The following is a 57,128-nucleotide window of genomic DNA, read 5'->3' on the forward strand; positions in this document are numbered from 1 at the left end:
TTACCGGAGGAGATCGGGTCCGACCCGCTCGCCGAGGTCGTGGCCTGGGCCCTGGAGCATCTGCACGAGCAGTTCGACGTGGAGACGCTCGCGGCGCGCGCCTACATGAGCAGGCGGACCTTCGACCGCAGGTTCCGTTCGCTCACGGGCAGCGCACCGCTCCAGTGGCTGATCACCCAGCGGGTGCTGCAGGCGCAGCGGCTGCTGGAGACCTCCGACTACTCGGTCGACGAGGTCGCGGGCCGCTGCGGCTTCCGCTCCCCGGTCGCGCTGCGCGGGCACTTCCGCCGCCAGCTCGGCTCCTCCCCCGCCGCGTACCGGGCCGCCTACCGGGCCCGTCGTCCGCAGGGGGTGGCGGAGAGCACCGCGACGGTGGTCGAGACGATGGTGCCCAGCCAGGGGCCGCCGTCCGGACGCCGGGGCTCCCCGTTGTCCTCCGCACCGGTCGCCGTGGCGGCCGCGACGGGTCCCGGGGAGCACTCCCTGCCCGGCCCCGACGCGTTCGCTCCCGGACGCCCGGCCCTGCCGGGACAGCGGAGCGCCCCGTAGGGTGGGGCCCATGAACGACCGCATGGTGTGGATCGACTGCGAGATGACCGGGCTCTCGTTGACGGACGACGCACTCATCGAGGTGGCCGCCCTGGTCACCGACTCGGAGCTGAACGTGCTCGGCGAAGGGGTGGACATCGTGATCCGCCCGCCGGACGCGGCCCTGGAGACCATGCCCGAGGTGGTGCGGCAGATGCACACCGCCTCGGGCCTCCTCGACGAGCTGGCCGGGGGCACCACCCTGGCGGACGCCGAGGAGCAGGTCCTGGCCTACGTCCGCGAGCATGTGAAGGAGCCCGGCAAGGCCCCGCTCTGCGGAAACTCGGTCGGTACCGACCGCGGCTTCCTGGCGCGGGACATGCGGGATCTGGAGAGCTACCTGCACTACCGGATCGTGGACGTGTCCTCGGTCAAGGAGCTGGCCCGGCGCTGGTTCCCCCGGGCGTACTTCAACAGTCCGGACAAGAACGGCAACCACCGGGCGCTGGCGGACATCCGTGACTCCATCACGGAGCTCCGCTACTACCGGGAGGCGGTCTTCGTCCCCCAGCCCGGCCCGGACTCCGAGCGCGCGAAGGAGATCGCGGCGCGCCTGGTGACCCCGGCCACACCGTAGGAACCCGCTGGTCACGGGGGTGAGAGCGCCCGCGGACCGGCCCCGGGAAACGGGGGCGCGAGCACCCTCCCGGACCCTGTACACTTTTTCTCGTCCGGTCGGAAACGACCGGGCGACATGGTGGGTATAGCTCAGCTGGCAGAGCACCTGGTTGTGGTCCAGGATGTCGCGGGTTCAAGTCCCGTTACTCACCCTGAAGGAAGGGCCCCGGTCTTCGGACCGGGGCCCTTCCGGTTTCTCCGGCCCCCTCGGGCCCTCACTCGGGGCGGTGCGTCACGTGACGCACCGCCCCGAGCACACCATCCGCATCAGGGCCGCTCCGCCCGTCACGACGAGTCGCGGACCACCAGCTCCGTCGGCAGCACCACCGAAGGGCGCTCGTCGCCCGGGGTGCGGCCCGCGATCTCGTCCAGGAGGAGCTGGGCCATGCGGCGGCCCATCTCCTCTATGGGCTGGCGGACGCTGGTGAGGGGCGGGTGCATATGGCGGGCGACGACCGAGTCGTCGAAGCCGACCAGGGCCACGTCCTCGGGGATGCGGCGGTCCGCCTCGCGCAGGACCTGGCGGGCGCCGGCGGCCATCACGTCGGAGGCGACGAAGACCGCGTCCAGGTCGGGGCGACGGGCCAGGAGGTCGCGCATGGCCGCCGCGCCGCCCTCCTCGGTGAAGTCGGCGGGGGCGATGAGGCGCTCGTCGGGGGCCAGGCCGGCGGCGGAGATCGCCGCGCGGTAGCCGTCCAGGCGGCGCTGGGCCCCGTACACCTCCAGGCGGCCGGTGATCGTGGCCACCCGGTGGCGGCCCCGGGAGACGAGGTGCTCGACGGCGGCCCGCGCGCCCTCGAAGTTGTCGGAGTCGACCGAGGGCAGCGGCTCGGCCGCGTGCCGGGCGCCGCTGATCACGCACGGCATGCCCAGCTGCTCCAGGAGCTCCGGCAGCGGGTCGTCCGCGTGCACGGCGACCAGGAGGACCCCGTCGACGCGGTGGGCGGTGAGGTACTGGGCGAGGCGGCGGCGCTCGCGGTCGTTGCCGACGAGGGTGAGGAGCAGCTGCATCTCGGTGTCGGCCAGGGCCGCCCCGACGCCGCGCACTATGGCGGAGAAGTACGGTTCGGCGAAGAAGCGGGTCTCCGGCTCGGGCACCACCAGCGCGATGGCGTCGGTGCGGTTGCCCGCCAGGGCGCGGGCGGCACGATTGGGGACGTAGCCCAGCTCGGCCACGGCCGCCTCGACCGCCTGCCGGGTCGCGTCGCTGACCCGGGGCGAGCCGTTGATGACCCGCGATGCGGTGCCCCGGCCGACACCGGCCCGTGCCGCCACCTCTTCGAGCGTGGGCCGCCCGCCGCTCCGTACTCGCGCTGCCGCCATGGCCGCCTCCCCGTTCCCGGTCAATTTCTCACAGCCGTAACGTCAATCCAAGTCCTGGATCGATCACCTCGACGAGCGTAAGGACAGGGTATTGGGAGCGCTCCCAAATGGGGTAATCAAAGGACGGTGGGCCCGGTCGCGGAGATGACCGGGCCCACCGTTCCCGGGAGGGTCAGGCCTCCGGGGGCAGTGCGTGACGGGCGATCACATCGCCGTACCAGTGGGCGCTGGACTTCGGCGTACGGCGCTGGGTCGCGTAGTCGACGTACACCGCGCCGAAGCGCTTCCCGTAGCCGTAGCCCCACTCGAAGTTGTCCATCAGGGACCAGAGGAAGTAGCCCCGCACATCGGCCCCGTCGGCCACCGCCCGGCGTACCGCCTCCAGGTGGCCGTGGAGGTAGGCGATCCGCTCGGGGTCGTGGACCCGGCCGTCGGCGTCCGGGGCGTCGTCGAAGGCGGCCCCGTTCTCGGTGACCATCAGCGGCAGGTCCGGGTGCTCGCGCGCGACGTCCATGAGGAGGGCGTGCAGACCGTTCGGGTCGACCGACCAGTTCATGGCGGTGCGCGGCTTGCCCTCGGCCAGGTGGAAGGCCACGTGCTCGGAGCCGGGCCACGGGGAGTGGTCGCTGCTTCCGTGGCCGTCGTTGCGGGTGTCCCCGGAGCCGTCGGCGGGCGTCGAGACGATGGTGGGCGTGTAGTAGTTGACGCCGAGCACGTCGATCGGGGCTGCGATGGCGGCGAGGTCGCCCTCGTGGATCAACTCACCCCAGTTCACGATGCGTTCGGTGTCGGTCAGCAGGTCTTCCGGGTACGCGCCCTTCAGCATCGGGCCGGTGAAGATCCGGTTGCCCACCGCGTCGATCCGGCGGGCGGCGTCCGCGTCCGCCGCGCTGCCGGTCAGCGGGCGCACCTGGTGGAGGTTGAGGGTGACCGAGGTCTGCGCGGCAGCGGGGAGGTTCGCGCGCAGCGCCTCGGTCGCCCGGCCGTGGGCCAGGTTGAGGTGGTGGGCGGCCCGCAGCGCGGCGGCCGGTTCGGTGCGGCCGGGGGCGTGGACCCCGGAGCCGTACCCGAGGAAGGCCGAGCACCAGGGCTCGTTGAGCGTCGTCCACATCGAGACCCGGTCGCCGAGCGCGCGGGCCATGATGGCCGCGTAGTCCGCGAACCGTTCGGCGGTCGCCCGCTCGGGCCAGCCGCCCGCGTCCTCCAACTCCTGCGGCAGGTCCCAGTGGTAGAGCGTGGCGACGGGCTTGATGCCGGCCGCCAGAAGCTCGTCGACGAGCGAGCGGTAGAAGTCCAGGCCGCGTTCGACCGCGGGGCCCCGGCCGGTGGGCTGGACCCGGGACCAGGAGACGGAGAAGCGGTACGCCTGGAGGCCGAGGCGCTTCATCAGGGCGACGTCGTCGCGGTAGCGGTGGAAGTGGTCGGCGGCCACGTCCCCGGTGTCGCCGTTCACGACCTTGCCGGGGGTGTGGCTGAAGGTGTCCCAGATGGAGGGGGTGCGGCCCCGCTCGGAGGCCGCACCCTCCACCTGGTACGCGGCGGTGGCCGCGCCCCACAGGAAGCCGGTCGGGAAGGGGGCCTGGGCGGCGGGTGCCTGCTGCGGGACCGTGTCGGGTCGGACGGCTGTCATGCGGGAGCGCTCCCTAGGGGAAGTGAGGGGTGTGGGGAGGGGTGGGGTGGTGCTTCAGCCCTTGACCGCGCCGGACATGATGCCGCCGACGATCTTCTTGCCGAAGAGGACGAACACCACCAGCAGGGGCAGCGTGCTGATCAGCGCGCCCGCCATCACGATGGACTGGTCGGGGGTGTACGAGGCGCTGAGCTGGCCGAGGGCCACCTGAAGGGTCGGGTTCTGCTGGTTGAGGGCCAGGTAGGGCCAGAAGAAGTCGTTCCACGCCTGGACGAAGGTGAGCATCCCGAGCACCATCATCGCGGGGCGCGCCACCGGCAGCACCACGCTGCGCACGATGCGGAAGTTGTTCGCTCCGTCGATCTTGGCCGCCTCGATCAGCTCGTACGGCAGCGCCTCGATCAGGTACTGGCGCATGAAGAACACGCCGAACGCGCTCACCAGCGTCGGGAAGATCACCGATTCGAGCTGGCCGCCCCAGCCGAGGCCGGACATCATCATGAACAGCGGGACGACGCTGAGCTGCGGGGGGATGGTGAGGGTGGCGATGACCGCGGTCATCAGCCAGCCGCGGCCCCGGAAGCGCATCTTGGCGAACGCGTAGCCGGCGAGTGTGCAGAAGAAGAGCGTGGCGAGGGTGATCGAGGACGAGACGATGACGCTGTTGACGATCGCCTTGCCGAGGTTGGCCTGCTCCCAGGCGGTCTGGATGTTCTCGATCAGCTTTCCGCCCGGGAAGAACGGCGGTGTGGAGGCGAGGACTTCGTCCTGGGTGCGGGAGGCCGCGACCAGGGTCCAGTAGAGCGGCAGCAGCGAGCCGAAGCCGACGACGGCGAGCGCGACGTACGCGAACGGGCCGCCCTTCAGCTGCTGTCCGGCGCCCATCCGGAAGCGGCTCGGGCGGGACGGCCCGCCGCTCTTCGGGGTCGGCGCGAGCTTCACGGGGGCCGCGGGCGTGGGACTGGTCAGGGTCATGAGGGCGCTCCCGGTCGGACCGCGGACGTGCGGAAGAAGCGGCCGACGATCCAGTTGGCCGCGGCGATGAGCAGCAGGAGGGCGAGCATCGCCCAGGCGACGGCGGCGGCCGGACCGAGATGTCCGAGGTTCCAGCCGTAGTTGTAGAGGTAGATGCTGAGCGTCTCGTACTGGTTCTCGTTGCCGCCGGTGGCGCCCAGCGCACCGCCCTCCAGCAGCAGCGGTTCACCGAAGAGCTGCATGGAGCCGATGGTGGAGATGACGATGGTGAACAGGATCGTCGGCCGCAGCGAGGGGATGGTGACCTTGCGGAACTGCTGCCAGCGCGACGCCCCGTCCAACGAGGCCGCCTCGTAGAGGTCGTTGGGGACCGCCTGCATGGCAGCCAGGTAGATCAGCGCGTTGTAGCCGGTCCACCGCCAGATGACGATGATCGAGATGGCGAGCTTCGACGTCCAGTGCCCGTTGGCCCAGTTGACCGGATCGAAGCCGACGAGGCCCAGCGTCCAGTTGAGCAGCCCGCCGTCCGCCCGGAACACCAGGGCGAAGACGAGGGCCGCCGAGGCGACCGAGGTGGCGTACGGGGTGAGGATGATCGTGCGCCAGAACGTGCTGGCCCGCAGGCGGTAGTTGAGGAGATGGGCGAGGCCCAGGGCCATCAGGAGCTGCGGGACGGTCGAGATGACGCCGATCAGGAAGGTGTTGCTGACCGAGGTCCAGAACTCGGGGTCGTTCAGGATCTTGTCGAAGTTCTCCCAGCCCACCCACTCCATGGAGTCCAGGCCGGTCATCGAGACCCGGTGCAGGGCGATCCAGCCGGTGTAGAGCAGCGGGTAGAGGCCGAAGGCCCCGAAGATCAGGAAGAACGGCGCTATGTACGCGTACGGGGATGCCTTGTCGTCGAACCGCCACAGCCGGCTGCGCCACACCTGCCGTCGCTCGTCGGTCGGTTCCTTCTTCGATGGGCGGGGCGCATGCGCGTACGCATCCCGGGTGGGGGTCGAGGTTGCCACGGGCGGGGAGTCCTTCCCTGGGTGCGGCTGGGGGTCGGGCGGGTGGGCCGGGGCGGGCGGACGGGTCAGCTGCCGCCCGCCCCGGACGGTCGGATCGAGGTCAGCCGATGGCCTTGTCGATCGTCCGGACGGCCGCGTCCCAGGCGTCGTCGGGGCTGGTGCCGCGCTGCTCCATGTTGTTGATCTGGGTGGAGATGGAGTCCTTGATCACGCCGTCCTTCGGGCCGAGGACCGCCTCGGGGATGGACTTGGCGCCGTCGGCGTAGATCTGGCCGATGGGGGCGTTGTTGAAGTACGGCAGGGTCGCGTTCTTCACGTCGGGCAGCTCGTAGGCGCCCTGGTTGGACGGGAAGACGCCGATCGCCTTGAAGACGGCGGCCTGCTGCTCGGGGGCGGTCAGCCACTTGACGAGCTTGGCGGCCTCGTCCACGTTCTTTCCGGACTTGGGGACGGCGAGGAAGGAGCCGCCCCAGTTGGCGGAAGTACCGCCGGGGGCGCTGGTGATGTCCCACTTGCCCTTGTTGGCGTCACCGGCGTACGTGGAGATCTGGCCGGCCATCCAGGCGGGGCAGACAACGGTGGCCACCGTGCTCTTGCGCAGGGCCGCCTGCCACTGGTCCTCGAACTGGGCCAGGCCCTGCGTCAGCTTCTTGGACGCGGCCTGGGCGGCGAGCTGCCAGCCCTTCTCGACGCTGGCGCTGTCCTTGTAGATCGGCTTGCCGCTCGCGTCGTAGTACTGCTCGGGGCTGGAGCTGACCACGGCGTTGAACATGGCGCTCGCGGAGTCCATGAAGTACGTGCCGGAGGGGGCCTTCTTCTTGTACTGCTCGCCGAGGGCGAGGTAGGCCTCCCAGCCGCCCTCGGTCAGCTTCGCCACCTCGTCGCGTTCGGTGGGCAGCCCGGCCTTCTCGAACAGTTCGCGGTTGTAGCAGAGGGACATGGGGCCGATGTCGGTGCCCGCGCCGATGACCGCGCCGCTGGGGGCGGTGGCCTGCTTCGCCTTCCAGGACACCCACTCGTCCACGCCGATGACCTTGGAGAGGTCGGCGAAGGAGTCCGCCTTGGTGTCGACGATCTCCTTGATCCGGCCGACCTCGATGCCCTGGACGTCGGCGAGGCCGCTGCCGGAGTTCAGCTGCTGGAGGAGCTTGGGGTAGTAGTTCTTCTCCTCGGCGGTGGTGTCCTCCTTGACCGTGATCTTCGGGTTGAGCTCGTGGTACTTCTCGAAGAGCCCGGCCTCCTTGTAACCGAACTGCCCGAAGTCGGCGACGGTCAGGGTGATGTTGCCGTTCGCGTCGGCTCCCTTGTCCGAGTCGGACGAGCCACCGCATCCGGTGAGGAGGAGGGCCGTGACCGTGAGGCCCGTGGTGGCCACGAGGGCGGTTCTGTGGCGTCGACCGGCAACGCTGCGGGTGATGCGCATTCCACTGCTCCTTGTTCCGGGGGTCCGGCAATGGCGCATGGGAGCGCTCCCATGCATCGTTGCCGGAAGGTTGCTGCCTCCAGGGGGTGGGTGTCAAGAGTTGAAGACGATTCCGTTGCCGAGGGATGTCCGGGGCGTCACGGCAGGGGTCTTGGCCGACCCTCCCGTCGGAAGGTGAACGGGGGGCGCCCCGGGTCGGGTGAGGTGCCGGCGCACACCACCCCTGTTAATTTCTCCCCTATGCACCTTTTGATCATCCTGGCCGCCGACATCAGCACCGGTGAGTGAGGCGGGATGGGCGTCCTGCGCGACCATCCCGAACTGGCTCTCTTCTTCTGCCTCGGGGCCGGCTATCTCGTCGGCAAGCTCCGCGTCGGCCCGATCACGCTCGGCGGTATCTGCGGCACCCTGATCGTGTCGCTGCTGATCGGCACCCGGCACGTCAGCGTCGACGACGACGTCAAGACGGTCTTCTTCGCGCTGTTCATCTTCTCGCTCGGCTACCTGGCCGGGCCGCAGTTCTTCGCCAACCTCAACCGCAAGAGCCTGCGCTTCTTCACGCTCTGCCTGATCGAGCTGGTCTGCGTCCTCGGGATCGCCTTCGGGCTCGCCAAGGCCTTCGACCTGGACGTGGGCACGGCCTCCGGGATCCTGGCCGGGGCGGCCACCGAATCCGCCGTCGTGGGCACGGCCACCGAGGCGATCGGGAAGCTCAGCGACCTGACCTCCGAGCAGATCACCCAGTATCAGGGGCATGTGGCCACCGCCTACACGGTCTGCTACCTCTTCGGCCTGATCACCATCGTGCTGTTCACCAGCCAGATCATGCCGATGCTGCTGCGCATCAACCTGGCGGACGCCTCGCGCGAGCTGTGGGAGAAGATGCGCGGCGGACAGACCGGTCTGGAGTCCGACGAGCGCGAGGCGCTGCCCGGCATGGTGGGCCGCACCTATCTGGTGACGCGGGCCGACGGCCGGACCGTCGGCGATCTCCAGAGCGCCCTGGGCGGCCGGATCACCGTCGAGGGGGTCAAGCGCGGCAGCAAGCTGCTGACGCCCTCCCCCGGTCTGGAGCTGACGCTCAGCGATCTGGTCCAGGTGGTCGGGGAACGGTCGGCGATCATCGACGCGGGCCGGGAGATCGGCCCGGAGACCCCGGCCGTCCCGGGGCTCGACACCCCGCTGGCCACCAGCCAGGTCGCCGTCACCGAGAAGGAGACGATCGGCGCGACCATCGACCGGCTGGAGAAGCGGCACCCGGAGTTCCGCAAGGACGGCGTGTACATCACCGATGTGCTCCGCAACGACCAGCATCTGCCCGCCAGCGGGGAGACGGTCCTCGCCCGGGGCGACGTCCTCACCCTGGTCGGCGCCCGGGGCGGGCTGAACCGGCTCGTCGCCAAGCTCGGCGCGGTCGTGAAGAACGACGCCACCGACTTCGTCTACCTCGGCTTCGGCATCGTGGCGGGCTCGCTGCTCGGCCAGATCGTCGTCAAGCTCGGGGACGTCCCGATGTCGCTCGGCACCGGCGGCGGCTGTCTGATCTCAGGTCTCGTCTTCGGCTGGTTCCGCTCCCGCAGCCAGACCTTCGGGGCTTTCCCGCCACAGGCCGCGACGACCCTCAAGGACATGGGGCTGGCCGTCTTCATCGCCTGTACGGGACTGGCGGCGGGCCCGCAGGCCTGGCCGCTGCTGAAGGAGTACGGGGCGCTGCTGCCGGTCGCGGGCATCGCCATGGTGCTGGTCCCGGCGACGATCTCGCTGATCGTCGGAACCAAGCTGCTGAAGATCGAGAAGCCGCTCCTGATCGGCGCCATCGCCGGCCAGCAGTGCTCGACCCCGGCGATCACCTCCATCACCCAGGTGGCCCAGAGCTCCGTCCCGCTTCTCGGCTACACGATCACGTACACGCTCTCCAACTTCCTGCTGCCGCTGACCGGGCCCATCCTGGTCGGCGTCCTGGGGGCCTGACGTGACCGCATTCCGCGCCCACCGACCCGTACGGAACGGACACCACCATGCCGAAGACCCGCCTCAGCCGTGACGAGATCCGGTCCTACGCCCAGCTCTCCCCCTTCGAGCTGAAGGACACGTTCATCCGGATCGCGACGGACGCGCAGAGCGACCGGCCGGGCCAGAAGGGGAAGACGACCCGGGCCATGCTCAACGCCGGTCGCGGCAACCCGAACTGGGTCGCCACCGGCCCCCGCGAGGCGTACCACGCGCTCGGCTACTTCGCGATCTCGGAGTCCCGGCGGGTGTGGACGGCCGACAACCTGGGCGGTATGCCGGAGGAGACCGGGTGCGCGGAGCGCTTCGACCACTTCGTCCGTACGCACCCGGAGCTGCCGGGCATCGAGCTGCTGAAGGCGAGCGTGGACCTGGCGGTGAAGCGGTTCGGCTTCGACCGGGAGGCGTTCCTGCACGAGCTGGCGGACTCCTCGATCGGGGACAACTACCCGGTGCCGGACCGGATCCTGCACCACACGGAGGAGATCGTGCGCGGCTATGTCGCGGACGAGATGTTCGACCACCGGCCGCCGGAGGGGCAGACGCTGAGTCTGTTCGCGACCGAGGGCGGCACGGCGGCGATGTGCTACATCTTCGACTCGCTGATGAAGAACGGGATCCTGGAGAAGGGCGACCGGATCGCCCTGATGGTGCCGGTCTTCACCCCGTACCTGGAGATCCCCGAGCTGGACACGTACGACTTCGACGTGGTGCACGTGCAGGCGAGCCTGTTCACCGAGACCGGGGTGCGGCAGTGGCGCTACCCGGAGGAGGAGGTCGCCAAGCTCGCGGACCCCTCCATCAAGCTGGTCTGCTGCGTCAACCCGAGCAACCCGCCCTCGCTGGCGCTCTCCACCCGGGTCTCCGAGCAGATCGTGTCCGTCGTCGCCGAGAAGAACCCGAACCTGATCATCGTGACGGACGATGTGTACGGGACGTTCGTGGAGGGCTTCCGTTCGCTCGCGGCCGACCTGCCGCGCAACACCCTCCTCGTCTACTCCTACTCCAAGCACTACGGGGCGACCGGCTGGCGGCTCGGGGTGATCGCGCTGCACGACGACAACGTGATCGACGCGATGCTGGCGGAGCAGGACCGGGAGCAGAAGGAACGGCTCAACAGGCGTTACGGGTCACTGACGTTGGAGCCGGAGAAGATGCGGTTCATCGACCGGCTGGTGGCGGACTCCCGGCAGGTGGCGCTGAACCACACGGCGGGGCTCTCGCTGCCGCAGCAGGTGATGATGGCGCTGTTCTCGCTCTTCGACATGCTGGACGAGGGGCAGGCGTACAAGCACCGGATCCGGTCGATCGTGCGGCAGCGGCTCGAACTCCTGCTGGAGGGCGCGCACATGAAGGTCTCGGAGGATCCGAAGCGGGCGGCGTACTACATCGAACTGGACCTGCTCGCCGAGGCGGAGCGGGTCCACGGGAAGCCGTTCGCCGACTTCCTGGAGCAGAACTACGAGCCGGTCGACCCGCTGTTCCGGCTGGCCGAGCAGACCTCGGTGGTCCTGCTCAACGGCGGTGGGTTCGACGGCCCGGAGTGGTCGGTGCGGGTGTCGCTGGCCAATCTGGACGACCTGGACTATCTGAAGATCGGGCACCATCTGCGGGCGATCTTCGACGCGTACGCGGAGGAGTGGCGGGCGGGTGGCACTTCCAGCCCGTCCGGCGTTTGAGGACATCTCTGTCCGTCCTGTACGACGGCCGGGGAGCCGGTATCCCCGCCGCCACCGGGGCGAACGGTGGCGGCGGGGGCCGACGTGGGGGCCCCGGGGGGAGGTGGGGGCTCGACGACTCCCGGGGTTGCTTCACGAGCACGCTATCGCCTGCGGAACGGGCGAAGAGGGCATTACGGACACGGGGCGGCGTTCTTAGGTTCCGCTTAAGGAACGCATCGGAGCGGGTTAATGCGGCGGTCCTGCGGCGGCCCGGTTCTCCTCGCGCCGCTGCCGGCCGATCCGGCGCCCCACCCGGCGGCCGTGGCCGCGCCGGCCGCGCTCGGGGCGGTTGCCGTGCAGGCCGATCCAGATCCGGACCTCGGTGCCGCCGAGGACGGACCGGCCGATGCGCAGGTCGCCCCCGGTGGACTCGGCGACCCGGCGCACGATGTCCAGGCCGAGGCCGGTGGAACCGCTCGACCCCGCGCGCCCGCTGGCGCCCCGGGCGAGGGCCGCCTTCGGGTCGTCGATCCCCGGGCCGGCGTCGGAGACGAGCACGATGACCGCGTCGCCGCTGTGGTGGACGTCGACGGCGAAGGCGGTGCCCTCGGGGGTGTGGCGGAAGACGTTGCCGAGCAACGCGTCGAGGGCGGCGGCCAGTTCGGGGCGGGCGACGGGGATGCGCACCGTACGGTCGACTCCCGCGAGGCGCACCTCGCGGCCCTCGTCCTCGGCGAGCGCCGACCAGAAGCCCATGCGTTCGCGGATCACCTCGGAGGCGTCGCAGCCCGCCCCCGGCTGCCCGCCCTGGGTCTGCGGGCGCTGTTCGCGGGCGGTGCGGATGATCGTGTCGACCTCGTGCTCCAACTGCTGGACGGCCGCCCGGGTCTGCTCGGCCGCCGGGCCCTCGCCGAGGGACGCGGCGTTGAGCCGGAGGACGGTGAGCGGGGTGCGCAGCCGGTGCGAGAGGTCGGCGGCCAGCTCGCGCTCGTTGGCCAGGAGCTGGACGACCTGGTCGGCCATGGAGTTGAACGCGACGGCGGCGGACCGCAGTTCGGTGGGCCCCTCCTCGGGGACCCGGGTGCCGAGGCGCCCCTCCCCCAGGTCCTGGGCGGCCCCGGCGAGGCGCTGGGCGGGCTGCACCATCCGTACGCCGAGCCGGTCGGCGACCGCGACCGAGCCGACGATCAGGGCGACGCCGACGCCCGCCAGCATCAGCCAGGCGGTGGCGACCCCGTTGGAGACCTCGCCCTCGGGGACGAACACCTCGACGACGGCGATCTCCCCGGTGCTCAGCGCGGTCGGCTGGAGGAGCGCGAACCCGCCGGTGACCTCGCTGATGGAGGCCCGCCCGGCCTTGCGCACGGTCTCCACGTCCTTGGGGGTGGCGCGCCGGGTGCCGATGTCGAGGGGCCCGTCCGCGGCCCCTTCCCCGGCCCTGGACCTGTCGGGGGCGGGGACGTGGACGGCGAGGTGGCCCCGGTCGCCCGGTTCGGTGGACAGGACGGCCCGGGTCAGTTCCTCGCGGTCGGTGGTGATGGAGAGGGTCGGGGCGATGGTCCCGGCCTGGCGTTCGGCGTCGGAGAAGGCCCGGTCGCTGGCCATCTCCCGGATGACGAGTCCGAGCGGTACGGCGAAGGCGATGACCACCATCGCGGTGACCGCCAGGCAGACCTTGACCAGGGCCCATCTCATGCGGGCGGCTCCGCGACGGGCGCGTCGGCGGGCGGCTGGAGCTTCACGCCGACGCCGCGCAGGGTGTGCAGATAGCGCGGCCGGGCGGCGGTCTCGCCGAGCTTGCGGCGCAGCCAGGACAGATGGACGTCGATGGTCTGGTCGTCGCCGTAGGACTGCTGCCAGACCTCGGCGAGCAGCTCCTTGCGGGCGACGACCACACCGGGCCGCCCGGCCAGGAAGGTGAGCAGGTCGAACTCGCGCCGGGTCAGGTCGAGTTCGGCCCCGTCCAGTTCGGCGCTGCGGCGCAGCGGGTCGATGGAGAGCCCGCCGACGCGGATGACCCGGGGCGGCGGCGCCTCGCCCCCGGCGGCGCGCGAGCGGCGGAGCACGGCGGCCATCCGGGCGGAGAGGTGCTCGACGGAGAACGGTTTCGTCAGGTAGTCGTCGGCGCCGTCGTTGAGCAGCCGGACGATCTCGCTCTCGTCGTCCCGGGCGGTGGCGATGATGACGGGCACATCGGTGATGGACCGCAGCATCTTCAGCGCCTCCGCACCGTCCAGATCGGGCAGCCCGAGGTCGAGGATGACCACGTCGAAGCGGAAGTGCGCGACCTCGCGCAGCGCTTCGAGCGCGGTGCCCACGCTCCGTACCGTGTGGGAGGCCTCACTGAGGTGCCGGATGAGGGCGGAACGTACGAACTGGTCGTCCTCGACCACGAGCACACTTGCCATGGGCGGCACCGTACGCCATGGCGAGGGGCCCGGTCCCGGCCCCGTCGGAATCCTCCGCAAAGGCCGGAGAAGGGCGATTGACCCCCGTCGGCCCGGGCGGATTCGAGGCGGCCGGGGCGAGCCAGGAGAGGCCCGGGTGGTGCAGGATGTGCCGGATGCAACGAGGACTCGTACACGCGCTGGCGTGGTCGCTCGCCACTGGCGCGGCGGTCACGCTCTCGTGGTGGGGTGTGCACACGGTCATGACGGGGACGGCGTACGACCCGCCCCGGGCCGTACCGATCTCGGTGGGCGCGGGGGCCCCGCAGCGCATCGGGCAGAGCACCGAGGAGCCGCTCGTCTCCTCGACGCACCGCACGACGCCCTCCCCCTCCGCCTCGCCGAGCACCGGTGACGCGCGCCCCTCGGCGTCGCCCCCGCGCCCCTCGCGTACGCCGTCGGCGACCCCGGCGAAGCCGCCCGCGCGGTCGGCTCCGGCGAAGGCCTCGGGGCAGGTGAAGAGCTATCGGACCGACGGCGGCCGGGTGGTGTTCGAGCTGGGCAAGGAATCGGCGAAGCTCGTCTCGGCGACGCCCGAGCCGGGCTGGTCGATGCAGGTGTGGACGAACGACGCCTGGATCCGGGTGGACTTCAGCGACGGGGGCGGGGAGGACGGCACGACGTACTCGGTGTTCTGCACCTGGAACGGGACGCCGCCGACGGTGCAGATCGTCGAACCGTAGGCCGTGGTGGCCTGATCAGGGATTCTCGAAGACGGATGGCGGGGGCGCGGGCGACGGCTTGGCCGCCGCGTCGGTGACGACGGCCGCGCCGCCGGTGAAGTCGGTGAGCGCGCGGCCGTGTTCGACGCGGCCGGGGTGCGGGTCGCTCGCCACCCGCCGGGTGAACTCCGCGACCGGGAGCGGCAGGGCCGAGGCGAGCAGGACCGCGTTGCCGAAGCGGCGGCCCCGCCACACCACCGGGTCGGCGGCCAGCGCCAGTTCGGGGAAGACGGTGGCGGCGGTGGCGACCTGGCCGCGCAGATGGGCGAGCGGGGGGCCGTCGGCGAGGTTGGCGGCGTAGCGGCCCTCGGGTTTCAGCACGCGGCGTACCTCGCCGAGGAATTCGGCGGAGGTGAGGTGGGCGGGGGTGCGGGCTCCGCTGAACACGTCCGCGATGACCAGGTCGGCCCAGGCGTCGGGGAATCTGCCGAGCCCTTCGCGGGCGTCGGCCGCCCGGACCCGGATGCGGGCCTGGGGGTCCGGCGGGATGTGGTCACGGACGAACTGCGTCAGGGGCGCGTCGAGTTCGACGATCTGCTGGGTGGAGCGGGGGCGGGTCGCGGCGGTGTACCGGGCGAGGGTGAACCCGCCGCCGCCCAGGTGCAGGACGTGCAGCGGCTGGAGCGGGGGCGCGGCGAGATCGATGATGTGGCCGAGGCGGCGCTGGTAGGCGAACGAGAGGTGCGTGGGGTCGTCGAGGTCCACGTGGGACTGCGGGGCGCCGTCGATCAGGAGCGTCCAGCCGTGCGGGCGCTCGCGGTCGGGCCGGAGCTCGGCGACGCCGCCGCCGACCGGCCGGGAGACGGCTTCGCGCTCGCCCCGGCCCGCGCCGCGCCCGGAGCCCTGGCGTTCCTGGCGGCCCTTCGCCTTCGCGCCCCCGGTGGCGGCCTTGTCCGCGCTCTTCCCCTTGGCCCGGCCCGGCGTTCCTCGACGTGCCACGTTCGCTGGTCCTTGCTGGTGGGGGCCCGGGGTCGCCGGCCTGGCGGAGGTGTGCGGAGGTGTTCCGCCCGTCCGGCCATTATGGGCCAGGGGGTGTCCGGCCTGTCCGGTCCTGATCCGCCGGACACCCCCTAGCGGCAGCTGTCGGCCGCCTCGATCAGCCGGGCCGCCTGGTCGAGGGCGGCGCGGAGCACGGCCGGGTCGGTGACCGGGGCGTCCTCGGCGGGCGGGAGCAGCCAGCCGGATCCGGAGACCGGCGGCTCGGCGGGGATGCGCAGCCCGCGGCCGTCGGTCCGCGTACAGGCGCTGCCGGGTACGTCCCAGGCGTCGGCGGTGCCCGGCGGCACGAGGAAGCCGAGGGTGTCGCAGGCCCCGTCGTGCAGGACCGGGCCGACGGCCTCCTGATCGCCGGCGCGACGGAGGATGTCGACGGCTTCCAGGCCCTGCCGGGCCGGGACCGTGACGAGGTCCAGGGGCGGCGGGTCCGCCGGGGCGGGGGTCGTCGCGGTCGTCCGTGAGCCGGTCTCCCTGCCGAGGTGCAACAAGGGAACCCCTCCTCTCATCGCCGAACGGAGCCACACTCCGTCTCCACATGGACCAACGCCGCGGGGGCGTCAAGGGCTACGGGCCCACACCGCCGCAAAGGGTGGCAGTTCATGGCGGATCACGGGCGGTATGCCCGCTTTCGCAACGAAACGCTGCGTGTGCGCCTCGTCACAGCAGGTACGTTCATGCTCCGCCGGGACACCGGAACTCCGGGGAGGCCGGAGCGACCGGGGAGGCCCGGGGACCGCCGGGTGGCACGACCCCCGGCTGCACCAGAGAGGGGCCGGACATGGCGTCGACAGGGGCAGTTCCCAACCTCGCCTTCCGTCAGCTGCGCGGACAGCGCTCCGCCGGGGAGTTCGCGGCGGCCGTCCGCAGAGCGGCCCGGGAGATCGGGGAGCAGGTCGCGTGCGACGCCCGGTACATCGGACGCGTGGAGTCCGGGGAGATCCGCTGCCCCAACTACGCCTACGAGCGCGTCTTCCTGCACATGTTCCCCGGGGCCTCCCTGACCGACCTGGGGTTCTCGGCCCGCGAGAGCGTACGGGGGCGGGGTGCCCGGGTCGTGTCGGAACCCCCGCCTCCGCCCGGAGCCGCGTCCCCGGGGCCGTCCCCCCACCCCCCGTCGCACCGCGACACCGATACCGACGACATCCCCGAGGAGAGCGACGTGCTGCGTCGCGTGTTCATGACGAGCGGCACCGCCACGGTGGCGGCCGCTTCCCTGGGTCTCGGCGGGGCGCCCGCCTCCGCCCGGGTCTCTCTGCCCACGCAGCGCCGGGTCGGCGAGGCGGAGGTGCTCGCCGTCGAGAAGGCCGTACGGGACATCCGGCTGCTGGACGACCGGCACGGCGGTGACGGGCTCTACCGGCGGGCCGCGCAGCCGCTGCGCGCGGCGTACGAGCTGCTGGACGCCGGGAGCACCGCGCGGCGCGCCACCTCGGACCGGCTGCACGCGGGCGCGGGTGAGCTGGCCATCTCGGTGGGGTGGCTGGCCCATGACTCGGGCCGCTTCGACGACGCCCGCTCGCACTACGCGGAGGCGCTGGCCACGGCGCGTCTTGCGGGGGACGCGGGGCTGGAGGCGCACGCGTTCTGCAACACGTCGTTCCTGGCCCGGGACGCGGGGCGGCCGCGCGAGGCGGTACGGGCGGCGGAGGCCGGCCAGCGGGCCGCCCGCACGCTGGGGTCGCCCCGGCTGCTGGCGCTGCTCGCGCTGCGGGAGGCGGGAGGCCGGGCGGGGCTCGGTGACCGTACGGGGTGCGACCGGGCGATCGGGCGGGCGCGGGCGGCGTTCGACCGGGGCGCCGCGGCGGGCGACCCGGAGTGGATGAGCTTCTTCCGGGAGGCGGAGCTGGAGCTGCTGGAGGCGCAGTGCTGGTCGGCGCTGGGCGACTGGTCGCGGGCGGCGCGGCACGGGCGGCGTGCGGTGGTGCTCCAGGACGCGCACTTCACCCGCAACCTCGCGCTGTACCGGGCCCAGCTCACGGGTGACCTGGCCCGGGCGGGCCGGGCGGACGAGGCGGCGGCGACGGGGCACCAGGTGCTGGATCTGCTGACCCGGGTGCAGTCGTCGCGGATCCGGGGGATGTTGGCGGGGGCGGCGGCGGTCCTGAAGCCCCGGACCGGGGCCGCGGAGGTTTCGTCGTTCCTGACCCGCCACGGATCCGGCCCGTCCGGCGCGTAGGGCGACGCCCCCTTCTTCAGCGCGTTCCGGGGCGCGCAAACCCAGCCCGTCCGGCGTTTGAGGACGGAACCGTTGAGCGCGTTCCCGGGTGCGCAGCAGGGTCTCCCCCGCCCCGGGGGTCCGTGAAGTCCCCGCCCACCGACCGCAGGGTTCCGTCCTCAAACGCCGGACGGGCTGGATGTGGCGCGGGCGGGCCGAACGAGCAGGCACAGGCGCAAAAGGTGCGGGCGCCCCGCGAGGTCAGCGGTCCAGGTGGCCCGTGTCGTTCCAGCGTTCCACGGCCGGGAGGCCGTACGCCCAGCCCAGGACCGACAGCGACGTCGGCTCCAGGCGGATCCGCGCGCCGAAGGACAGGTCCTCACCGAGCCAGCGGGCCCCCAGCGCCCGCAGAATGTGGCCGTGGGCGAAGACCAGCACGTCCCGGTCCGAAGACCGCGCCCACGCGACGATCTCGTCCGCGCGGGCGGTGACATCGGCGACGGACTCCCCGCCCGGCACCCCGTCCCGCCAGATCAGCCAGTCCGGCCGGTCCGCCTTGATCTCGGCCGGGGTCAGCCCCTCGTACGCCCCGTAGTCCCATTCCATCAGCGCGTCCCACCGCTCCGCCCGTTCCCCGAACCCGGCGAGCCCGCAGGTCTCGGCGGCCCGGACGAGCGGGCTCGTGCGGACCTCGACGCCGGGCAGCCCCGCCCACGGCGCCCGGTGCAGCCGCTCGCCGAGCAGCTTCGCGCCCTCGCGGCCGCTGTCGAGGAGCGGGATGTCCGTCCTGCCGGTGTGGTTGCCCCGGACCGACCACTGGGTCTGGCCGTGCCGGGCGAGCAGGATGCGCGGTGCCATGAAGGCTCTCCCTGGAACGCTGGTGCTGGGTTCTTCCATCATCCCGTACCGGCCCGCCAGGCAACCTCCCGGCCCCGGCGGGCGTCCCACCCTGCGCAGTCCCCGGCCACGCATCGGACCACGGCGGGAGCGCTGCGTACGGGACGTCCGGAAGGGGACCCCCGGGGGATGCGGTGGCACGGAGTCGCCGTACGGTTGACCGTTCGCCGTCAGCCGCATGAACAATGGGGGAGCTACCGGATGCCGCACGCCACCGCGCCGCCCGCGACCGGTCATCGGCCCCGCTGGTGGACGGAGCTGCCACTGATCGCGGTGGTGTACGCGCTGTATTCCGTGGGCCGCCTCCTGGTGCGCGGCGACGTGTCGACGGCGGTCGACAACGGCCTGGCGATCCTCCGGTTCGAACAGACGCTGTACCTCAACGCCGAGCACCCGCTGAACCGTCTCTTCACCAGCACCCCGTCCATCGGCATACCCGCCGACTTCGCGTACGCCTCCCTGCATTACGTGGTCACCCCGGCTGTCCTCGTCTGGATGTTCCGGCGCAGGTCGACGGCGTACCGGGCGGCCCGGGTCTGGCTGATGAACTCCACGCTGCTGGGTCTGGTCGGCTTCACGCTGATGCCGACCTGTCCGCCCCGGCTGCTGGACGCGAGCCACGGCTTCGTCGACACGATGGCGCTGTACAGCGCGTACGGCTGGTGGGGCGAGGGCGCGAGCGCGCCGCGCGGGCTGAGCGGGATGACCAACCAGTACGCGGCGATGCCGAGCCTGCACGTCGGCTGGTCGCTCTGGTGCGGGATCCTGTTGTGGCGGCACGGCCGCCACCCCCTCATACGGGCGGCGGGGATCGCCTATCCGCTGATCACCACGATCGTCGTGATGGGCACCGCCAATCACTACTTCCTGGACGCCGTCGCGGGCGCGGCCGTGATGGGCCTCGGGGCCCTGCTGGTGAAGCCCGTCATCCGGTTCGCCGACGGGGTCAAGGCGCGGCTGGCCGGCGTCCTCCCCGACGGCCTCATCGGCGGCCGGAAGCGGGGCGGCGCGAGCACCGCCGCCGCGGCGATTCCGGCGACCGTGTCCCCGGATGTCAGTGCCGGGTGCAAGACTTCCACGGGTGAGCGAATCCCCGGCCAGCGGACCACCTCCGCAGATCCCCCCGGCACGGCAGTCGGCGGCGCGGCAGCCAGAGACGCCGCCGACGCGGACGCGAGCGACGACGCTCCGGCAGCGACTCGCTGAGCTGCGCGGCCCGTCCGTCGCACCGCACCCGCTGGACGCCAGAGCCCTGGCCGCCCTCGCCGCCAACCCCGGCTGCAAGCGGCGGGCCCTGCTGGACGGCGCCGGGGTGGACAAGGGCGTGCTGGCCACCGCGCTCGGCTCACCCGCCCCCTTCGGGCAGTCCCAGTTCGCCTTCATGCGGGGCAACGCCTTCGAGGCGAAGGTCAAGGCCGACGGCGGCGCGGAGCTGCTGCGTCTGCTGTACGAGCGCCTGGGCGGCTCCTCGCCCGCCCCGGGCCCGGACGTCGCCACGCCCGATCTGAGCGCCGCCGGCCCCGAAGGCCGCGCCGCGCGCACCGCGCTCGCCCTGCGGGAGGCCACGGCGGCAGGCGGCTGGGCGCTGCTGGACCACCCGATGCTGGCCCTGGAGGTGGCGGGCTCCCCCGCCTATCTGGAGCCCGACGCGGTGGTCGTGCACCCCGACGGCCGGTGGACGGTCGTCGAGATCAAGTCATTTCCCATGATCGACTCCTCCGCCGACGCGTCGAAGGTCGGCGCCGCCGCCCGGCAGGCCGCGGTGTACGTGCTGGCGCTGGAGCGGGTCGCCGCGGTCACCGAGCGTGCGGAGGTGGGTCAGCGGGTGCTGCTGGTCTGCCCCAAGGACTTCTCGAACCTGCCGACCGCCTCCGTCGTGGACGTACGCAAGCAGCGCGCGGTGACCCGCCGTCAGCTGACCCGGCTGACCCGGATCGAGGACATCGCGGCGGGGCTGCCGGAGGGGACGACGTTCGATCCGGCGTGCCCGTCCGAGGAGCTGGACGCGGCCGTGGCGGCGGTGCCCCCGGCGTACGCCCCGGAGTGCCTGGCCGCCTGCGAGCTGGCCTTCCACTGCCGGGCGAAGTCCCGGGCCGAGGGGGCGGTGGAGGCGCTGGGCCGCAGTGTCCGCGGTGAGCTGGGCGGGCTGACGACGGTGGCCGGGGTGCTGGCCGCCGCCGCGGGCAAGGAGGGCGATCCCGCCGATCCGACGGTCGCGGCGCTGCGCCGGGCCGCCGCCCTGCGGGCCGAGGCCCTGGAGAGCGCCGCCGTCCTGCGGGCCGACGCAGGGGAAGCCGCCTCCGTCGCGGGCGCCGGGACTCCGGAGGGCGCGGCCGCATGTCGCTGATCACCACCCTGGCCCGGCTGGAGGCCGTCGACTCCGGGCGCGCCCAGCCGCTCGCGACCGTCCGCCACCGTCATCTCACCGACCGGCCGCTGGTGCTGGTGCCGCTGACCACCGCCGGTGAGGCCGGGGCCCCGCTCGGGGCGCTGGTCGGCACGGACCGGGAGGCGCCCCGGCTGCTGGCCGTCGCCCAGCCGCGCGACCGGGACCTGCGGTTCGCGTTCCTGGCCGAGCTGGCGGAGGCGGTCCTGCCGCACATCGAGTCGTACGCGGACGTCGTCGAGCCCGCCGAACGCAACGAGACGGATCCGGCGACCGGCAAGAAGACCAAGGTCGAGGTCGAGCTGTGCACGGACGCGGGCCAGCTGATCGTGCCGAGCCGGGCGGGCGTCGAGTTCGTCCGGCTGCTGGGCCGGTCCATGCGGTTCCGCCGCACCGCCGAGGACGATCCGGACACCCCGTATCCGGCCCCGGCCCGGGTGCCGCTGCTCGGCCGCTGGCTGACGCACTACGGGGAGCGGGCCCGGGTGCCCGGCTCCTCGCTCCTGCTGACCGCCACCGATCTGCTGAACCGGCACTGGGCGACCGGGCAGAGCAGCCTGGAGGACCAGCACCTGGGCGCGCTGCTGTCCTGGATCGACCCGCCGGCCGGCTCCTCGGGGGCCGAGGCGGCGCTGCGGGCGGAGCTGGCCCGGGACGGGGAGGGCCAGTTGCTCTGCCCGCCGGCCGGTCCGGCGACCGACCCGGACTTCGACAACCGGCTCCTCGCCCCGGCGATCGAGCGGTACGACCGGGCGCGCACGGCGCTCGCCTCCGCCGAGGACGGGCTCGCCGCGGACGCCCGCCTGGGTGAGCTGAGCGGCGCCGAGCGGGAGATCCGTTCGCTGCTGGCGCGGGTCATGCTGCCGACCTGGGACGCGGTCTGGCGCGGTCTCGACCTGCTGCGGGAGCTGCCCGAGGGCTCCCGGGCCGAGGACCGCTGGACCCGGGACCGCTGGTCGTTCACCGCGCACCGTGACCGGGTGCGCTCGGGCGAGCCGCCGCAGCCGCGCCGCGACGACGCGGTGACGGCGGCGCAGAAGCTGGCCTCCCGGGAGACCGCTCAGGCCCAGCTGGAGGCGCAGGAGGCGCTGGACGATCCGCTGGTGCTGGCGGGGCGGCGGCTGGCGGGCGAGGCGTTCCTCGGCACGGTGACGGATGTGGAGATGACGTACACGGAGTCCAAGCGGCCCTCGCCGCGCCCGCTGGTCACCGTCCGCACGGACGAGCGACCGCATCTGGGCGAGCGGACGAAGGTCTACCGCTCGCTGGAGGGCAAGCCGCAGACGGCGGAGTTCGTGCGGGCCGAGGAGGAGCCGGACCAGGACGGCGACGTCCTGCTGGTGCTGCGGATCCTGGACCGGATGGGCCGGGGCAAGGAGCCCGCGCCCGGTTCGGTGCCGGAGCCCGGGGACCGGATCGCCTGGACCCTGTTCGAGCACGACCAGCGCGGCGGGCCGAAGCTGCCGGACCCGGAGGAGACGCCGTGGACCCATGGCGGGCCGCCGGGCGCGGACGCCGCGACGCGTGCGGAGCAACCCGACCCCGTGACCCCGGAGGACCTGCTGTGACCCCTGCCATCCGGGAGGACCTCCCGTGAGCACCGTCTTCGATCCGGGCGCGGAGGCGGCCCGTGCGACCGGCGCGATCCTCGACGACACCCTGCACGGCAGCAGCCGGGGCATCGTCGTGGACTCGCCCCCGGGCGCGGGCAAGTCGACGCTGGTGGTCCGGGCGGCCCTGGAGCTGGCCGCCGCCGGGCATCCGCTGATGGTGATCGCGCAGACGAACGCCCAGGTCGACGACCTGGTCGTACGGCTCGCGGAGAAAGATCCGGAGCTGCCGGTGGGGCGGCTGCACAGCAGCGACTCCGACCCGTACGACAAGGTCCTGGACGGCCTCGCCAACGTCACCAAGTCGGCGAAGGCGGCCGATCTGGCCGGGCTCGACGTGGTGATCTCGACGGCCGCCAAGTGGGCGCACGTGAAGAACGTGGAGCCGTGGGGGCATGCGATCGTCGACGAGGCGTACCAGATGCGTTCGGACGCGCTGCTGGCCGTGGCCGGGCTGTTCGAGCGGGCGCTGTTCGTCGGGGACCCGGGTCAGCTGGACCCGTTCTCGATCGTGGGCGCGGACCAGTGGGCGGGGCTGAGCTACGACCCCTCGGCGAGCGCGGTGTCCACGCTGCTCGCGCACAATCCGGAGCTGCCGCAGCACCGGCTTCCGGTGTCGTGGCGGCTCCCGGCGTCGGCGGCCCCGCTGGTGTCGGACGCGTTCTACCCGTACACGCCGTTCCGCAGCGGTACGGACCACGGGGACCGGAAGCTCTCCTTCGGGGTGGCGTCGGACGGGTCGGGGCCCGACCGGGTGCTGGACGAGGCGGCGGAGTCCGGATGGGGGCTGCTGGAGCTGCCCGCCCGGCACACCCCTCGGACGGACCCCGAGGCGGTACGGGCGGTGGCCCTGGTGGTCCGGCGGCTGCTGGACCGGGGCGGCGTCGCCACCAGCGAGCGGGCGGACGAGCCGGTGCCGGTGACGGCGGACCGGGTGGCGGTCGGCACGGCCCACCGGGACCAGGCGGCCGCGGTGCGGGCGGCCCTCGCGGAGCTGGGCGTCACAGGCGTCGCGGTGGACACGGCGAACCGGCTCCAGGGCCGCGAGTTCGACGTCACGGTGGTGCTGCACCCCCTGTCGGGCCGTCCCGACGCCACGGCCTTCCACCTGGAGACGGGCCGCCTGTGCGTGCTGGCGTCCCGGCACCGGCACGCCTGCGTCGTGGTGTGCCGGGAAGGGGTGGCGGACCTGCTGGACGAGCATCCGTCCACGGAGCCGGTCCAGCTGGGCGTCACGGTGAAGTTCCCCGACGGCTGGGAGGCCAACCACGCGGTGCTGGCCCATCTCGCGGAGCACCGGGTGCGCTGGAAGCCGTAAGGGGTGGCCGGCCGGCGGAGCTCAGGGACGACAGGCCCCGAGGCGCTCTTGCGCGGGGTTGGACAATGGAGGGTGGCCGTCCTGGCCGTGCGAGGGAGGAACAGCACATGACAGAGTCCGAGCGGAACGAACGGCAGCGGCTGCGCCCCGCGCCCCTGCTCTTCGAGCCGTCTCAGGCCACGGCGGACCCGGAGCACTTCTTCGACCTGGAGTCGCTGGAGGACCCGCGTGAGCTGCTGGCCCGGGCGACCGAGCTGACGCAGGCCTTCCGGGCGGCGACGGACCGGTCGGTGGAGTTCCAGGCGATGGCGGCGGCGCAGCTCGCCGACCCGCGCCGGTTCGACCGGCTGACCGCGGCGGACGTCGCGGAGCGCGCGGAGTGGACCGAGGACTATGCGAAGAAGATGATCGAGTTCGGCCGCTCGCTGCTGGACTCCCCGAGAGCCTGACGCACGGGGGACGAGCCCACGAGCCCGGCAGCCCAACCCCGTGGCCTACTGGGCTTCCGGGGCTTCCGGAGTCTTCCGGAGTCTTCGGGGCCGATGTGGCCGGTGGGACGGCCGGGGCAGGTGCTGCGCCGTCAGGCCGGGGGTCAGGTCCCGTGGCATATTCCGGCGGGCAAGATACCCCTCCCTCTCCTCGCCTGTCCCGGTTTCCGGCAACTCTCGGAATCAGTTCCGTCACTCCCGGTAGACCTTGCTTCATGAGCGCATGGCTGAAAGACACAACGACCCTGCAGACCGGTGCCGCCGTCGCGCACCACGGCGTCGACATCTTCGCCCTGCTCCGGGACCAGTCCGGATCCCAGGCCGCCCAGGTCACGGCGGCCGGCGCCGCCTGGCTGGCCGGGGCCGCCCCCTACCCGCGCAGCACGCTCGCCCAGTGGGAGGAGCACCCCACCGCCCCCGGGGTGCTGCCCTGCGGTTCCGCTTTCGACGTGGTGAACGTACCGGCGCTGTTCGGGCGGCGGATGCTGGAGCGGCTCTGGGCGGAGGGGCCCGGCTCCGGTCCGGTCGCCACGCACCGGGGCCGGATTCTGCTGTTCGCCGCCCCCGGAACGGCCCAGCGGCTGCCCTCGCTGCTCGCCTGGGAGGAGTGGGGAACCGGCGGTTCCGAGGGGTCCGGCGGCCCCGGGGAGTCGCGTGGCCCTGTGCCGCCCCTGCTCTGCCACGGCACCGGGGACGCCGTGACCGTACCGCCGCTGACCTGCGCTTCGTCGGAAGGCGGGCCGCGATGGGTGGTCGCCCCCGACACCCGTACGCCGTGGCTGCCGGGTCCCGATGTGCTGCTCTGGGCATGCGTGCGGGTGAGCCGTTCCGCGTCCTCGCGGGGCCCCGCACATACGATTTTTCCTCGGGCGGATCAGGGTGCTAATGTCTACGACGTCAGCAGGCGCCGTTAGCTCAGTTGGTTAGAGCAGCTGACTCTTAATCAGCGGGTCCGGGGTTCGAGTCCCTGACGGCGCACAGACAGAAGAAGCCCCTCGCGCAAGCGGGGGGCTTCTTCGTGTGCGGGGGCCGGCGGGAGGTGTCAGACTCCTGCGGTGATCCGGACGGTCCAGGAGCCGGACGGGGTGCGGTCGGCGACCTCGATACGGGTGGCGCCGCCCGGGACGGTGAAGGTCTCGCCGACCCCGAGCGGGGCGTCGGCCAGCGGCGGGTAGACCGAGCGGTCCCAGCAGGCCCCGGTCTCCGGATGCGTGTCGACGACCTCGACGGGTCCGCCGCCGGAGGCCGTCTCGCTGCGGACGCGGTAGATCAGGATGCCCTCGGCGCAGGTGTCCCGGTCGTTGCCGGTGGCGCTGCGGGCCTCGATGGCCAGGGCGCTGTCGGTGCCGGTACGGACGACGGCGAGCCGGGTCCCGATCGAGCCGCCCGGCACCGGGGCGGCGGCGACCGGTTCCAGGGTGAGGTCGGCCGAGCCCTGGACGCAGACGACCTGCCGGCCGCCGAGCCAGCCGAGCTTCCACTTGTGCCAGCCGAACAGGTCGGGGGCGAGGCCGAACTGGCTGCCCATGACGTCCCAGTCGCCGACGTACGTGTCCCAGTCGCCCTTGCCGTCGGTGGGCCGGTGGTAGAGGTCGGCGAGGTCGAAGACGTGCCCGGTCTCGTGGGCGAGGACGTTGCGGTCGGGCGGGTGCTGCTCGAAGACCGTGACGACGCGCCGGATGTCATGGCCGTCGGCGCGCAGCGGCCGGTCGAAGTTGACGACCTTCGTGGCGTCGGAGTCGACGCCGGGGGCGTCCGGGTCGGCCACCAGGTAGACGACGTCGTACCGGGAGAAGTCCACGTCGTCGTCGGCGGCGGCGATGGCGTCCCGGAGGTAGGCGGTGCGCCGCTCGGCGTTCCAGTCCCGCTCTATGGCGTACCAGGTGGAGTCGCGCGGCATCTGCGTCCAGGTCCGCTGCGGGTGCGGGCGCAGGGTGAACCGGCCATAGCTGGCGCGTTCGAAGAAGCGGGTGGTGGCGGGGAAGTGGTCGGCGGTGAGCGCCTCGGGAGTGAGCACCGGCTCGGAGTCCGGGAAGGACAGGAAGACCATGACCGCGTCGAGGCTCTGATCGGGGCGCGGATAGGCCGCGTTCCAGGTGTTCAGGCCGAGCGAGTGGTGGGCCGCCGTCCGGGGCAGGGCGCAGGGCGTGGCGTCGCCCGTGGCGGCCACGGCGGGGCCCGCGACGAGGGACATGGCGGCGAGCGCCAGCAGGGAGGTGGCGGCGGCGGCCAGACTGCGCAGGGGCGGCCGATCCTCTCCCCCGGGCCCGCGACGGGACGGCACATCGACCTCCGGGTGGGGAAACACGGTCCATCCCGTCCACCCTGTGCCGCTTCACCACGCCACGCCCTGTTGTGCTGCCCCACACGGGTCAGCGGTCAAAATCGCCACCCACACCTTCACGGAACGTCACCGTCAGTCGGCCCAGTCGCTCGATGCAACAGATCCGTGCAGAAATGAGCAGGACCGGGCAAAGCGGAACGCCTGCTCCCGCTCACTTCCGGCCGCGCGCGGTGGCCCGGACCGGACGGTGAGCTGGAACGGCCGACGCGGCACCCTCTATGCTTCACCACGCTTTCCCGCGTGGAACGGGCCCCTTCACGGGACCACCACCCGGTGGCCAGTCCGACCCCACCAGTTCACAACGACCTTCACAGCGGGAGCGAGCGGTGAGCGGAACCTCCGAAGGGCAGAGGGCCTCGGCAGGCACGGCCCCGGGCACGCCCGCCGCGCCGGTCACGGAGCGTCATACGACGGCCCCGGCCGAGAACGGTCCCGCCCGGACCGACTCCACCCGGGCCGATTCCACCCGGACCGGTCCCGCCGGGGGTGACCCCGGTGCCGCCGCCTCCGAGCTGCGCGACTACCGGGCCGCGTTCAACGCCGCCACACTGCCCATGGGCGTCGTCGACGGCCGGGGCCATGTCGTGCGGGCCAACGAGGCGCTCGGCGGGCTCCTGGGCACCCCGGCGGCGGTCCTCGCCGGGCGGCAGGCGTGCGAACTGCTCGACCTCGCCGGCGACGACCGCACCTGGCACGCGTACCGCGAGGTGCTCCTCGGCCGGCGTTCCCGGTTCCGCTGCACGCGCCGGCTCAAGCACCCCGACGGTCGCTCCCTGTGGGCCGAGATCACCGTCGTACCGATGACGGGAGCCTCGGCGGCGGAGTCCGCCCGGGTGCTCCTGACGGTCGCGGACGTCAGCGACCGGCGGGAGCTCCAGGAGCGGCTGCGCCACCTCCAGATGCACGACCCGGTGACCCGGCTGCCCAACCGGACGCTGTTCTTCGAGCGCCTCGCCTCGGCCCTGGAGACCCCGCCGTACCAGGACGACTCGCTGCCGTCCCGGCAGCACGCCCGGATCGGCCTCTGTTACCTGGACCTGGACGGCTTCAAGGCGATCAACGACACCCTGGGCCACCGCACCGGGGACCGGCTGCTGGCCGCCGTCGCCGCGCGGCTCACCGACTGCGCCGAGAACGACGCCTCCCGCAACACCGGGGGCAACCGGCTGGTGGCGCGCCTGGGCGGCGACGAGTTCGCGATCCTGGTCGAGGACTCGGCCGGCACCCAGGAGCTGACCGACCTGGCCCGCTCGGTCCTCGCCGCGCTCCAGCAGCCGTTCGACCTGGCCGGACAGCGGCTCTCGGTCTCCGCGTCGATCGGCGTGGTCGAGCGGACCGCCGCGGGCACCTCGCCCACCGGTCTGATGCAGGCCGCCGACACCACGCTGTACTGGGCGAAGGCGGACGGCCGGGCGCGCTGGACCCTGTTCGACCCCGAGCGCAACGCCCACCGCATGACCCGCCAGTCCCTCTCCTCCACGCTCCGGCCCGCCGTGGAGCGCGGCGAGTTCACGCTGGAGTACCAGCCGCTCGTCGGGATGGCCGACGGGGTGCTGCGCGGGGTCGAGGCGCTGGTGCGCTGGAACCACCCGCAGTTCGGGGTGCTGCCGCCGAATCGGTTCGTCCAGATCGCCGAGGAGGACGGCTCGATCGTCCAGCTCGGCCGGTGGATCCTGCGCACCGCGTGCCGCCAGGCGCGGCGCTGGGAGCTGGACCACCCGGACGAGCCGCCGCTGTTCATCAGCGTCAACGTCGCCGTACGGCAGGTGTGGGACTCCGACCTGGTGGCGGACGTGGCGGAGATCCTGGCCGAGACCGGACTCGCCCCCGGGCTGCTCCAGCTGGAGCTGACCGAGTCGGCGGTGATGGGCTCCGGCGGCCGTCCGCTGAGAGCGCTCCAGGCGCTGAGCGACATGGGCGTACGGATCGCCATCGACGATTTCGGGACGGGCTATTCGAACCTCGCCTACCTCAGCCGGCTGCCCGTCTCCGTCCTGAAACTGGACGGGGCGTTCGTGAAGGGCTTCCGGTACGAGGACGGTACGCATCCGAGCCCGGCCGACGAAACGATCGTGGAGGCCATGGTGCAGCTGGCGCACCGCCTGGGCCTGACCGTCACCGCGGAGTGCGTGGAGACGGCCGGGCAGGCGGAGCGGCTGCGGCGGATCGGCTGCGACACCGGGCAGGGGTGGCTGTACTCACGGGCCGTGGCGCCGGAGCAGATCGCGGGGCTGATCGGGTCCCGGCCGCTGGAGGGCTGAGGCCCCGGGGCGATCGGGACCGCCACCGCCCGCCCTGGACCCCGCACGGTCTACGAGGCGGTCGGCAGGCCGTACGCGTCCGCGATCAGGTCGTAGCTGCGCAGCCGCGCGTCCCCGCCGTGCGCGTTGGCGGTGATCATCAGCTCGTCGGCTCCGGTGCGCTTGGCCAGGTCGTCCAGGCCGGTACGGACCTCGTCGGCGGTGCCGTGGATGACGTTGGCGAGCCAGCCGTCGACGAACTCCCGCTCCATCGGGGAGAAGTCGTACGCCTCGGCCTCCTCCGGGCTCGGGATCAGCCCGGGGCGGCCGGTGCGCAGCCGGACCATGGACAGCGCCCCGGTGAGCACCTGGCGGCGGGCCTCGCGCTCGTCGTCGGCGGCCAGCGCCGAGACCCCGATCAGGGCGTACGGGGCGTCCAGCACGGCGGAGGGCCGGAAGGACTCGCGGTACAGGTCGAGCGCCGGGATGGTGTTCTGCGCCGAGAAGTGGTGCGCGAAGGCGAACGGCAACCCCAGCGTCCCGGCCAGCCGCGCGCTGAACCCGGAGGAGCCGAGCAGCCAGACGGGCGGCCGGTGGGCGGACTGCACCCCGCCGGGCGAGGTCGCCTGGACCGGGCCCGGTACGGCGTGGATCCGGGCGTACGGGTGCCCGTCCGGGAAGTCGTCGTCCAGGAAGCGGATCAGCTCCATCAGCTGCTGCGGGAAGTCGTCCGCGCCCTCGTTCAGCCGGTCCGTGCGCCGCAGCGCCGCCGCCGTCGCGCCGTCCGTGCCGGGGGCGCGGCCGAGGCCGAGGTCGACGCGGCCCGGGGCCATCGCCTCCAGGGTGCCGAACTGCTCGGCGATCACCAGCGGGGCGTGGTTGGGCAGCATCACCCCGCCGGAGCCGAGGCGGATGCGCTCGGTGTGGGCGGCGATGTGCGCGAGGATCACGGCCGGGGAGGACGAGGCGACCCCGGGCATGGAGTGGTGCTCGGCGACCCAGAAGCGGTGGAAGCCGCGGCTCTCGGTGAGCTTCGCGATCTCCACGCTGGTGCGCAGGGCCTGGGTCGCGGTGCGGCCCTGCCCCACGGTGACCAGGTCGAGGACGGACAGCGGAACGGTGGCCGTCCCGGCTGCGGCGCCCCGGATCCCGTCGCCGTCGGCTGCCCGGCCGCTCGCGTCGCCGCTGGTCTCGTCGCCTCGGATGTCGTCCACGTGTCGGCCTCTCCCGGTGCTGCTGTCGTACGTCTGCGTATCGGAGGGACAACAGGAGGGCGACTCCGTTTTATTCCCGGACGATGATCCCGACGAGTCCGGGCCGACACGGCTGGTTCCCGGCGGACCAGGTCGCGGGCCGCGCGCTACTCCCGTACCTCGATGCCCTTCGGCTCCAGCTTCCGCAACACCGGCTCGCGGCTGGCGAACAGGGTGCCGAGCGTCGGCGCCCAGGTCCGGCGGTCGGCGAGGCGCAGCCCCTCCCAGACGGTGACCTGGTTGGCGGTGAGCACGGGCTTGCCGAGCAGCTCCTCCAGCTCGGGGATGTACGCGGTGGTGTGCAGGGAGGTGTCCGGGACCAGCACCACCTCGGCGTCCGGGTGGTCCGCCTCCCGCACCAGCCGCTTCACCTCGTCCGGGCCCCAGGATCCGGCCTCGGCCGACGAAGCGGCCCCGCCGGACGCGGCGGCCACCACCTCCACGCCCGCCGACGCCAGGAAGTCGGCGAAGAGCCCGGTGACGTCGTCCGGGTAGGGCGCGGCGACGGCGACCCGGCGGGCGCCCAGTTCCCGTACCGCGTGGCCGAAGCCGATAGAGGTGCTGGAGGCGGGCAGCCCGGCCGCCCGGGCGAGCGTGGCGATCTGCTCGTGGGCGCCCTTCCAGCCCTGCCCGAAGCTGCCGCCGCTGGAGGCCCAGATCAGCGCTTCGGCCCCGGCGAGGCGCAGCTCCTCGACGCCCTCGGCGATCCGGTCGGGGTCGCCCTGCTCACGCAGCGCGTCCGCGCGGTAGACGTCCTCGCCGGTCTCGGTGGAGAACAGGGGCAGCCGGATGTCGGTGTCGAGCAGGATCTCGGTCCGTGGGAAGTCGTCCTCGGCGGCGTGGCCCGGGTAGAGAAGTCCTACGGTCGTCATGTCCACCCTTCCTTGTGCGTCGACGGCTCGCCGCGCGGCGGGCGATCCCCTCACGGGATCGCGGTGGGCGGGCCCCGTCACGGGGCCGCCGCGGCCCTCCGGACGCTCCGGCGGCCGTGACCGCGCGACCGGTCACTCTTGCCCCGACTTGTTCCCAGTATTCCCCCGGGCGGTCGCCGGGGCGCGCGGCCGGGCGTCGTTGACGCGGCGGTGACCTGCTGCGAGCGTGGGCGGTCGATCTTGTCCGTTCCGTCGCGGAGGGCCGACCACCCATGCCGGATCCCGTCCTGCTCGTCCTCGACGCCGACCCCTCCCCGCGGCTCGGCAGGCTCACCGGCCGGGTGGAGGTGCGGTACGCGGACGCCGCCACGCTCGCCGAGCGGCTGCCGGCCGCCGATGTGCTGCTGGTGTGGGACTTCGCGTCGGACGCCGTACGGGACGCCTGGCCGGGGCCGGGGCGGCGGCCAGGCTGGGTGCACTCGGCGAGCGCGGGCGTGGACCGGCTGCTCTGCCCGGAGCTGGTCGCCTCCGACACCGTGCTGACCAACGCGCGGGGCGTCTTCGAGCGGCCGATCGCGGAGTACGTGGCGGGGCTGGTGCTGGCGATGGCCAAGGACCTCCCCGGCACCCTGGAGCTGCAACGGGAGCGGCGCTGGCACCACCGCGAGGGGCAGCGGGTCGCCGGTTCACGGGCGGTGGTCGTCGGCGCGGGCCCCATCGGCCGGGAGATCACCCGGCTCCTGCACGGCCTGGGGGTCACGGTGGCCCTGGTGGGGCGGACCGCCCGGCGCACCATCCACGGGGCGGAGGATCTGGACCGGCTGGCGGCGCGGGCGGACTGGGTGATCGCGGCGGCCCCGCTGACCGAGGCCACGCGCGGGATGTTCGACTCCCGCTTCTTCGGTCTGCTCCAGCCGTCGGCGCGCTTCATCAACGTGGGGCGCGGGGCGAGCGTGGTCCAGTCCGACCTGGTGGACGCGCTGAACCGCCGCTGGTTCGCGGGCGCGGCGCTCGATGTGTTCGAGGACGAACCGCTGGGCGCCGACAGCCCGTTGTGGGACGTACCGGGACTGCTGGTCTCGCCGCACCTGAGCGGGGACACGGTGGGGTGGCGCGACCGGCTGGGCGAGCAGTTCGTCGCGCTGTACGAACGCTGGTCGCGGGGCGAGCCGTTGCCCAACGTGGTCGACAAGCAACGCGGTTACGTCCCCTCCGCCGACCTCGACGGGACCGGCGACGCCAACGGGTGAGCGGCCCGGACGACGAACGCCCCCGGCGCCCCGTGGCCGACACACAGTCATGAACCGTCGGCGACGGGGGAACACGCCATCGCACACACACGGTCGCACTCCGCACACCTCGGTCGCACCCCGCGCACCTCTGGTCGCGCTCCGCCTCTCTCCGGGCACGGGAAGGTCACCTTCCGGCCACTGTTGGGTCACATGCCTCCGGCTACCCGCATAGACGTACGGGATCGGGCAGGCGCTCACCCTGTCCGGACTGTTCGACCTCCAGGAGATTGCGAACCATGGCTGAATTCCCGAACCTGTCCCGCCGGGGTTTCCTCAACGGAACGGCGGCCGTGGGCGGCCTCCTCGTCGTGCCCGGCCTCCTCACCGCGTGCAGCAAGACCGACGCCGGCTCCGCGACGGGCGAGGGCGCCCTGGAGAAGCTCCGCAAGCAGGGGTTCGTGCGGGTGGCGTACGCCAACGAGGCCCCGTACGGCTACCTGGAGGGCAAAGAGCTCAAGGGCGAGGCCCCGACGCTGCACCGGGAGATCTTCAAGGCGCTCGGGGTGGACGAGCTGAAGCCGACGCTCTCCGAGTGGGACGGGCTGATCCCGGGGCTCCAGGCGGGCAAGTACGACGTGGTCAGCGCGGGTATGGCCATCACCCCGGAGCGCTGCGGCAACGCGATCTTCTCCGAGCCGGAGTTCATCTCGCCGACCGCGCTGATGGTGAAGAAGGGCAACCCGAAGAAGCTCACCGACCTGGCCTCCGCGAAGGAGGCGGGCGTCACCATCGGCGTGATGTCCGGTGCGGTCGAGGGCAGTTACGCCAAGGGCGCGGGCATCGCCGAGGGCAAGATCAAGACGCTGCAGAAGCCGCAGGACGGGGCGGACGCCGTCAAGGGCGGCCGGATCGACGCCTTCCTGCTCACCGGCATCTCGCTGCGCTGGCTGGCGAAGACCAACCCGGACACCGAGGTCACCGAGCCGTTCGTGCCCCAGATCGACGGCAACGCGCAGTTCTCGCCGGGCGGCGCGGTGTTCCGCAAGGGCAACGAGGACCTGCGGGACTCCTTCAACCGTGAGCTGAAGAAGATCGTCTCCGACCGCTCGCGCTATGTGCAGCTGCTGGAGCCGTACGGCTTCGGGGAGTCGGAGATCCCGCCGGAGGACCTGAAGACGGCGGACCTGTGCAAGGGCTGACGGGGCGGGCGGGCGCGCGCGCATGAGCGACTTCTTCTCCCTCCTCGTCGAGGAGTTCCCCCGCGTACGGTCGGGCCTGTGGGTGACGCTCCAGGCCACGGTCCTGGGCGCGCTGCTGGCCGGGGTGCTGGCGTTCGCGCTCGGCCTGATGGCGGGCAGCCGGCTGCTCCTGGCACGCGGGGTCTCCCGGGTGGTCGTGGAGTTCTTCCGGGGCACCTCCCTCTACATCCAGCTGTTCTGGCTCTACTACGCGATGCCGCTGGTGACCGGCTACGAACTGACCCCCGTCATCTGCGGGGTGGTCGCGTTCGGCCTCAACTTCGGTGCGTACGGCGCCGAAGTGGTGCGGGGCGCCATCAACTCCGTACCGCGCGGGCAGTACGAGGCGGCGATCGCGCTCAACCTCAGCCCGGCCAGGCGGCTGTGGAAGGTGATCCTGCCGCAGGCGTGGGTGCAGATGATCCCGAGCTTCACCAACCTGCTGATCCAGCTGCTCAAGGCGACCCCGCTGCTGTGGCTGATCTCCGCCGCCGACCTGATGACGGTGGTCCAGCAGCTGCGCGACCGCACCGGTGAGACGCTCACCGCCTATCTGACCCTGCTGGCCGCCTACTTCGTGCTGGCGTACGCCCTGACGATGCTGATGAATCTGCTGGAGCGGAGCGCCAAGCGGCGGCTCGGCCTGGACACCGGCGCGAAGAGCCTGTTCAAGAGCCGCAGCGCGTCCACCGCCGCCGTGGGAGGTACCCGATGAACGACGGCTTCGACTGGGACGCCGCCGGCGAGTCCCTGCCGCTCCTGCTGGAGGGGTTCCGGGTCACCCTGCTCGCGACCGTCCTCGGCACCCTGGTGGCGGCCGTGCTGGGGCTGGTCGTCGCGATGGCCGGGCGGGCGCCCAGCCGGTTCGTGACCGTCCCGGTGCGCCTCGTCACGGAGTTCGTCCGCTCCACCCCGCTGCTGGTGCAACTGGTCGGAGCGGCGGCCCTGTTCAACACGGTGGAGCCGCTGTACATCGGCATCGCGGTGCTGGGGATCCACTACGCCGCGTACACCTCCGAGGTCTACCGGGCCGGGATCGACGGGGTGCCGAAGGGCCAGTGGGAGGCGTGCCGCGCGCTGTCGCTGTCGCCCCGGCGGACCTGGCAGGCCGTGATCCTGCCGCAGGCGGTGCGCAATGTGCTGCCCGCGCTCGGGAACTACGCGATCTCGATGTTCAAGGAGACACCGTTCCTCGCCGTGATCACGGTGCAGGAGATGGTCTTCGAGGCCCGGAAGTACGGGGCCGACAACTTCGCGTACACCGAGGTGTTCACCCTCGCCGGCCTGATCTTCCTGGTCGCGAGCTACCCCACGTCGCTGTTGATGAGAAAGCTGGAGAAGCGCCTTGGCCACTGAACCCCTCCCCCTGCAGAAGACGGATTCGCCCGGGCCGGCCGCCGCTCCCGAGGACGCCGTCCCCGCCGCGGCCCGCACGGGCGAGCCGCTGGTCCGGTTCGACAAGGTGGTCAAGCGCTACGGCGACCATGTGGTCCTGGACGAGCTGGACTTCACCGTGGACCGCGGCGAGCACGTCACCCTGATCGGGCCCAGCGGCTCGGGCAAGACCACGATCCTGCGGCTGCTGATGACGCTGGAGAAGGTCAGCGGCGGGGTGATCTGGGTCGACGGTTCCCCGCTGACGCACATACGCACCCCGGACGGTTCGCTGAAGCCCGCGGGCGAGAAGCAGCTGCGCGAGTCCCGGAAGAAGATCGGGATGGTCTTCCAGCAGTTCAATCTCTTCCCGAACATGAAGGTGATCGAGAACATCACCGAGGCCCCGGTCAGCGTGCTCGGCCAGAGCCGCGAGGCGGCGGAGGCCCGGGCCCGGGAGCTGCTCGACCTGGTCGGGCTCTCGGCGAAGGTCGACGCCCACCCCTCCCAGCTCTCCGGCGGCCAGCAGCAGCGGGTGGCGATCGCGCGGGCGCTGGCGATGGAGCCGGAGATCCTGCTGCTCGACGAGGTGACCTCCGCGCTCGACCCGGAGCTGGTGGCCGGGGTGCTGGAGCTGCTCGGCGACATCGCCCGCAACACCGACATCACCATGCTCTGCGTGACCCACGAGATGAACTTCGCCCGGGACGTGTCGGAGAAGGTCCTGATGTTCGACGCGGGACGGGTCGTGGAGTCCGGGTCCCCGGAAAAAATCTTCTCGGATCCGTCACACGAACGTACGCGCGAGTTCCTCAACGCGGTGCTGTGACCTCGCAGTTGAGATGCCGCCCATGACAGTGGCATATGCCAGACGGGTGCGCCCCAGATGACAGCTCCGGGGCGCCCCTACTGACTCGTCAACTGCCGCCCCGCGGGGGCCTTCCGGCGGCTATCGTGGGGCGAAAGCTTGCGGTCACAACCTGGTAGGGGGACACCGTGGCGTTGAAGCCCGAGCCGACGGCGCCGTTCCACTCGGTGCAGTACGCCCTGCGCGTGCTCGAATCGGTCTCCAAGCACGGCAACGGGGTGACCGATGCCCAGATCTCCCGCGAGACGGGGCTGCCGACCGGCCACCTCGCCTCCCTCCTGCTCACCCTGCGCCGCGAGGGCTATGTGGAGCAGGTCAGCGACGGCGCGTACGTCATCGGCGCGTCCCTGCTGCTGCTCGGCTCCGGGGCGGCCCGCCGCCAGGCCCTGGAGGACCGCCTCCAGCTCACCCTGTCCGAGCTGCGCGACTCCGTCGGCGCGGCCGTCTACCTCAGCCGGTATGTGGACGGCGAGGTCAGTGTGACCCAGGTCGCGGACGGACCGCTCACCCCCGCGGTCAACGAGTGGGTGGACTTCCGCTCCTCGGCGCACGCCAGCGCGGTCGGCAAGTGTCTGCTGGCCCAGCTCGACCACGACGGGCGGCGCGACCACATCTCCCGGCACCGGACGGCCCGGCTCACCTCGCGGACGATCACCGACGAGAAGATCCTCTTCTCCCAGCTGGACGCCCAGTCCGCCACGGTCCCGGTGCTGGATCTCCAGGAGTACGCGGTGGGCACCGTCTGCGCGGCCGTGCCGCTGACGGCCGGCTCCGCCGCGGGCTGCCTCGCCCTGTCGCTGCCCATCGAGGACGCGCACCGGCTGCGGTCGGCGGCCGAGACGCTGAGCCGCCGGGCGGCGCCGGTGCTGCTGTCGCTGGCGCTGTGACGGCCGGAGGGGGCTCCGGGCGGGGTGGTCATCAGCACCCCTCCGGACCAGGTATTATTTTCGAGTCAGCAGGCGCCGTTAGCTCAGTTGGTTAGAGCAGCTGACTCTTAATCAGCGGGTCCGGGGTTCGAGTCCCTGACGGCGCACGACACGGGGTGGCGGTCTTCTTCGCGAAGGCCGCCCCTTCGCTTTTCCGGGGTACGGCTCACAGTGGCGTGCCGTGCTCCTCGTACTGTTCCAGCAGGGCCGCGAGCCCCGTCGCGTCCAGCAGCACATACGTCCCGTCGCCGTCCCGGTCCCACCAGACCGGGTCCGGGCAGCGGAAGCCCTCCCGGCGCAGCGCCACCCGGTGGATCTTGTTCGTCGCGGTGACCGGCATCCGGTCGAGGATCCGGACGAATCGGGGCGCCATCTTCGTCCCCAGGTCCGGCTGGGCGCGCAGGAACGCGGCGAAGGCCGCCGGGTCGAAGGCCGCGCCCGCCCGGAGCACCAGGGCGGCCATCACCTGGTCGCCGGTGACAGGGTCCGGGACCGCGTGGACGGCGGCGGCCGCCGCCTCCTCCCAGCGGGCGAGGATGTTCTCGATCGTCGCGGCGGCCAGGTTCTCGCTGTCGACGCGGAGCCGGTCGTCGGTGCGGCCCGCGAAGTAGAGGAAGCCCTCGGGGTCCCGGTAGAAGAGGTCCCCGGTCCAGTACCAGCCGCGCCGGGCCCGTTCCGCGTCCGCCGCCGGGTTGCGCCAGTAGCCCTCGAAGGGCGTCGGGCCCCGGTTGACCAGCTCGCCGATGGCCTCGTCCCCGTTGAGCAGCCGCCCGCCCGGGCCGAACCGGGCCGGGGGCCGCTCCTCGCCGCTCTCCGGGTCGACGACGGCGAGATCGTCGCCCGGGGCGGCCCGGCCGATCGCGCCCCGCGGGGTGCCCGGGGTGTGCTGGATCGCCGCGCCGCCCTCGGAGGAGCCGTACCCCTCCACCAGCCGCACCCCGAACCGCTCCCGGAAGCGGGCCGCGTCCACCGCCCCGGCCTCGGTGCCGAAGCCCAGGCGCAGCGGGTGGTCCCGGTCGTCGGGGCGCTCGGGGGTGGCCAGCAGGTACTGCACGGCGCGCCCCACGTAGGTGAAGTACGTCGCGCCGTAGCCGCGTACGTCGTCGAGGAAGGCGGAGGCGGAGAAGCGGGGGCGCAGCGCTATGGCGGCCCCGGCGGCGAGGGCGGGGGCCCAGTCGGCGAGGACGGCGTTGCCGTGGAACATCGGCATGCAGATGTAGTGGGTGTCGGAAGGCCTGACGCCGAAGTGCCCGGCGAGGGAGGCGCCCGCTCCGGCGAGCCGGCCCTGGGTGCAGACCGCGGCCTTGGGCGCGCCGGTGGAGCCGGAGGTGAAGTAGAGGAGCATGCGGCTGCCGGGGCCGACCGGGGCGAGCTGGGCGTCGCCGGGGCGTGCGCCCGCGTAGGGGGCGAGCAGGGCGGCGTACGCCTCGGTGTCGGTGACCAGGACCCGTACCCCCGGCAGCTCCAGACCGTCGAGGAGCGGCAGGTGGGCGCGCTCGGTGATCAGGAGGCGGGCTTCGGTGTGCAGGATGTCGCGGGCCAGCTCGGGGCCGCGCCGGGTGGGGTTGATCCCCGCGACGGCGGCCCCGGCCAGGGCCGCCGCGCTGAGCCACAGCGGGAACTCAGGGGTGTTGTCCAGCAGGACGCCGAGGTGCGGTTCGCCGCCGCGTGGCAGCAGATCCGCGAGGAGCGCCGCCCGTGCGGCGGCGCCCTCGACCACCTGGTGATGACTGAGCACGGTGGGGCCGTGCTTCAGGGCGGGCCGGTGGTCACCCCATTGACGTCGTACGAGCTCCGCGACGGTGCCGGTACTCCTCATGGCGCCGCACGATAACTGATGAAGCGTCAGAACTTAACGTCGGAGCAGGCGTAGAACGCGTTGGTGGTGTCCGCGACGTTCCACACGGCGAGGATGATGTGCTTGCCGGTCTTCTGGGTGGGGATCGTGCCCTGGTGGGTCAGGGTGGCCGGCGGCTGCTGGTTGCCGTAGGGCACGGTCATGAAGGGCTGCGATTCGAGTGCGGCCCGGGTGAGCGGCTTGGTGGAGTCCCAGCCGTTCTTGGTGATGTAGTAGCGGAAGTCGCTGGTGGAGTGGCGGGCGGTGAACTGCCAGCGGAAGCTGTAGCCCTGTCCGCCGGTGACCTGCGTGGCGGGCCAGTTGCCCCCTCTGGGGTCGTCGAGCTGGGCGAACTGCCCGTTGCCGCCGGAGCAGATCTTGCCGTCCGCCGGTCCTGCCGCCGGGAAGCCCTTGGGGCCCTCGACGCTCTGCGGCTCCCACTGGATGTTGCCGCAGCCGGTCACCGTGCCGTTGGCACAGAGCTTCTGACGGCTGATCGGGGAGTCCGTGTAGCCGTGGCTGCTGGCGGTGTTGGTCGCGAGCACCGAAACGCCCGCTATCGCCAGGCCGATCACGGCCGCGCTTGCCTTTTTCCGCATGGGCTTTCGCTCCTCTAGAACGTGGGGGAGGTTCCATGAGCATTGCTCGACTGCTGCGCGCTTGGTACGGAGTGCTGTGCGTGACGCGGTGCTGCGGTCTAGACCAAGTCTTAGATTATTGACGCGACGTGAACATGTCCAGACCAATGAGCGTCGTATTCCGGCGGCCCTCCCGGGCCGCCCCGGAACCTCCCCCCGACCCTCAGGCCCCGTCCCCTCCCCCGCTGCGACCGGTGTAGAAGGCAACCGTCAAGTCCTTGACGAGCGCCTTGCGTTCGTAGTCGTCGAGCTCGACGATGCCGCGCGTGGTGAGCCGGTTGACGGTGTCGTCGACCGCGTCCACCACGGAGGTGAGCACGCTGTCGCGGTGCTTGGAGTCGATCGCGGCGATCCGCCGCCGCTGCATGGCCGCGGCGACCTCGGGGGCGTACTCGATGCCGGTCGGCTGCGCGGAGTACACCTCGACGCCGACCGGTTCGCAGTCCGCCTTCAGCATCCGGGTCAGGGCGTCGCCGACCGCCTCCGCGTCGCGCAGGGTCGGGGCGTCCTCGTGGAACGCGTCGGCGGGCAACTGCGAGAGGACCCGGGCCATCGCGGCCTCGACCTGGGCGCTGAGGTACGCCTCGTGGTCCTCGATGCCGAGGACGGCCCGGACGGTGTCCTTGATCCGCCACACCACGAGGACGACCACGCGCAGGGCGGTGCCGTTCGCGTCGACGGCGGGCAGCGGTTCGCTGCGCCAGTGCCGCAGGCGTACGTCGACGCGGCGGCGCAGCAGGAGGGGTGAGACCCAGACGAGGCCGGTGCGGCGGACGCTGCCCCGGTAGTCGCCGAACAGCGTCAGCACCCACGCGTATCCGACCCGGCCCCGGCCGAGGCCGCCGAGCGCGAGGAGCACGACGGTGGCGAGGAGGGCGAGGGCGGCCCAGGCGCCGACGCCGATGCCGAGGTCGGGCCGCGGCGTGAGGCCGACGGCGCTCTGCCAGCCGGCGGGCAGCACGCCGCGCCACCACAGGACGGCCAGGGCGCCCGCGGTTCCGGCCGCCCCGGCGAGGAGGGCGGCGTAACCGGAGAGGGCGGGCCCGGGCCTCTCGGCGAGGCGAGGGTCGGCGACCGGGGCGGGCCGGGTCGACGGCCGCACCCGCGTCTGCGGCGAACGCGGCACGGGGGGCCGCCGGGTGGCGGGCGCACGGTCCCCGCCGGGCCGGTGGACGACGGCCCCGGGCCCGGGCAGCGCCGCCGCGCCGTCGGCCGGCTCCTGGTCGTCCCGGAAGAGGAGGTGTACGGGGATGGAGGCGGTGGTCTCGTTGGCGATGACGGAGTGGCGGCGGCCGGGGTTCGGGGACGTCGCGGTGGTCGCGGTCGCCGAGGCGGTGGCGACCGGGGCGGCTGCGGGCGCGGGGACGGAGAAGGTGGCCGAGGCGGCACGGTCGCCGGGGGCGAGGTCGAGAACGAGATCCAGCTCGGTGTCGGGCCCTGCGTCGCCCCGGCTTTCACGCTTGGGGCTTTCGGGCTCGGCCCCGTAGGAGGGATGCGGGGTCCACTCCGCCGAGGGTTCCGTCCTCAAACGCCGGACGGGCTTGAGATGGAGGTTCCCGTCGAGGGGGGCGGGGCGACCACCATCAGCGGCGGGGCGCATGGAAGTGGAGCCCGGGCCGTCGGGGGCGGTACGGGCAGAGGCGGGGGCGGGTCGGTCGGCGCCGGGGCGCTCGGAGATGGGGGTGGGCCCGTTGGCGGCGGGGCCACCAGAGACGGGACCACGGCCATCAGCGCCGGGGCGCTCAGAGGCAGGGGCGGACCCCTCAGCAGCCGTGCGCCCGGGAGTGGAGGCCGCCGGGCGGTCGGCGGCCGGGCCCTCCGGGGGAAGGAGGTCGGAAGCGGGCCGGTCCGGGGTCGGCCCCAGGTGCAGGCTCACGGCCGGGGACTCCGGGGTGACGGTCCGGGGCGGGGTGGACGGGGCCTTGTCGCCCCCGGGGGGCGACGCCTTGCCACCCCCCGGCACTCGCTCAGGCTCGCCTCCCGGCATCCGAGCAGGCTCACTCTCCGGCCCGCGCGCAGGCTTGCCCTCCTGCCCGCGCGCAGGCTCGGCGTCCGGCGGCGGGGTCCGGTCGGCCACCGGGCGGAACAGCGGCGGCGGGGTGCCGCCCGCGCCACCCCTCTCCGGTGCGGGCACGGGCTCCGGCGTCCCGTCACCCACCGGGCGGAACAGCGGCGGCCGAGTGCTGCCCCCGCCACCCCCGGGCTCGGCATCCCGCCGTGGCGGCACCGGGCCGAACAGCGGCGGTGGCGTTCCCCTGCCCGGTGGGGCGAAGAGGGACGGGGGGAGCTGGTCGTCCAGGTTGTCCGGGGTGTGGGGGGTCTGGTCGTTGTCGGTGGTCACCGGTTCCCTGTTCCTTTCCGTTCCGTCACGTCGTGTGCGTCCGTCACGCGAAGAGCCGGCGCCAGGTCTCCGGCCCCGGATAGCCGTCGGCCGCACCGCCGCGCCAGCCCTGGGCCCGCTGGAACGCCTCGACGTTGCGGCGGTCGGCCTCGGTCCAGAGCGGGCTGGGGCCCGACGCGTAGTGCTTGCCGTATCCCTTCTTCACCAACTGTTTGCCGAGCCGGTCGACATGGCTGTTGGACTGACCCGGCTTGAAATAGCCGCGCCCGGGGAACGCGACCGCCGTATTCGGGCTGCCGCCCGTGCCGGCGGCCGGAATGTCGCGGCCGCCGCCGGAGGTCAGCAGGCGCCAGGTGTGCGGGCCGGGCAGGCCGTCGGCCTCCTTGCCCTTCCAGCCCTGGGCCTGCTGGAACGCCTGGGTCGCACGCCGGTCCGCCGTTCCCCACACGGGCCCGGGGCCGACCGCGTAGAACCGCTTGCCGCCCCGCTGCACCAGCATCTGGCCGAGCTGGGTGACGTACGTGTTGTTGGCGCCGGGGCCGAACTGCTTGGCCCCGGGGAAGGCGGTGGAGGACCCGGCGCCGGGCGATCCGCCGGTGACCCCCTTGTAGCGGTAGGCGACGTAACGGTCGGAGTTGTTCCAGTACGCCAGGGGCGTCGACTGCTTCCGGGTCCGCGGGCGCGCCTGCTCGTAGGCGACGTACTGGGTGCGCGCGGAGTTCGCCCAGCCGCCGAAGATCGTGACGTGCGAGCCCTTGGCCGGGTCGGCCGGGTTGTGGAAGAGGAGGATGTCGCCGGGCTGGAGGTCGGCGCGGGCGATCCGGGTGCCGTACGCGGCGAGGCTGCCGGTCCACTCGTTGGTGCCGAGGTTCCAGGCCATCGACACATAGCCGGAGCAGTCCTGGCGGTACCCGTCGGACCAGTACTTCTCCATGCTGTACGGGACCTTCGCGTTCACCCACCGCTGCGCCCGGTCGATGATCGCGGCCCGGGTCGTCTTGGGCGCCGCCGCTCCGACCGACGGCGGGCCCGAGGCGCCGGTGCCGCGCAGCGGTCCCTTCTCGCCCTGCGGGTGGGCGGCGGACGGCTCCGGGTCCGCTCCGTCGTCGGCGCGCGGGACCCCGGGGGCGTGGCCCGCGGCGGCCGCCGCGCCCGCGGCCCCGCAGGAGAGGACCACCCCGGCGGCCGTGGCCAGCACCAGAGCGCGCCGTGCGCCGTGCGCGGCGGGATGCCCGCCGCGCCGCACCGGCAGGGCCCGCGCGGCGGAGCGCCGCCGCACCGCGCACCCCGCGCATCCGCAGTCGATGGCGGGTTCGTACTCCTCGAAGACCGGAACAGACATGCGATTCCCCTCCGCACTCGTCATTCGTCAAGATCTTTGGGCGCAGCCGCAACGGACGTCGGCGTCTTAACTCTCCTGACATATCGCATTTTGACGGAACAAAGGAAAAAAACGACTATCTGACGGGGCGTGGCGGCCGGTAAATGGTTCGGAGCACCCCGGCGCGTCGGGTAGAGTTCTCCAGGTCAGCAGGCGCCGTTAGCTCAGTTGGTTAGAGCAGCTGACTCTTAATCAGCGGGTCCGGGGTTCGAGTCCCTGACGGCGCACGCACAGTCAAAGCCCCCTCACGTTCCGTGAGGGGGCTTTGATCATTCCCCGTCCGGTATCCGGTGACACCCGGGGGCGCGAGCGCACATCCGCGCTTCGTCACACCCTCTCCACAACCTGGGTTCAAATCGTGCGTATGACCGGCAAACAGTCCGTTTCACCCTTGCGATCGCCTTCGGTGTCGGACAATCTGTCTGGGGGCCGTCGGCCCCAAGAGGGCTGCTGATCCATACAGTTGGCACAGCAGAGCGTGACGTTCCGGTTGTCCGTGCCGCGGGGTGGGGGTCCCGCTCAGGGCGGACACCGAGGCGCAACTCATGCAACCGGAAGGCCGCCCATCCGTGTCTGTGGGGACGGTGGCTTGCCACCCTGTGTGCGCACCCGGTGAAGAACGGAGCCGACCGCGCACGACGAGAAAGAGACCGACCAGTCACGCACCACCATGCGTGCGGGGGGATGACCCATGACGTCGACGCCGCCAGGCGACCGGCAGGAGAACGACGCTTCCCGGACGACGCAGCTCCGGATACTGCCGAGGGCAGGCGCGGCGCGGCGGCGTGCCAAGAAAGAGCTGCCCCGCTACGACTACGAGCACTACAGCCGGCTCGCCGGACCGCTGACGCAGCCCCCCGCGGGCAAGCCGTACAAGGTCCAGTACCGCTCGCTCATATCGCAGGAGCCGCACCGCGTGCGCGCGGCGCTCCTGCTCGGCGCGGCTCCCCTCGTCTCGCTCGGTCTCTTCGCCTGGCTGATGCAGCCGAGCCACTGGACCGACCGCGATCCGAACCTCGACAACGACCTTCTGCTCGTTCTCGACGTGATCATGCTCGTCTCGATCGGTCTGATCGAGCTGTTCCGCACGATGAACGTCCTCTCCAACGCGCATGCCACCCTGGTCGCCCGCGACCCGGTCCCGGTGATCCCGGAGTCCGGCACCCGGGTCGCCTTCCTCACCTCCTTCGTTCCCGGCAAGGAACCGCTGGAGATGGTGACGAAGACGCTGGAAGCGGCCGTCAAGATCCGCCACCGCGGTCTGATGCACGTCTGGCTGCTGGACGAGGGCGACGATCCGGCGGTCAAGGAGGTCTGCGCCCGGCTCGGCGTGCACCACTTCTCCCGCAAGGGCGTCGCCCACTGGAACCAGGCCAAGGGCCCGCACCGCGCCAAGACCAAGCACGGCAACTACAACGCCTGGCTGGACGCGCACGGCGGCGACTACGACTTCTTCGCCTCGGTCGACACCGACCACATCCCGATGGCGAACTACCTGGAGCGGATGCTCGGCTACTTCCGCGACCCGGACGTCGGCTTCGTCATCGGTCCGCAGGTCTACGGCAACTACGACACCTTCGTCACCAAGGCCGCCGAGTCGCAGCAGTTCCTCTTCCACGCGCTCATCCAGCGCGCGGGCAACCGCTACGGCGCCCCCATGTTCGTCGGCACCAGCAACGCGGTCCGCATCTCGGCGCTGAAGCAGATCGGCGGCCTGTACGACTCGATCACCGAGGACATGGCCACCGGCTTCGAGATCCACCGCCACCGCAACCCGGCCACGGGCAAGAAGTGGCGCTCGGTCTACACCCCGGACGTGCTGGCCGTCGGCGAGGGCCCGACCGCGTGGACGGACTTCTTCACCCAGCAGCTGCGCTGGTCCAGGGGGACGTACGAGACGATCATCGGGCAGTTCTGGAAGGGCTTCGGGACCATGCCGCCCGGCAAGCTCTTCAACTACACGATGATGATCATCTTCTATCCGATGTCGGCGCTGAACTGGATCCTCGCGGCGCTCAGTTGCGCGCTCTTCCTCGGCATGGGCGCCTCCGGTGTCCAGATCGACCCGACGATCTGGATGATGCTGTACGGCAACGCCTCCGCGCTCCAGATCGGCCTGTACATCTGGAACCGCCGCCACAACGTCTCGCCGCACGAGCCCGAGGGCTCCGGCGGTCTGGCCGGCATGGTGATGTCCGCGCTCTCCGCGCCGATCTACGCCCGCTCGCTGATGGACGCGGTGCTGCGCCGCAAGAGCTCGTTCGTGGTGACCCCCAAGGGCGACTCGTCCAGCCCGGACACCCTCTTCGGCACCTTCCGCATCCACCTGTTCTTCATCGTCGTCTTCGGCGCCTCGATGATCTCCTCCTTCTTCCTCGGTCACAGCCACCCCGCGATGGTCACCTGGGCCACGCTGGCGCTGCTGATCACCGCCGCGCCGATCATCGGCTGGCGGTACACGATCCGCGCCGAGAAGAAGAAACGCCGGTCGGGCGGAGGCTCGCACCGCAGCGGCGAGCCGGCCCCCGAGCCGAGGCCCCTGCCCGGTGCGCCGGGCAACGACCAGACCATGCAGATCGCCCAGATCGCCCTTGGGGGACGTAAGAAATGAAGTACCGTCCGAGCCGCCGTACCCGCCGCCTGGCGATCAGTACGGCGGTGGTTCTCGCGCTCGCGGGGGCGAACGGGCCGTGGCTGTACCGTTTCAGCACCGAGCGCTACCACGAGTACAAGATCAACCAGCCAGAGTACAAGGCGGCCAACGGCCACTGGGACTTCCTGGACGTCCCCTCCGAGCACCGGATCAACACGATCCATGCGGCGCTGCTGCACACCGGCAAGGTGCTGCTCGTCGCGGGCTCCGGGAACAACCAGAAGAACTTCGACGCGAAGAGCTTCCGCTCGGTGCTGTGGGACCCGAAGACGAACGTCTTCAAGGACATCCCCACCCCCAAGGACATGTTCTGCGCCGGGCACACCCAACTGCCCGACGGCAAGCTCCTCATAGCCGGCGGCACCAAGCGGTACGAGAAGCTCCAGGGCGACGTCACCAAGGCCGGCGGCCTGATGATCGTCCACAACGAGAACCCGGACAAGCCGATCACCCTGCCCGCGGGCACCCGGTTCACCGGGAAGAAGAACGGCAAGACGTACGTCTCCAAGGACCCGGTGCTGGTCGAGAAGGCCACCAAGGTCTTCGACAAGCAGACCGGCGCGTTCCTGCGCAACGACCCCGGCCTCGGCCGGATCTACGTCGAGGCGCAGAAGACCGGCAAGAAGTACGAGAGCGGCACCGAGGACAACTACCGGGTGGCGGGCCTCTCCGGCTCGGACACCCGCAACGTCTACGGCATCGCGCAGAAGCTGGCCCTGGACAAGAAGGACTTCCAGGGGATCAAGGAGGCCTTCGAGTTCGACCCGGTCGCGGAGAAGTACATACCCGTCGACCCGATGAACGAGGCCCGCTGGTACCCGACCCTGACGACGCTGGAGGACGGCAAGGTCCTCGCCCTGTCGGGTCTGGACGAGATCGGCCAGATCGTCCCCGGTAAGGACGAGATCTACGACCCGGCGACCAAGGAGTGGGAGTACACCGGCATCGTCCGGAAGTTCCCCACCTATCCGGCGGTCTTCCTGCTGAACGACGGCAAGCTGTTCTACTCCGGCTCCAACGCCGGATACGGTCCGGCGGACGTGGGCCGCGACCCGGGCGTCTGGGACCTGTCGACGAACAGGTTCAAGAAGATCCCCGGGCTCAGCGACCCGGACCAGATGGAGACCTCGGCCACCGTGCGGCTGCCTCCGGCCCAGGACGAGAAGTTCATGGTGATCGGCGGCGGCGGCGTCGGCGAGTCGGAAAAGTCCAGCGAGAAGTCCCGGCTGGTCGACCTCCAGCAGAAGAACCCGAAGTTCACGGACGGCGCGTCCCTCTCCGAGGGCACCCGCTACCCCAGCGCCTCCCTGCTGCCCGACGACTCGCTGCTGGTCACCGGAGGCTCCAGCGACTACCGGGGGCGCGGCGGCTCGGACGTGCTCCAGGCCCGGCTGTACGACGCGAAGAGCGACACGTACAAGAAGGTCGCGGACCCGGCGGTCGGCCGGAACTACCACTCGGGTTCGGTGCTGCTGCCGGACGGCCGGGTCATGATCTTCGGCTCGGACTCGCTCTTCTCCGACCAGGCCAACACCCGGCCCGGCGTCTTCGAGCAGCGCATCGAGATCTACACCCCGCCCTACCTCTACCGGGACTCCCGGCCGGAGCTGACGGCCGGGCCGAAGAAGATCGAGCGCGGCGGGACCGGCCTGTTCACCACCCAGCACGCCTCCAAGATCACCTCGGCGAAGCTGATGCGGCCCTCGGCGGTCACCCATGTCACCGACACCGACCAGCGCACCATCGCGCTGGAGATGGAGAAGTCGAAGGACGGGATCACCGTCACGGTGCCGGACAACCCGGCGCTGGTCCCGGCCGGCTGGTACATGCTGTTCGTCACCGACGAGGAGGGCACCCCGTCCGAGGGCATGTGGGTGGAGGTGCCGGAGTAGGGCTTACACACGGCGAAGGCCGCACACCGGGAGATCGGGTCTCCGGTGCGCGGCCTTCGGTCGTCTCCGCTACTTCGTGGTGCCGGCCAGACCCAGGGCGTACTCCGGCCACCAGTCGCCGGCCTTCGGGCCGCCCTTGCAGTCGCCGTCGGACTCGCCGGGGCGCTTGATCCACAGATAGGCGTCGACCAGCTCGTCGCCGGTCTGCGTCGTCGGGGCCTCGCCCAGGGCGCGGCCCGGGGGGTTGCACCAGCTCTCGGCGGGGTCGCCGCCCGTGTAGGGGCCGTTGCCGTTGCGGCTGGTGTCGATGACGAAGGGCTTGTTGCCGATCTTCTCCGACAGCTTCTTGCCGAACTCCGTGGAGACGGCCGTCGTCTGGAAGTTGGAGACGTTGAGCGAGAAGCCGTCGGCCTCGGCGATCCCGGCCCGCTGGAGCGGCTGGTACAGGGCGTCGGGCGACTGCCAGCCGGCGTTGCCCGCGTCCAGGTAGACCTTGGTGGCGGGCTGCTGCTTCAGCCGCTCGATGGCGCCCTTGAGCAGGTCGTAGCGCTCCTCGTGGAACTCCTGGGGCGTGCAGCCGTCGACCAGGTGGAGCAGGGCGTCCGGCTCCAGGATCACCGTGGCGCTGCGGTCCCCGATGCCCTGGGCGACGCCGTCCAGCCAGGCGCGGTAGGCGTTGCCGTCGGCGGCGCCGCCCTTGGAGAACTGGCCGCAGTCGCGGTGGGGGACGTTGTACAGGACGAGGAGGGCATCCCGGTCGGCAGCAGCGGCGGCCTCGGTGATGCCCCGCACCTGGGACTCCGGGTTGTCCGGGGTGACCCACTCGCCGACCGGCTGCTGCGCGATCTTCCGGATCAGCGCCGCCTTCTCGTCGTCGCCGTCCTCGGTGTACGCGGCGACCTGGCGGGCGGCGTTGCCGTCGGGGTTGACCCAGTACGGGTCCTTGTCCTTGGGCTGCTGTTCGACGGTCGGCGCGCTCTTCTTGTCGCCGCCGTCCCCGTGGCCGGAGCAGCCCGCCAGCAGCAGGGCCGCCCCGAGCGCCGCCGCCGTACCGGTCGTCCGCAGGCCCGTCATGCGCCTGCGCGTCCGGGACCGGCCGGTGTAACTGCCGTACATCCACTCCCCCTTGGGTGCACTGCCTGCACTGTTCATCACTGGTTGCACCGATGTGCTGCCGGTCCGATCCATCCTGGCACAGCGGCCGGGCGTCCACGCTTCTCCTCGTACAACGCGCACACCCGGGCACCGGTTCCGGACATCCTGTTCGAAAGCCGGTCATCCGCCCGGCCGGTCCCCCTACAGTGGCGAGGACCGGAGCTTTCCCACCGCACCGACCTCCCGTACCGCGCCGGGCGACTCCCGCGGCCGGGCGCACGCGGTCGAGGACCGGCCCGGCGGGCGCGCCCCGTGAGAGGCGGCCTGCCGGGCCGGGTTGAGCGTGTGTGTTCCCTGTGATGCGGCGGTCAGCCCTGGGCCACCGCCTGGGCGCGCTCCCCGCCGTCCCCGGCCGCCGCGCCCTGCGCGCCGGTGAGGTAGGCGGAAACGACCACGTTCGCCGTGTAGGAGCGGGTCTTGTGGTCGTACGTCCCGCCGCAGGTGATCAGCCGCAGTTCGGCCCGGCCGTCCTCGCGGGGCCCGTACGCCTTCTGCGCGTCGAAGCGTTCGCGGGTGACGAGCTCGACGTCGTCCACGGTGAACTCCGCGACGCTGCCGTCGGTCCGGGTGACCTCGATGCGGGCGCCCGGTTTCACCGCGCTGAGCCCGTAGAAGACGGCGGGCTTGGTGTCGGTATCGACATGGCCGACGAACAGGGCCGTGCCCTTCGCCCCGGGCTGAGTGCCGTCGCCGTACCAGCCGGCGGTCTTCGGCATCCCGTACGGGGGCGGGTCGATGGCCCCGTCGCCGTCGAGGCCGCGTGTGATGACGGGGGCCTCGATCCCGACGGAGGGGACCTCGACGCGCTCGGGGGCCGCCCCGTCGAGCGGGTCGTGGGCCGGGGGCAGCGAGGCCCCGAAGGGGCGGCCGACCGCGGCCACGTCGCCGGTGGTGGGGCCCGACAGTCCGCCGAACCCGCCGCCGGCCTCCTTGCCCCAGAGCCACAGGCCGAGCAGCAGCACGGCCCAGGTCACTCCGGTGAGCAGTCGCCCGTTGCCTGCCGGGCGGTCCGGGGCTCCCATGTCAGCTGCCGGCCGCTTCGCGGCGCCGGCGCGAGGTGCGCAGGGCGACGGCGACGGCCGCGACGGCGGCGAGCACCAGGCCGATCACCGCGTGCCGGGTGCCGGGGCCCTGGTCCTCGGCGGACCGTTCGGCGAGGGTGGCGGTGCCTCCGCCGCCCGCCTTGACGGGTGCGGCGGGCGAGGGCCGGTTGTGGTGGATGACGGTGAGGGTGCCGGTGGCCTTGCCGTCGCTGTCCTCGCACGTCACCCAGACGTCGTAGGAGCGGGGTTCGGCGTCGGACCGGATCCGGGCCTCCGCGAAGAGGCCCTTGTCGTCGGCCGGGCGGAAGTGGGCGACCGAGGTGAAGGCGTCGGAGTTGCCCTTGGCGCGGCGGCCCTTGCCGCAGACGTCGACCCACAGCTCCACCTGCCCGCCCGGGGCGATCGTGGACGGGGTGATCGAGACGGTGCCGGTGCGCCGGTCGTCGTCCCCGGCCGGGGCGGCCGGGGACGCCAGCGCGACGGGGGCGGGCACGGCTATGAGCGCGGCCGCCGCCGCTGCACAGAACGTGAGGGGAATGGAACGCATCGTGAACCTCCTACGGGAAGGTTCACGGCTGCGGTGGCGGACCGCATCCGCAGTCCTCCATTCGGGCGACGCCGAGGGCGGCGCCCGAACGGCCGCGGATGCGGTCCGCGGAGGACAGGTCAGGACAGGTCAGAGCAGGTCAGGGCAGGTCAGGTCGGCGCAGCTCAGTCGCGGTTTCCCGCGGTGGGCTGGTCGGCCTGGTCCGGCAGCTCGACGAGGCTGACCAGGTCGGCGATGGACTCGACGACGTGGGACGGGCCGAAGGGGTAGCGGTCGATGTCGGCGACGGTGGTGAGCCCGGTGAGCACCAGGAAGGTCTGCATGCCCGCTTCCAGGCCCGCCAGGACGTCGGTGTCCATCCGGTCGCCGATCATGGCGCTGGTCTCGGAGTGCGCGCCGATGGCGTTCAGCCCGGTCCGCATCATCAGGGGGTTGGGCTTGCCCGCGAAGTACGGGTCCTTGCCGGTGGCCTTGGTGATGAGGGCGGCGACGGAGCCGGTGGCGGGCAGCGGGCCCTCGGCGGACGGGCCGGTCTCGTCGGGGTTGGTGCAGATGAACCGGGCGCCCGCGTTGATCAGCCGGATCGCCTTGGTGAGCGCCTCGAAGCTGTACGTACGGGTCTCGCCGAGCACCACGTAGTCCGGGTCGTGGTCGGTGAGGACGTACCCGATGTCGTGCAGGGCGGTGGTGAGGCCGGCCTCGCCGATGACGTACGCCGTGCCGCCGGGGCGCTGGTCGTCCAGGAACTGGGCGGTGGCGAGCGCGGAGGTCCAGATGTTCTCCACGGGCACGTCCAGGCCCATGCGCTGGAGCCGGGCGTGCAGGTCGCGCGCGGTGTAGATGGAGTTGTTGGTGAGGACGAGGAAGGGCAGCCCGGAATCCCGCAGCCGCTTGATGAAGGCATCGGCGCCGGGGATCGGGATGCCCTCGTGGATGAGGACGCCGTCCATGTCGGTGAGCCAGGAAGTGATGGGCTTGCGCTCTGCCATGTGTCGGGACTCCTGCCGTACGCACTGCGTGCTGGGGGTGCCCGGACCACGCCGTCCCGGCACCCCCAGCATAATTAGCCGGTGGTGATCTTGACCCCGTCGATCACCCAGTACCAGTTGTTGCTGCCGGTGTAGTGGAACCGGAAGCTGACGTTGGCGGCCCCGGACGGGACGTTCAGGGTCAGGCTCTGGGGCTGCGAGATCACGTCGGCGGTGTAGCGCTTCACCTCGACGGGCGTGCCGCCGTTCCAGGAGGCGAGGATGCGGGCGCTCTGGCTGCCCTCCTGCCGGTAGAGGGTGGTGAGGCCGAGCGTCACGGTGGACTTGCCCGCGACGGCGTACGCCGGGGTGACGAGCGTGGAGTCGTACGGTCCGGAGGACGCCTTGTCGTCCCACTCGTCGGAGTCGGCGACCGCGAAGACGCCGCGCGAGCGGACGTTCAGCTCGCGGGACTGGTCGCGCTGGCTGCGGCTCCAGAACTCGTCGGTGGCGAAGGTCCAGCCGCGCCACTCGGTGACGCCTCCGGTGCCCATCGCGGAGTTCACGACGGACCAGCCGCTGGGTGCGGTGTGCGTCCAGCCGAGGACGCCCGCCGGGATGCCGGTCTCGTCGACGCGGGCGGACAGGGCGGGGTGGAGGGTCTCGAAGGGGTCGGTGGAGCGTTCCTGGATCGGCTTGCCGTCGAGGCCCCAGGCCGGGTCGGGGACGATGCCGAGCTGGTGGAACACGGTGGCGGCGACGTCCACGAGCCGGGTGTCGGCGGGGCGGGCGCCGGCGGCGATGCCCGGGCCCTGGGCGAGGACGAAGGTGCGCCGTTCCTCGATCGCGCTGCCGCCGTGGCCGCCGGAGTCGGTGTGGCCGTGGTCGGTGGTGACGATGACGGTCCAGCGTTCGGTGGCGTAGGAGGGCCGGGCCCTGATCGCGGCGAGGAGGCGGCCGAGGTAGCCGTCCTGGACCTCGATGGCCTGGCGGTAGGCGGCGCTGGCGGCTCCGGAGTTGTGTCCGGCGATGTCGGTCTGGCCGAAGTAGACGAAGAGCACGTCCGGGTTCTGGTTCCGGAGGATCGACTCGGTCTCGGCGGCGATGGTGGCGTCGTGGCCGGTGTAGCCGTCGCGGTCGCCGTCGAGGACGAGCTTGGCGTCGGCGCCCGGGGTGACGGTGCCCTGGGCGTCCAGGGGCTTCCAGTCGACGGCGGCGTAGGTGGAGAGCTGGGGGCGGACCTGGGCGAGGCGGGCGAGGAAGCCGGGGTACTTGGCGTAGTTCTTCCCGGCGAAGGAGTTCTCCTTCACGCCGTGCTTGTCGGGCCAGACGCCGGTGGAGATCGTCGACCAGCCGGGACCCGACGAAGTGGCGGCCATCGGGTTGGCGTACAGCAGCGAGGTGCCGTACGTCCCGTTCGCCATCATCGACGTGAGGTGCGGGGCGTTCGCGGCGGCGATGACGTCGTGGCGCAGACCGTCCATGCCGACGATGAGCACCTTGTCCTTGCTGGTGCCGTTCGGGAGCGTGGGCGCGGCATGGGCGGTGGTGGCGGTGGCGAGCGGGGCGACGGCGGCTGCCGTGGCCGCGGCGGCGGCGGTGGCGAGTACGGAGCGTCGGGACAGGGACCGGGACACGTGATCCTCCAGGGAGAGGGCGGGCCGAGCGGGGACGGGACGTGAACTGCCTTCTGGACCAGACCCGTTACTCTTACGAGATATTTTGGGCCGGGTCCAGACGTTCGCAGGAATCCGTGGCCGAGAGGTGGCCGGTCAGCTTCCGGTGGCCGACTTCCAGGCGTCGATGTACGTGTCCAGGTTGGCGCCGATGTCCGCCCAGTCGGGCTCGAAGATCTCCACGCCTTCCATCAGCCCGGCCAGTTCGACGGCGTTGGCGTCGGTGGCCTTGACGTCCTTGCGGGCGGCGAAGCCCCCGCCGACCGCGCTGACGTCGCGCTGGGCCTGCTCGGAGAGCATGAAGTCGAGCAGCTTCTTGCCGTTCTCGCTGTGCGGGGCCTTCGCGACGAGCCCGGCCGCGTACGGCAGGGCGAAGCTGGTGGGCCTTCCGTCGCCCTTGGCCGGGAACCAGATGGAGAGGTTGGGCATGTCCTTGGACTGGGCGAAGTTCATCTGGACGTCCCCGTTGGCGACGAGGAGTTCACCCTTGTCGACCTTGGGGGCGAGCTTGCCGGTGGAGGCGGACGGGCCGACGTTGTTGGTCTGGAGCTTCTTCAGGTAGGCCATGGCCGGCTCCTTTCCGCCGAAGTCGTGCATGGCCTTGATGAGGACGGCGGTGCCGTCGCCCGCGACGCCGGGGGTGGAGTACTGGACCTTCTCCTTGTACGCGGGGTCGAGCAGGTCCTCCCAGGTGCGGGGCGGGGTCTTCAGCTCCTTCTTGTTGTGGATGAAGCCGAAGTAGTTGTTCACGACGGAGGTCCACTTGCCGTCGGGCGCCCGGTCGGCGCCGTCGACCTGGTCGGCACCCTTGGGCTCGTACGCGGTCAACAGCCCCTTCTTGTCGGCCTGCTGGATGAAGGGCGGGAGGGTGACGAGCACGTCGGCCTGGGTGTTGGACTTCTCGCGGGCGGCGCGCTGCACCATCTCGCCGGAGCCGCCCTCGACGTACTTCACCTCGATGCCGGTCTGCTTCTCGAAGTCCTTGAAGACCTTGTCGTACCAGCCGTCGCCGTTCTCGCCCTTGAGGCCGTCGGCACTGTAGACGGTGACGGACTTGGCGTCGGACGCGGCGGAGGAGCCGCCGCAGGCGGTGAGGGTGAGGGCGGTGAGGCCGGCCAGGGGGAGGGCGAGGGTGCGGGCGGGGATGCGGACAGGGTTACGCATGGGATTTCTCCGGAAGGTCAGGGTGGGGATCAGCGGTAGGAGGCGCGGGTCCGGATGCGGGAGACGGCGGCCAGGACGAGGAGCGTCGACGCCATCAGGACCACGGCGAGGGCGGCGCCGGTGAAGAGCGAGCCCCGGTCGGTGGCGGCGAAGATCTGCACCGGCAGCGGGGTCCAGTCCGGCGGGTAGAGCATCATCGTGGCGCTCAACTCCCCCATGGACAGGGCGAAGCAGAGCCCGACGGCCGAGGTGAGCGAGGGCAGCAGCAGCGGCAGCTTCACCCGCCACAGAACCCGTGCGGGGCTCGCGCCGAGACCGGCGGCGGCCTGTTCGTACATCGGGTCCAGACGGCGTACGGCGGCGGCGACCGACTGGTAGGCGAAGGCGGTGACGAGCACGGTGTGGGCGAGGATCACGATCCACCGCGTCCCGTTGAGCAGCACGGGCGGCTGGCTGTAGGCCACCAGCACCGCGAGTCCGACGACCACCGAGGGCACGGCGACCGGCAGGATGAACAGGGCGTCCAGGAGCCGCTTTCCGCGGGTGCGGAGAGAGGCGGCGGCGAGCGCGGCCCAGCCGCCGAGGGTGAGGGCCAGCACGCTCGCGGCGAGAGCGGTGACCAGGCTGGTGGTCAGCGCCTGGAGCGAGTCGCCGCTCGTCGCGGCGGCGTAGCGCTCGACGGTGGGCCCGGAGGGGAAGGCCCCGGACCAGTTCGTGGCGAGGGACGCGGCGAGGATGACGAGCAGCGGCACCGCGAACAGCGGGACGAAGAGGAGCAGGAAGACGGCCCAGGTGGCCCACTTCCCGGCCCGGCTATGCACCAGCACGGCGGCTCACCACCCGGTAGAGGCTGTAAAGGCCCACGGAGATCGCGATGTTGACGACGGCGACGACGCAGGCGGCCGGGTAGTCCGACTCCAGGATCGCCTTGCTGTAGACGAGCATCGGCAGCGTGGTGACGTCCTTGGCCCCGGTGAACAGGACGATCCCGAACTCGTTGAGGCACATCACGAGCACGAGGCTGCCGCCTGCCGCGAGTGCCGGGAGCGCCTCGGGCAGGATCACCTGCCGGATGATCCGGACGGGCCCGGCGCCGAGCGAGGAGGCCACCTCCAGCTGTCCGGTGTCGAGTTGGGAGAACGCGGCGAGCAGCGGGCGCATCACGAACGGGGTGAAGTAGGTGATCTCGGCGAGCAGGACACCCCAGGGGGTGGTCAGGAAGTGAAAGGGCCCGTCGGCCGCCCCGGTGACGTCGGTCCAGAGCCCGTTGGCCATGCCGACCGAGCCGTAGATGAACAGCAGGGCGAGCGTGATGAGGAAGGACGGGAAGGAGAGGAAGACGTCGACGAACCGGGCGACCGCCTTCCCGCCGGGGAACGGGACGAACGCGATGACCAGCGCGAGGACGAAGCCGAGGACCAGGCAGCCCACGGTCGATCCGACGGCGAGCCACACGGTGGTGGTGAGCGCGTCGCGGAAGACCTCGGAGGCGAAGACGTCGGCGTACGGGTCGAGCGAGACGCCGCCCCCGTCGTCCGGGGTGACGGACTGCTGGAGGACGAGGGCCAGCGGGTAGAGGAACGCGAGGGCGAGGACGGCGACGGGCGGCAGCGCCCAGACCCAGGCGGGGACGGTACGGGACCGGGCGGGGCCGGGACCGGGTGCGGTTGCTGCGGGGGCACGTTCGCCCGGGGTGCGGGGGACGGTGGTGGTGGCGGAGGGGGTCATGGGCCGACCCCCGCCGAGTCGCCGGCCCCCGCTCCCGCAGGGAGCAGTACCGCGTCCTCGGTGGCGAAGTGCAGGGTGACGGGGTCGCCGATGGCCGGGGGTTCGCGCAGTTCGCGGAGGTCGGCCATGACGCGGTGGCCGTCGACGTCGGCGTGGACGCGGTGGGTGGAGCCGCGCCACTGGACCTCGGTGACGCTGCCGGTCAGCGCGTTGGGCCCGTCGCCGAGGCCGACCAGATGCGGCCGGACGCAGAGGGTGGCGGTGGCGCCGGGTGCGGCGGCTTCCACGGGCACACGGAGGGAGCGGTCGCCGAGCCGGACGGCCCCTTCCCCGCTCACGGTGACCGGGAGCAGGTTGGCGTTGCCGACGAACGAGGCGGTGAACTCCGTACGGGGTCGGCGGTAGAGCTCCTCGGGGGTGCCGCAGTCCTGGAGCCGGGAGCGGTCCATGACGGCGATCCGGTCGGCGAGGGTCAGCGCCTCGACCTGGTCGTGGGTGACGTACAGGATGGAGACGTCCGGCAACTCGCGGTGCAGCCGGGCTAGTTCGGCGAGCATCCCGGAGCGGAGGCGGGCGTCGAGGGCAGAGAGCGGTTCGTCCAGGAGCAGGACGCCGGGCCGGATGGCGAGGGCGCGGGCGATGGCGACGCGCTGCTGCTGGCCGCCGGAGAGTTCGCGGGGGTGCCGGTCGGCGTACGCGGCCATGCCGACGAGTTCGAGGGCCTCGGTGACACGGCCGGGGATCTCGGCCTTCGGGGTGCGGTGGGCCTTGAGCCCGAAGGCCACGTTGTCCTTGACCTTGAGGTGCGGGAAGAGGGCGTACTGCTGGACGACCATGCCGATGCCGCGCCGGTGCGGGGGCAGGGCGGTGACGTCCCGGCCGCCGAGGAACACCCGCCCGGCGGCGGGCCGGACGAACCCGGCGACGGCGCGCAGGGCGGTGGTCTTGCCGGAGCCGGAGGGCCCGAGGAGGGCCATCACCTCGCCGGGTTCGACGGTGAGGTCGAGCCGGTCGAGGACGACGGTCCCGCCGTAGGCGACGGTGACGCCGTCGAAGCGGATGCCGCTGGGGGCGGGGGCGTTCACGCTTCGGCCCGCGCGACGGGGTCGGGTCGTTCGTCCGCCTCGGCCCGCGCGATGAGGTCGGGCAGTTCGGCGACGGACCCGAGGACGTGGGTCGCGCCGTGCCGGGCCAACTGGTCCTTGTCGTGGGCGCCGGTGAGGACCCCGGCGACGATCCCGGCGCCGGAGCGTACGCCGCTGAGCATGTCGTACGAGGTGTCGCCCGCCACCACGGCCCGGCGGACGTCGGCCACGGCCCCGGTGCGGAGGAAGGCGGCCAGCACCATGTCCGGGAAGGGCCGGCCCCGGCCGCCCGCGTCGGCGGGGCAGAGGGTGAGCGGGACGAGGTCCTGCCAGCCGAGGGCGGCGAGGATGGCGTCCTGGGTGGTGCGGGCGAAGCCGGTGGTCAGGACGACGGTACGGCCTTCGGCGGCGAG

48 protein-coding genes and 4 tRNA genes (1 of these 52 only partly in view) are annotated in these 57,128 nt (G+C 72.1%); 25 read left to right on the forward strand and 27 right to left on the reverse strand.

The window, feature by feature from the left end:
• The 3 genes from IE134_RS34235 to IE134_RS19265 all read left to right on the forward strand — a co-directional run.
• A partial coding sequence (locus IE134_RS34235; protein WP_229823656.1) for a helix-turn-helix domain-containing protein occupies positions 1 to 549 on the forward strand: 549 nt, incomplete at its 5' end.
• 10 nt (positions 550 to 559) lie between these two features.
• Positions 560 to 1,165: an oligoribonuclease gene (orn, locus tag IE134_RS19260; protein ID WP_010062830.1), complete on the forward strand. Its 606-nt coding sequence runs from the start codon at positions 560 to 562 to the stop codon at positions 1,163 to 1,165.
• A gap of 120 nt (positions 1,166 to 1,285) precedes the next feature.
• A tRNA-His gene (locus IE134_RS19265) sits at positions 1,286 to 1,358 on the forward strand.
• A 133-nt stretch (positions 1,359 to 1,491) separates the two neighbouring features.
• On the opposite strand, the gene IE134_RS19270 is transcribed toward IE134_RS19265, so the two are convergent.
• The 5 genes from IE134_RS19270 to IE134_RS19290 all read right to left on the reverse strand — a co-directional run bounded on the left by IE134_RS19270 (position 1,492) and on the right by IE134_RS19290 (position 7,570).
• Entirely contained in the window at positions 1,492 to 2,529 is a 1,038-nt protein-coding gene (locus IE134_RS19270; protein ID WP_189431184.1) for a LacI family DNA-binding transcriptional regulator, read from the reverse strand.
• Between the two features lie 172 nt (positions 2,530 to 2,701).
• Positions 2,702 to 4,159, reverse strand: coding sequence for a GH1 family beta-glucosidase (locus IE134_RS19275; RefSeq protein WP_030708542.1), 1,458 nt, complete (start codon positions 4,157 to 4,159; stop codon positions 2,702 to 2,704).
• Between the two features lie 54 nt (positions 4,160 to 4,213).
• Positions 4,214 to 5,134 carry a carbohydrate ABC transporter permease gene (locus IE134_RS19280; protein WP_030708544.1) on the reverse strand — a complete coding sequence of 307 codons (921 nt, stop codon included), beginning with the start codon at positions 5,132 to 5,134 and terminating at the stop codon, positions 4,214 to 4,216.
• Positions 5,131 to 6,147 (reverse strand): carbohydrate ABC transporter permease, encoded by a 1,017-nt coding sequence (locus tag IE134_RS19285; RefSeq protein ID WP_030708546.1) that lies wholly within the window; start codon positions 6,145 to 6,147, stop codon positions 5,131 to 5,133. The genes IE134_RS19280 and IE134_RS19285 overlap by 4 nt, the downstream gene beginning before the upstream one ends.
• A gap of 100 nt (positions 6,148 to 6,247) precedes the next feature.
• Positions 6,248 to 7,570: an ABC transporter substrate-binding protein gene (locus IE134_RS19290; protein WP_030708548.1), complete on the reverse strand. Its 1,323-nt coding sequence runs from the start codon at positions 7,568 to 7,570 to the stop codon at positions 6,248 to 6,250.
• Between the two features lie 294 nt (positions 7,571 to 7,864).
• On the opposite strand from IE134_RS19290, the gene aspT reads away from it, so the two are divergent.
• Positions 7,865 to 9,541 (forward strand): aspartate-alanine antiporter, encoded by a 1,677-nt coding sequence (aspT, locus tag IE134_RS19295; RefSeq protein ID WP_030708550.1) that lies wholly within the window; start codon positions 7,865 to 7,867, stop codon positions 9,539 to 9,541.
• Between the two features lie 47 nt (positions 9,542 to 9,588).
• On the forward strand, positions 9,589 to 11,259 hold the full coding sequence (locus tag IE134_RS19300; RefSeq protein WP_030708552.1) for a bifunctional aspartate transaminase/aspartate 4-decarboxylase: 1,671 nt from the start codon (positions 9,589 to 9,591) through the stop codon (positions 11,257 to 11,259).
• Between the two features lie 228 nt (positions 11,260 to 11,487).
• Here the strand turns inward: IE134_RS19300 and IE134_RS19305 are convergent, their stop codons facing one another.
• The gene (locus IE134_RS19305; protein ID WP_030708554.1) at positions 11,488 to 12,936 is read right to left on the reverse strand and encodes a sensor histidine kinase; all 1,449 of its coding nucleotides are present in this window, start codon (positions 12,934 to 12,936) and stop codon (positions 11,488 to 11,490) included.
• Entirely contained in the window at positions 12,933 to 13,649 is a 717-nt protein-coding gene (locus IE134_RS19310; protein WP_030708556.1) for a response regulator transcription factor, read from the reverse strand. Before IE134_RS19310 ends, IE134_RS19305 begins: the two co-directional genes overlap by 4 nt.
• A gap of 155 nt (positions 13,650 to 13,804) precedes the next feature.
• On the opposite strand from IE134_RS19310, the gene IE134_RS19315 reads away from it, so the two are divergent.
• On the forward strand, positions 13,805 to 14,371 hold the full coding sequence (locus IE134_RS19315) for a superantigen-like protein SSL4 (protein ID WP_030708562.1): 567 nt from the start codon (positions 13,805 to 13,807) through the stop codon (positions 14,369 to 14,371).
• Between the two features lie 15 nt (positions 14,372 to 14,386).
• Here the strand turns inward: IE134_RS19315 and IE134_RS19320 are convergent, their stop codons facing one another.
• Both IE134_RS19320 and IE134_RS19325 read right to left on the reverse strand, forming a co-directional pair.
• Positions 14,387 to 15,349: a spermidine synthase gene (locus IE134_RS19320; RefSeq protein ID WP_030708564.1), complete on the reverse strand. Its 963-nt coding sequence runs from the start codon at positions 15,347 to 15,349 to the stop codon at positions 14,387 to 14,389.
• A 131-nt stretch (positions 15,350 to 15,480) separates the two neighbouring features.
• The gene (locus tag IE134_RS19325; RefSeq protein WP_030708565.1) at positions 15,481 to 15,894 is read right to left on the reverse strand and encodes a hypothetical protein; all 414 of its coding nucleotides are present in this window, start codon (positions 15,892 to 15,894) and stop codon (positions 15,481 to 15,483) included.
• Positions 15,895 to 16,184: 290 nt separating this feature from the next.
• Here IE134_RS19325 and IE134_RS19330 point away from each other — a divergent pair, with 290 nt between their 5' ends.
• On the forward strand, positions 16,185 to 17,582 hold the full coding sequence (locus IE134_RS19330) for an NsdA family TPR-like regulatory protein (RefSeq protein ID WP_189431186.1): 1,398 nt from the start codon (positions 16,185 to 16,187) through the stop codon (positions 17,580 to 17,582).
• A 240-nt stretch (positions 17,583 to 17,822) separates the two neighbouring features.
• Here the strand turns inward: IE134_RS19330 and IE134_RS19335 are convergent, their stop codons facing one another.
• Complete coding sequence (locus IE134_RS19335; RefSeq protein WP_030708569.1) at positions 17,823 to 18,419, reverse strand: histidine phosphatase family protein; 597 nt, start codon at positions 18,417 to 18,419, stop codon at positions 17,823 to 17,825.
• Between the two features lie 240 nt (positions 18,420 to 18,659).
• Between IE134_RS19335 and IE134_RS19340 the strand changes: the two genes are divergently transcribed.
• The 7 genes from IE134_RS19340 to IE134_RS19370 all read left to right on the forward strand — a co-directional run bounded on the left by IE134_RS19340 (position 18,660) and on the right by IE134_RS19370 (position 25,238).
• Complete coding sequence (locus IE134_RS19340) at positions 18,660 to 19,664, forward strand: phosphatase PAP2 family protein (protein ID WP_189431188.1); 1,005 nt, start codon at positions 18,660 to 18,662, stop codon at positions 19,662 to 19,664.
• Positions 19,665 to 19,770: 106 nt separating this feature from the next.
• On the forward strand, positions 19,771 to 20,805 hold the full coding sequence (locus tag IE134_RS19345) for a hypothetical protein (RefSeq protein WP_030708571.1): 1,035 nt from the start codon (positions 19,771 to 19,773) through the stop codon (positions 20,803 to 20,805).
• The gene (locus tag IE134_RS19350) at positions 20,796 to 22,412 is read left to right on the forward strand and encodes a hypothetical protein (protein WP_030708573.1); all 1,617 of its coding nucleotides are present in this window, start codon (positions 20,796 to 20,798) and stop codon (positions 22,410 to 22,412) included. Before IE134_RS19345 ends, IE134_RS19350 begins: the two co-directional genes overlap by 10 nt.
• Positions 22,413 to 22,437: 25 nt before the next feature.
• Entirely contained in the window at positions 22,438 to 23,772 is a 1,335-nt protein-coding gene (locus tag IE134_RS19355; RefSeq protein WP_030708578.1) for an AAA domain-containing protein, read from the forward strand.
• Between the two features lie 107 nt (positions 23,773 to 23,879).
• Complete coding sequence (locus IE134_RS19360; protein ID WP_010062808.1) at positions 23,880 to 24,221, forward strand: DUF8844 domain-containing protein; 342 nt, start codon at positions 23,880 to 23,882, stop codon at positions 24,219 to 24,221.
• Positions 24,222 to 24,475: 254 nt separating this feature from the next.
• A complete protein-coding gene (locus tag IE134_RS19365) occupies positions 24,476 to 25,174 on the forward strand; it encodes a bifunctional DNA primase/polymerase (RefSeq protein ID WP_189431190.1) in 699 nt (232 codons plus the stop codon).
• A tRNA-Lys gene (locus IE134_RS19370) sits at positions 25,165 to 25,238 on the forward strand. The genes IE134_RS19365 and IE134_RS19370 overlap by 10 nt, the downstream gene beginning before the upstream one ends.
• Positions 25,239 to 25,302: 64 nt before the next feature.
• Here IE134_RS19370 and IE134_RS19375 read toward each other — a convergent pair.
• Positions 25,303 to 26,544, reverse strand: coding sequence for a M6 family metalloprotease domain-containing protein (locus tag IE134_RS19375; RefSeq protein ID WP_097886180.1), 1,242 nt, complete (start codon positions 26,542 to 26,544; stop codon positions 25,303 to 25,305).
• Positions 26,545 to 26,930: 386 nt separating this feature from the next.
• Here IE134_RS19375 and IE134_RS19380 point away from each other — a divergent pair, with 386 nt between their 5' ends.
• Positions 26,931 to 28,865, forward strand: a complete 1,935-nt coding sequence (locus tag IE134_RS19380) for a putative bifunctional diguanylate cyclase/phosphodiesterase (RefSeq protein WP_098016955.1) — start codon at positions 26,931 to 26,933, stop codon at positions 28,863 to 28,865.
• 50 nt (positions 28,866 to 28,915) lie between these two features.
• Here the strand turns inward: IE134_RS19380 and IE134_RS19385 are convergent, their stop codons facing one another.
• Both IE134_RS19385 and IE134_RS19390 read right to left on the reverse strand, forming a co-directional pair.
• Positions 28,916 to 30,058, reverse strand: coding sequence for an LLM class flavin-dependent oxidoreductase (locus IE134_RS19385; protein ID WP_098016954.1), 1,143 nt, complete (start codon positions 30,056 to 30,058; stop codon positions 28,916 to 28,918).
• A 146-nt stretch (positions 30,059 to 30,204) separates the two neighbouring features.
• The gene (locus IE134_RS19390; protein ID WP_030708586.1) at positions 30,205 to 30,969 is read right to left on the reverse strand and encodes a maleate cis-trans isomerase family protein; all 765 of its coding nucleotides are present in this window, start codon (positions 30,967 to 30,969) and stop codon (positions 30,205 to 30,207) included.
• Positions 30,970 to 31,241: 272 nt separating this feature from the next.
• On the opposite strand from IE134_RS19390, the gene IE134_RS19395 reads away from it, so the two are divergent.
• The 7 genes from IE134_RS19395 (at position 31,242) to IE134_RS19425 (ending at position 36,714) form a co-directional block, all read left to right on the forward strand.
• Positions 31,242 to 32,219, forward strand: a complete 978-nt coding sequence (locus IE134_RS19395) for a D-2-hydroxyacid dehydrogenase (RefSeq protein ID WP_032767863.1) — start codon at positions 31,242 to 31,244, stop codon at positions 32,217 to 32,219.
• Positions 32,220 to 32,497: 278 nt separating this feature from the next.
• Positions 32,498 to 33,400, forward strand: coding sequence for an ectoine/hydroxyectoine ABC transporter substrate-binding protein EhuB (gene ehuB, locus IE134_RS19400; RefSeq protein WP_010062798.1), 903 nt, complete (start codon positions 32,498 to 32,500; stop codon positions 33,398 to 33,400).
• Between the two features lie 22 nt (positions 33,401 to 33,422).
• Positions 33,423 to 34,154, forward strand: a complete 732-nt coding sequence (gene ehuC / locus IE134_RS19405) for an ectoine/hydroxyectoine ABC transporter permease subunit EhuC (RefSeq protein WP_030708590.1) — start codon at positions 33,423 to 33,425, stop codon at positions 34,152 to 34,154.
• The gene (gene ehuD / locus IE134_RS19410) at positions 34,151 to 34,795 is read left to right on the forward strand and encodes an ectoine/hydroxyectoine ABC transporter permease subunit EhuD (protein WP_030708592.1); all 645 of its coding nucleotides are present in this window, start codon (positions 34,151 to 34,153) and stop codon (positions 34,793 to 34,795) included. The genes ehuC and ehuD overlap by 4 nt, the downstream gene beginning before the upstream one ends.
• Positions 34,785 to 35,642, forward strand: a complete 858-nt coding sequence (gene ehuA, locus IE134_RS19415) for an ectoine/hydroxyectoine ABC transporter ATP-binding protein EhuA (protein WP_030708594.1) — start codon at positions 34,785 to 34,787, stop codon at positions 35,640 to 35,642. The genes ehuD and ehuA overlap by 11 nt, the downstream gene beginning before the upstream one ends.
• Before the next feature lie 167 nt (positions 35,643 to 35,809).
• Complete coding sequence (locus tag IE134_RS19420) at positions 35,810 to 36,568, forward strand: IclR family transcriptional regulator (RefSeq protein WP_030708596.1); 759 nt, start codon at positions 35,810 to 35,812, stop codon at positions 36,566 to 36,568.
• A 72-nt stretch (positions 36,569 to 36,640) separates the two neighbouring features.
• Positions 36,641 to 36,714 (forward strand) — tRNA-Lys (locus IE134_RS19425).
• A 59-nt stretch (positions 36,715 to 36,773) separates the two neighbouring features.
• On the opposite strand, the gene IE134_RS19430 is transcribed toward IE134_RS19425, so the two are convergent.
• From IE134_RS19430 to IE134_RS19445, 4 genes are all read right to left on the reverse strand, one after another.
• The gene (locus IE134_RS19430) at positions 36,774 to 38,426 is read right to left on the reverse strand and encodes an AMP-binding protein (protein WP_189431193.1); all 1,653 of its coding nucleotides are present in this window, start codon (positions 38,424 to 38,426) and stop codon (positions 36,774 to 36,776) included.
• Between the two features lie 26 nt (positions 38,427 to 38,452).
• Positions 38,453 to 39,043, reverse strand: coding sequence for a lytic polysaccharide monooxygenase auxiliary activity family 9 protein (locus IE134_RS19435; protein ID WP_030708599.1), 591 nt, complete (start codon positions 39,041 to 39,043; stop codon positions 38,453 to 38,455).
• 202 nt (positions 39,044 to 39,245) lie between these two features.
• Positions 39,246 to 41,069 (reverse strand): SPFH domain-containing protein, encoded by a 1,824-nt coding sequence (locus tag IE134_RS19440; protein WP_242002495.1) that lies wholly within the window; start codon positions 41,067 to 41,069, stop codon positions 39,246 to 39,248.
• Positions 41,070 to 41,466: 397 nt separating this feature from the next.
• Entirely contained in the window at positions 41,467 to 42,765 is a 1,299-nt protein-coding gene (locus IE134_RS19445) for a peptidoglycan-binding protein (protein WP_030708603.1), read from the reverse strand.
• Positions 42,766 to 42,957: 192 nt separating this feature from the next.
• Here IE134_RS19445 and IE134_RS19450 point away from each other — a divergent pair.
• The 3 genes from IE134_RS19450 to glxA all read left to right on the forward strand — a co-directional run bounded on the left by IE134_RS19450 (position 42,958) and on the right by glxA (position 47,349).
• A tRNA-Lys gene (locus IE134_RS19450) sits at positions 42,958 to 43,031 on the forward strand.
• A gap of 464 nt (positions 43,032 to 43,495) precedes the next feature.
• Complete coding sequence (locus IE134_RS19455; RefSeq protein WP_030708605.1) at positions 43,496 to 45,415, forward strand: glycosyltransferase family 2 protein; 1,920 nt, start codon at positions 43,496 to 43,498, stop codon at positions 45,413 to 45,415.
• A complete protein-coding gene (glxA, locus tag IE134_RS19460; RefSeq protein ID WP_098016796.1) occupies positions 45,412 to 47,349 on the forward strand; it encodes a radical copper oxidase GlxA in 1,938 nt (645 codons plus the stop codon). Before IE134_RS19455 ends, glxA begins: the two co-directional genes overlap by 4 nt.
• Before the next feature lie 69 nt (positions 47,350 to 47,418).
• Here glxA and IE134_RS19465 read toward each other — a convergent pair whose 3' ends face one another.
• The 10 genes from IE134_RS19465 to IE134_RS19510 all read right to left on the reverse strand — a co-directional run.
• Positions 47,419 to 48,465 carry a glycoside hydrolase family 6 protein gene (locus IE134_RS19465; RefSeq protein ID WP_189431196.1) on the reverse strand — a complete coding sequence of 349 codons (1,047 nt, stop codon included), beginning with the start codon at positions 48,463 to 48,465 and terminating at the stop codon, positions 47,419 to 47,421.
• 347 nt (positions 48,466 to 48,812) lie between these two features.
• Positions 48,813 to 49,526: a class F sortase gene (locus IE134_RS19470; RefSeq protein ID WP_030708611.1), complete on the reverse strand. Its 714-nt coding sequence runs from the start codon at positions 49,524 to 49,526 to the stop codon at positions 48,813 to 48,815.
• 1 nt (position 49,527) lies between these two features.
• The gene (locus tag IE134_RS19475) at positions 49,528 to 50,094 is read right to left on the reverse strand and encodes a hypothetical protein (protein WP_030708617.1); all 567 of its coding nucleotides are present in this window, start codon (positions 50,092 to 50,094) and stop codon (positions 49,528 to 49,530) included.
• 164 nt (positions 50,095 to 50,258) lie between these two features.
• Complete coding sequence (locus IE134_RS19480; protein ID WP_010062781.1) at positions 50,259 to 51,083, reverse strand: HAD-IIA family hydrolase; 825 nt, start codon at positions 51,081 to 51,083, stop codon at positions 50,259 to 50,261.
• A gap of 74 nt (positions 51,084 to 51,157) precedes the next feature.
• On the reverse strand, positions 51,158 to 52,699 hold the full coding sequence (locus IE134_RS19485; protein WP_189431198.1) for an alkaline phosphatase family protein: 1,542 nt from the start codon (positions 52,697 to 52,699) through the stop codon (positions 51,158 to 51,160).
• A 135-nt stretch (positions 52,700 to 52,834) separates the two neighbouring features.
• A complete protein-coding gene (locus IE134_RS19490; RefSeq protein WP_030708623.1) occupies positions 52,835 to 53,902 on the reverse strand; it encodes a 2-aminoethylphosphonate ABC transporter substrate-binding protein in 1,068 nt (355 codons plus the stop codon).
• Between the two features lie 29 nt (positions 53,903 to 53,931).
• On the reverse strand, positions 53,932 to 54,729 hold the full coding sequence (locus IE134_RS19495) for an ABC transporter permease (RefSeq protein ID WP_030708625.1): 798 nt from the start codon (positions 54,727 to 54,729) through the stop codon (positions 53,932 to 53,934).
• On the reverse strand, positions 54,716 to 55,630 hold the full coding sequence (locus IE134_RS19500; protein ID WP_189431201.1) for a 2-aminoethylphosphonate ABC transporter permease subunit: 915 nt from the start codon (positions 55,628 to 55,630) through the stop codon (positions 54,716 to 54,718). Before IE134_RS19500 ends, IE134_RS19495 begins: the two co-directional genes overlap by 14 nt.
• Positions 55,627 to 56,715 (reverse strand): ABC transporter ATP-binding protein, encoded by a 1,089-nt coding sequence (locus tag IE134_RS19505; protein WP_098016799.1) that lies wholly within the window; start codon positions 56,713 to 56,715, stop codon positions 55,627 to 55,629. The genes IE134_RS19500 and IE134_RS19505 overlap by 4 nt, the downstream gene beginning before the upstream one ends.
• Positions 56,712 to 57,128, reverse strand: the 3' portion of a protein-coding gene (locus IE134_RS19510; RefSeq protein WP_189431202.1) for a phosphonatase-like hydrolase. Its footprint extends 342 nt past the window's final position; 417 of the gene's 759 nt are visible here — the last part of the coding sequence; the start codon falls outside the window, past its right edge; the stop codon is at positions 56,712 to 56,714. Before IE134_RS19510 ends, IE134_RS19505 begins: the two co-directional genes overlap by 4 nt.

The organism is Streptomyces rubiginosohelvolus, from assembly GCF_014649875.1.
GTDB lineage: Bacteria > Actinomycetota > Actinomycetes > Streptomycetales > Streptomycetaceae > Streptomyces > Streptomyces rubiginosohelvolus.

Coding starts and splice junctions, on each gene's coding strand:
- IE134_RS19395 (WP_032767863.1), top strand. CDS start 31,242: ATGCCGGATCCCGTCCTGCTCGTCCTCGACGCCGACCCCTCCCCGCGG.
- IE134_RS19480 (WP_010062781.1), bottom strand. CDS start 51,083: ATGGCAGAGCGCAAGCCCATCACTTCCTGGCTCACCGACATGGACGGC.
- IE134_RS19335 (WP_030708569.1), bottom strand. CDS start 18,419: ATGGCACCGCGCATCCTGCTCGCCCGGCACGGCCAGACCCAGTGGTCG.
- IE134_RS19465 (WP_189431196.1), bottom strand. CDS start 48,465: ATGTACGGCAGTTACACCGGCCGGTCCCGGACGCGCAGGCGCATGACG.
- aspT (WP_030708550.1), top strand. CDS start 7,865: ATGGGCGTCCTGCGCGACCATCCCGAACTGGCTCTCTTCTTCTGCCTC.
- IE134_RS19490 (WP_030708623.1), bottom strand. CDS start 53,902: ATGCGTAACCCTGTCCGCATCCCCGCCCGCACCCTCGCCCTCCCCCTG.
- IE134_RS19390 (WP_030708586.1), bottom strand. CDS start 30,969: ATGACGACCGTAGGACTTCTCTACCCGGGCCACGCCGCCGAGGACGAC.
- IE134_RS19270 (WP_189431184.1), bottom strand. CDS start 2,529: ATGGCGGCAGCGCGAGTACGGAGCGGCGGGCGGCCCACGCTCGAAGAG.
- IE134_RS19290 (WP_030708548.1), bottom strand. CDS start 7,570: ATGCGCATCACCCGCAGCGTTGCCGGTCGACGCCACAGAACCGCCCTC.
- IE134_RS19280 (WP_030708544.1), bottom strand. CDS start 5,134: ATGACCCTGACCAGTCCCACGCCCGCGGCCCCCGTGAAGCTCGCGCCG.
- IE134_RS19310 (WP_030708556.1), bottom strand. CDS start 13,649: ATGGCAAGTGTGCTCGTGGTCGAGGACGACCAGTTCGTACGTTCCGCC.
- ehuD (WP_030708592.1), top strand. CDS start 34,151: ATGAACGACGGCTTCGACTGGGACGCCGCCGGCGAGTCCCTGCCGCTC.
- IE134_RS19435 (WP_030708599.1), bottom strand. CDS start 39,043: ATGCGGAAAAAGGCAAGCGCGGCCGTGATCGGCCTGGCGATAGCGGGC.
- glxA (WP_098016796.1), top strand. CDS start 45,412: ATGAAGTACCGTCCGAGCCGCCGTACCCGCCGCCTGGCGATCAGTACG.
- IE134_RS19305 (WP_030708554.1), bottom strand. CDS start 12,936: ATGAGATGGGCCCTGGTCAAGGTCTGCCTGGCGGTCACCGCGATGGTG.
- IE134_RS19340 (WP_189431188.1), top strand. CDS start 18,660: ATGCCGCACGCCACCGCGCCGCCCGCGACCGGTCATCGGCCCCGCTGG.
- IE134_RS19455 (WP_030708605.1), top strand. CDS start 43,496: ATGACGTCGACGCCGCCAGGCGACCGGCAGGAGAACGACGCTTCCCGG.
- IE134_RS19330 (WP_189431186.1), top strand. CDS start 16,185: ATGGCGTCGACAGGGGCAGTTCCCAACCTCGCCTTCCGTCAGCTGCGC.
- IE134_RS19300 (WP_030708552.1), top strand. CDS start 9,589: ATGCCGAAGACCCGCCTCAGCCGTGACGAGATCCGGTCCTACGCCCAG.
- IE134_RS19445 (WP_030708603.1), bottom strand. CDS start 42,765: ATGTCTGTTCCGGTCTTCGAGGAGTACGAACCCGCCATCGACTGCGGA.
- IE134_RS19475 (WP_030708617.1), bottom strand. CDS start 50,094: ATGCGTTCCATTCCCCTCACGTTCTGTGCAGCGGCGGCGGCCGCGCTC.
- IE134_RS19275 (WP_030708542.1), bottom strand. CDS start 4,159: ATGACAGCCGTCCGACCCGACACGGTCCCGCAGCAGGCACCCGCCGCC.
- ehuC (WP_030708590.1), top strand. CDS start 33,423: ATGAGCGACTTCTTCTCCCTCCTCGTCGAGGAGTTCCCCCGCGTACGG.
- ehuB (WP_010062798.1), top strand. CDS start 32,498: ATGGCTGAATTCCCGAACCTGTCCCGCCGGGGTTTCCTCAACGGAACG.
- IE134_RS19365 (WP_189431190.1), top strand. CDS start 24,476: ATGAGCGCATGGCTGAAAGACACAACGACCCTGCAGACCGGTGCCGCC.
- IE134_RS19440 (WP_242002495.1), bottom strand. CDS start 41,069: ATGCCGGGAGGCGAGCCTGAGCGAGTGCCGGGGGGTGGCAAGGCGTCG.
- IE134_RS19360 (WP_010062808.1), top strand. CDS start 23,880: ATGACAGAGTCCGAGCGGAACGAACGGCAGCGGCTGCGCCCCGCGCCC.
- IE134_RS19470 (WP_030708611.1), bottom strand. CDS start 49,526: ATGGGAGCCCCGGACCGCCCGGCAGGCAACGGGCGACTGCTCACCGGA.
- orn (WP_010062830.1), top strand. CDS start 560: ATGAACGACCGCATGGTGTGGATCGACTGCGAGATGACCGGGCTCTCG.
- IE134_RS19315 (WP_030708562.1), top strand. CDS start 13,805: ATGCAACGAGGACTCGTACACGCGCTGGCGTGGTCGCTCGCCACTGGC.
- IE134_RS19500 (WP_189431201.1), bottom strand. CDS start 55,630: ATGACCCCCTCCGCCACCACCACCGTCCCCCGCACCCCGGGCGAACGT.
- IE134_RS19430 (WP_189431193.1), bottom strand. CDS start 38,426: ATGAGGAGTACCGGCACCGTCGCGGAGCTCGTACGACGTCAATGGGGT.
- IE134_RS19350 (WP_030708573.1), top strand. CDS start 20,796: ATGTCGCTGATCACCACCCTGGCCCGGCTGGAGGCCGTCGACTCCGGG.